Below are 57,671 nucleotides of genomic sequence, written 5' to 3'. Positions count from 1 at the left end.
ATAATTGTCAAACATACTCGCTCAGGTTACTTATCGACTTTTGTACAATTGACAATTGTCGACAACAGAAACAATTTTGATTAATTTTGGGCATTCGCTCGGATTGCGAGCAAAACTACTTGCTACATGGCGATATTCTTTTTTATCGTTTTCTTAATCCTGAAGAACCCTTCCACATGATCAGAGGAGGAGCCGTTTTATGCAACGTGCGCAGGAAAAAGGATTGAGAAAATACAATCAAACGACGTAGGCGGGAATAACTTAGATGCAATCTATTGAAGTTGCGGGCAGTCCACCCGAACTGGGCGTGCCAACATTTAAATCCTCTGGCGTGTCCTCCGCTCATTTTCTAAAGCTGGTCGAGGACCGCAGAACGATCGGCTTCTGGTCATGCGACGTCGCGAGCGGCAAATGCTGGCCGAGTAGCGGGTTCTACAGGGTGCTCGGCTTGCAACCGGGCTCACCCTTCGAGATTGCCCATCTCAGCCAGCACGTTCATCCCGACGATCGTGTGCTCGTCGAGGACATATGGTCGATGATCCGCCTCGGCGTTCCCGTCAACCGGGACTTCCGAGTTATAAGGTCAGATAGAACCGTGCGCTGGATCGAACTGCGGTCCGAAATCATCCTGGATCAGCACGATCAGCCAAGTCGGGCGATCGGAATGATCTTCGATGTCACAGTCATGCATGAATCGCGCCAGGCTTTGGAGGACATGCTGGACCGTCAGAAGGCACTTGGTGCCTTGGTCAGCATGGAATGGCGCATCGGTGCCGATGGCACATCCCTGACGCAGTCGAACTGGCACGGGCTTACCGGTCAGAATGAAATGCAGTCATCGGGTGCTGGTTGGCTTGCCGCCGTTCATCCCGACGACCAGGCACGCGTTGCCGCCGATTGGGCCCGCGCGACTGCCGCAAACTTGCCATACCGAAACAATCTGCGCATTCGCCGCGCCGATGGCATCTATGAATGGTTCCACGCGCGGGCCGTGCCGATCACCAAAAAGAGTGGGCAGGCGCACGAATGGGTCGGCATCCTGATCCGAACGGACGAAGTGCAGGGCCATCACCAGTCTGATGACGCTCTTTGTCCAACGATCATGCCAGCGCAGATTCGCGGTGGGCGCGCCATTCTGGAGTGGACGCTGGAGGATCTCTCGCGCATCTCGGGTGTTTCGGTCTCGTCCATCAGACGCATCGAGGCTGGTGGCGAACGGGTGACACGTCCGGCATCGCTGATCGCCATCCGCGAAGCTTTCGAAAACGAGGGGCTTCACTTTCCCGACGACACCTCGGTTTCCTTTAGTCGCGTCAGGACGCAGGCACAGGACTGAAACACCTTGTGTCAGGGCAGGGGCTACAGGCAACGCTAACGATGCACCGATCCGCTTCTGGCCGCGCGACCTGCAACGTTGCGGAAACCGGACCTTCCTTTCTCCCACGGAAGGCATCACGGTTTCCGCACTCGACGTTTGCTTGAAGGATCGATGGCTGTCATCCCGCGGCCGTGACAGCTTGCCCGCTGCACCAGCATACGCATGCCAAGCCCCAATCCCGACATGCTCTTGTGGACAAGTCGTGTCTCGTGAACGCCCGACTTCATTCCTGAAAGGAATAGACATGGCAGGTCCAATTCTCGTCAGCGGCGCCAGCGGGCAACTTGGCCAAAGAGTTTTGCACCATCTCTTGCACACCTATTCCGTTCCCGGCGGCGATATCATCGCGGCAACGCGGACCCCGGATGCTCTGCGGGCGCTTGTGGATCTGGGCGTTACCGTTCGCCGGGCCGACTTTGACGATGTGGCCTCGCTGGATACCGCTTTCGCTGGGGCCGAACGGCTGCTTTTGATTAGCACCGACAGGATCGACCGTCCCGGCGACCGGCTACTGCAGCATCAGACGGCTGTCGCAATCGCCGAACAATGTAGCGTCCGTTATCTCGTTTACACGTCCATGCCGGACCCGACCAATTCGCCGCTTTTGTTCGCGCCGGATCACGAAGGGACCGAAGCTGCAATAGCCGCGAGCGCAGTGCCAACCTGGACCATTCTGCGCAACAATCCGTTTTTTGAAACCGTGTATTGCTCTGGACAATCTGCCATCTCGACTGGCCGCTGGCCATCTGCAGCCGGAAATGGTCGCATTGCCTATATTGCCAGAGACGACGTCGCCCGGGCCGCCGCCCACGCACTCGTCAACCCCTCAAAGGCTAAGGTCACGCTGACGCTGACTGGGTCAGAGAGCTATTCCTATCGCGAGGTTGCCGACATTCTGTCTCGCACGATCGGCACCCCGATCTCTGTCCAGGACGTGTCAATCGAAGGCCTGATCAACGGCCTGGTCGCTTCGGGACAGTCTGCGACGCTCGCGCATATTCGAGCGTCGATCGAGACAGCCGTCGGTGTCGGAGGATTGTCGCGGATCACCGACGACTTTCGCAGGCTCACGGGATCAGACCCTCAACGCCTTGAAAGCTGGGTTCGCCAGTCGATCGACCATCTGGCTCTGCGTGCCGCATAGGCAAAATGCGCAAAAAGTTCCATAAGCTATCTTACGCCACATAGTGATGTAGCCGGGGTGGGTTCAAGGATGAAGTGCGACTTGCCCTGATCTATTCGCTTCCGTTAGCGCCTGTGCTCAGCCGAATGGAAGCACGATATCTTCGCGGTTTACCTTTGCTCCATCGAGCAACTGGATCTTCAACCGCTCTGCATCGACTTCCGGCAGCATTGCCGCCCCGATACGGATTTCTTCCTGCCAGGAAGGTCCTCGCTCCCAGGCTTCGTTGTAGACCAGCGCGAGATCAGCGGAACGCCGTGTCTGCTGCAGGGCTTGGAAAAGCAAAGCGGCCTGGCGAATGTCCTTCTCGCGCTTTGCTGGGCCCTGTCCGTCAACGTGCCGGCGACTGGCGACGATCAACTTGTGAACAGCGTAGCGGGACGGATCCGGAACGACCACCGGGACGCCGCTTCGGTGGAGCAGCATCGTCCTCACGGGGTCCCGGATCAGGAAGTCAAGAAAGCGGAGTGGATCTGCGCTGGCACCGCCCAGAGCCGGCATCTTGGCCGGTTGCTCGACATAGTCGTCGGAGCCACGGTTCGACGTCAGGAACTCGACCCGATACCCTTCAGCATTCTGGAACGCGGATGATGCTGCGACGCCTGAGCGATGCGGAACTGGCCGAAAGCTGGCGTCAACACCCTGCAGCAAATCGACGATGGGCGGTAGGCTGTCTTCCACCTCCCGGCTAATCGCATAATCCTGGGCAATGTCCGCATCGCCGGTCAGGATCGATGCCATGGGAAGGCGTACGCCGAGCAGCCCCGAATAGCACTGAAAGGCCACAGTGCCGATCAGCACAGCCCGGAGCCGGAAAAGCCCGCCGTCGGCCAGCGCGGCAACGATATCGCCGGACATCGCGTCAGGCGCAATCATCCCACCTTCGCGGGTGAGCGTATTGACCATGCGTCGTCGCGCGCGCAAATCGTCTTTGTCTCGTTTATGATCGGCAACGCGCGCGGCGATATCGGGATCTTCCGCGGGGCCAACATAACGGCGTTTTGTGCCACCTTGCCCGTCAGGCGTGTCGAAGTACCAGTACTTGCGCCCTTTCACAGTCGCGGGAGTGAACCGGCCGGCCGGAGGAAAGTCAGCCGTCCATGCCGCATCCAGCGAACGCTGCCCGAGTTCGGCAAGCATTGTCTGGTACATGAGGTCAATGGATTTCATCGGCACGCCTCCGGCGTTATACTGTTTTTCAAAAACAGTATAACTGGCAAGGATACGGCGAGCAAGTCAAAGCCAATGCAGATGGCTGGATCTGCGCCCCGAGAAGTCGACACCGTCGTGTCGCCCTCAAAATTGAGCTGCCTGCCACAATTTTGAGCAGGAAACTTTTTTGCATAAAAAGCAGGTTGACGAACGGTTGGATTCGGCATTCACTGAACCAATCGCCAATTGGTTCGAACCAATGATGTCAGAGAACCTGCCCACTGAAAACTCGAACTACGCTCTGCACAAGCTGCGAGAGCTTCTGCGGCACGGCGACATTGGCTTGAATGGAAAGCTGCCGACCGAACGGACGCTCAGCGACAAACTCGGGCTGAGCCGCCGGGCGATCCGTCGGGCGCTTGAAGTTCTGGAGGCCGAAGGTGCGATCTGGCGAAAGCAAGGGTCGGGCACCTATGCAGGCAAGAAGCCTGACGACTGGGGCGAGCAGCTTGAGACCATCGTCGCCGGAACCAATTTCATGGAGATCATGGAGGTTCGCCTGCGCATCGAACCACAGCTGGCGCAGCTTGCAGCCCTTCGCGCCAAGGGCAGCGACATCGACCGCATGCGCGAACTGGCTCAGAAGATCGCCGCCAGTGAAGACGCCGACGCAAAGGAACTCTGGGACGGCGCCTTGCACAGACTGATTGCGCAGGCGGCAGGCAACCAGCTGTTTCTCTCCATCTTCGACGTGATCAACCGGGTGCGCCAGGACGACGCCTGGCAGTCCATCCGAGAGCGCGCCCGAAGCCGGACAGACACCATGAGCATGTCCAACGCCCAGCATGCCGCAATCATCGATGCGATTGCCTCGCATGATCCAGCCAAGGCGGGCGAAGCCATGCGGCAGCATCTCCTGATGCTGCAGGAGCGGCTGATCCGCCAGACATCCATGGATCACCTAGGAGGCGACATACCGGGCGAGGTCTCCTGACCGACAGAATTCCGGCCAAGGCCGGCAAAACCTGAACGCCGGAGCCATAACCGGCGACACGCATGAGAACAGAAAACCAGACCAGAGGATTTTTCGACCATGACGATACTGTCCCGTTTATCGACCCTATTTCTGGCGAGCGCCATGTTCGTTGGGCCCGCTCTCTCTGCCGAATTGCGCATCGGCCTCCAGGATGACGCCGACGTGCTGGATCCTGCCCAGTCCCGCACCTTTGTCGGCCGCATCGTCTATACAGCAATGTGTGACAAGCTCGTTGACGTTTCGCCGGAGCTGAAGATCGTGCCGCAACTGGCCACCGAATGGGCCTGGTCTGCCGATGGCACGCAACTGACCATGAAACTGCGCGAAGGCGTCAAGTTTCACGACGGTACGCCCTTCAATGCAGCGGCCGTTGTTGCCACCATCGAGCGCAACAAGAGCTTGCCGGAATCCCGCCGCAAAAGCGAATTGAGCTCGGTGGAAAAGGTGGAAGCGACGGGGGACTACGAGGTCACCTTCACGCTCAAGGCGCCAGACGTGACCCTTCTGGCCCAGTTGTCCGACCGCGCCGGGATGATCGTTTCGCCAAAGGCGGCCGCCGAACTTGGCGCCAATTTCGGCTCCGCACCAGTCTGCGCCGGCCCATTCAAATTCGTCGAGCGTGTCCAGCAGGACCGGATCGTCCTCGAAAAATTCGCCGACTACTGGGACAAGGACAAGGTCTTTATCGACAAGGTCACCTACCTGCCGATCCCTGACACCACTGTGCGGCTTGCCAACCTGCGCTCCGGCGAGCTTGACATGATCGAGCGACTTGCCGCCACAGATGCGGCTTCGGTCAAGGCCGATGAGAGCCTCAACTATGCCGATGTCGTCAACATTGGCTACATGGCGCTCTATGTGAACATTGCAAATGGCGCACGGGCCGAAAATCCGCTCGGCATAGACAAGCGTCTGCGTCAGGCGTTCTCGCTTGCAATCGATCGGGAAGCATTGACCCAGGTCGTCTATGAAGGCACCGCCGTGGGCGGCAACCAGCCCTTCCCGCCGAACAGCCCGTGGTTCAACAAGGATCTGCCGGTCCCTGCCCGCGATCTCGAAAAGGCCAAAGCGCTGATCAAGGAGGCTGGTTTCGAACGCGTGCCGATCGAAATGCAGATCCCAAACAACCCGGTTGCCGCCCAGATGATGCAGATCGTCCAGGCAATGGTGGCCGAGGCCGGCTTCGATGTCAGCCTGAAGACCACCGAGTTCGCCACGCTGCTCAGCGAACAAACTGCGGGCAATTATCAGCTCAGCCGGTCGGATTGGTCCGGACGCGTCGATCCTGACGGTAACCTGCATCAGTTCGTCACCTGCGAGGGCGGTATCAATGACACCAAATACTGCAACCCTGAAGTCGACACGCTACTGAACGAAGCGCGTGCTTCGACCGATGATGCCGTGCGCAAACAGAAATACGATGCCGCCGGCAAGATCCTCAACGAAGACCTTCCGGTGATCTATCTCGGCCACCAGTCCTGGATCTGGGCAACCAAGAAAGAGGTTACAGGCTTCGTGCCCTCACCAGACGGCATGATCCGCCTGATCGGCGTCAAGAAAGGCTGATCCGTCTCGATCTCTCCTGCGGAGCATTGGTCGCTCCGCAGGAACCTCCCGAAATCAGGACCGGATGTTCATGCATATCTACATCGGAAAACGGCTGCTGGTCGCCATCCCGACGCTGTTGATCATATCGATCTTCGTCTTCTCGCTGCAAAAGCTCTTGCCTGGCGATCCCATCCTCGCGATGGCGGGCGAGGAGCGCGACCCTGAGGTCTTGGCGTTCCTGCGAGACAAATATCGCTTGAACGACCCTGTGATCTATCAATACGGCTATTGGATCGCCAATGTGCTGCAGGGTGATTTCGGCATATCGCTGCGCACCAACCAGCCCGTTCTGGAACTGATCGGCGAAAAGCTGCCAGTCACAATCCAGCTGGCAATCATGTCTATGATCTTCGCCTTCGTCATCGGCGTCCCCATGGGGATCCTGGCCGCCGTCAAGAAGAACACAGTCATAGACTATGTCGCCAATATCGTCGCTCTGTCGGGTCTCTCCATTCCGAACTTCTGGCTCGGGATCATGTTGATCCTGCTGGTCTCGGTCAAACTCGGCTGGCTACCCGCCTCAGGCTATGAATCGATCTTTGTCGATCCGGTTCGCTCCATCGAAACAATGATCATGCCGGCCTTCGTGCTGGGGACTGCCCTTGCCGCCACTCTGATGCGCCACACCCGGTCGGCCATGTTGAGCGTGATGAAGTCCGACTACATCCGCACCGCCCGCGCCAAGGGCTTGTCGGAACGGGTCGTCATTCTCAGCCACACCTTCCGCAATGCGTTGCTGCCTATCGTCACTCTCAGTGCGCTTCTCTTTGGCGAACTCCTGGCAGGCGCCGTGCTGACTGAGCAGATCTTTACCATTCCGGGCTTCGGCAAGTTGATCGTCGATGCCGTATTCAACCGCGATTATGCCGTGGTCCAGGGCGTTGTGCTGTGCACCGCCGTCGGTTTCATCCTGATGAACCTGGTTGCCGACGTGCTTTACGTCATCCTGAATCCACGCATGAGGGCCAGCCTATGACAACACTTGATGTTACGGTGACAGGTGGCGTCCCTGCGAAAAGCGGCAATCGGGCCTGGCGCAAGCTCAGGGCTAATCGCAGCGCCCTTGCCGGTCTGGCCGTCATCCTGTTTTTCGCCATGCTGGCGCTCATCGCCCCCCTCCTCCCGATCGCTGATCCGTTGGCCACCAGTTGGACCGCGATCAGGAAAGCGCCATCGGCGGCGCACTGGATGGGTACCGACGAAATTGGTCGCGATATCCTGTCCCGGATGATCTGGGGGGCGCAGGCGTCGCTGATGGCCGGCATATTCTCTGTCGGCATCGCCATCGCTATCGGCGTGCCCTTCGGTCTGATCGCCGGTTATTTCGGTGGCTGGATCGATCAGATCATCTCGCGGATCACCGAGGCATTTCTCGCCCTGCCCTTCCTGATCATGGCGATTGCGCTCGCAGCCTTTCTGGGACCGAGCCTCAGCAATGCCATGATTGCCATCGGCCTCTCGGCGATGCCGGTTTTCGTGCGCCTGACGCGCGGCCAGGTGCTGGCCGTGAAGACAGAAGACTATGTCGAAGGCGCCCGCTCAATCGGTCTTGGCCATCTCGACATCATGCTCCGTTACATCCTGCCGAACATCACCGCCCCAATCATCGTCCAGGGAACCCTGACCGTTGCAACCGCCATCATCGCGGAGGCAAGCCTCTCATTCCTCGGGCTTGGCCAGCAGCCACCCGCACCAAGCTGGGGCTCGATGCTCAATGTCGCAAAGAACTTTCTCGATCAGGCGCCCTGGATGGCCATGTGGCCGGGAGCAGCGATCTTCCTGGTCGTGATCGGTTTCAATCTGCTCGGCGATGGTCTGCGCGATGCGCTCGACCCCCGAGAATCCTGAGGACTACCTGCAAAGGAACATTGCATGACTGAGTTTACCACCCGCCCGGAGATCCTCGGAACATTTGGTGTCGTCACCTCCACCCACTGGATCGCCTCTGCCGTCGGCATGAGCATCCTGGAAAACGGCGGCAATGCTTTTGATGCAGCGGTTGCAACCGGCTTTGTGCTGCAGATTCTGGAGCCGCATCTTGTGGGCCCGGGCGGTGATATGCCGGCGCTGATCTATTCGGCGAAGACCGGTAAGGTCGAGGTAATCTGCGCGCAGGGGCCTTCCCCGGCTGGCGCGACCATCGAGCATTATACGTGCGAGGGGCTGTCGATCATCCCCGGCGATGGCCTGCTCGCCACCGTCATTCCCGGCGCCTTTGACGGCTGGATGCTGATGCTGCGGAACTACGGCACGATGACCGTACGCGACGTGCTCGAACCTGCCATCCACTATGCGCAGCACGGCCACCCAATGCTGTCGCGCGTCTCGGCCACGATCAAGGGGCTAGCGGAGTTCTTCGAGAAGGAGTGGCCGACGTCCTATGAGACCTGGCTTCCCGGCGGCGTGGCGCCTGAGCCGCATGCACTGTTTTGCAATCCGGTTCTTGCCGCCACCTACACCCGCATCATCAATGAGGCAGAATGCGCGACCGGTCGCGAGAACCAGATCGATGCTGCCCGCGACGCCTTCTACCGGGGCTTCGTCGCCGAAGCGATCGAGGACTATCTGAAGACCGCCGACGTGATGGATGCCAGCGGCAGCCGGCACAAGGGTGTCTTGACCGCTGACGATATGGCCGGCTGGTCCGCAACCGTGGAAGCACCACAGACCTTCGACTATCACGGCTGGACGGTTGCCAAGACAGGGCCGTGGGGCCAGGGCCCGGTGCTGCTACAATCTCTGGCGCTGCTCAAGGAATTTGATATCGCGGCGATGGACCCGCTGGGTGCGGATTTCGTGCACACGGTCGTCGAGACAATGAAACTCTCCTATGCCGACCGTGAAGTCTACTACGGTGACCCAGACTTTGCCACCGTACCGATGGAACAGCTTCTTGCGGATGCCTACAATGCTGAACGCCGAAAGCTGATCAGCAATGTCGCATCCATGGAGCTGCGCCCAGGCAGATTGCCGGGTTTTGAAAGCCAGCACGACCAGACCATGACGATGCTTGCGTCCATGTCCGGAACGGGCGCCGTCTACGAGCCGACCATGGCCCACCTCACTGAAAAGCGCGGCGATACCGTCCATGTGGACGTCATCGACCGTGAGGGCAACATGGTCTCGGTGACGCCATCGGGCGGCTGGCTGCAATCCTCGCCGATCATTCCCGGCCTCGGCTTTTGCCTGAATTCACGTGCCCAGATGTTCTGGCTGAAGCCCGGTCTGCCGACCTCGCTCGCCCCTGGAAAGCGGCCGCGCACTACGCTCACACCATCGATTGCGCTCCACGAAGGCCGACCGACCCTGGCCTTTGGAACGCCGGGCGGTGATCAGCAGGACCAGTGGCAGCTGTCCTTCTTCCTGCGGTATGTGCACCACAGGCAGAACCTACAGGCAGCCATCGACATGCCGCTGTTCCACACCGCCCACTTCCCCGGCTCCTTCTATCCGCGCACCAGCCAGCCGGGCAATGTGATGATCGAAAGCTCAATTGGTGCTGAGACCATCAAGCAACTGAGATCCATGGGCCACGACATCACCGAGGCCGATCCCTGGACTGTCGGACGGCTTACCGCTGCTCGTCGCGACGGGAACGGATTGCTTCGGGCAGCCGCCACGCCGCGGCTCATGCAAGCCTATGCGATCGGCAGGTGATCCATGACCTGGTCTATCGTCGCACGCGATCCTGACACCGGCCATCTCGGCATTGCAGTCGCCAGCCGCTTCTTCGCGGTCGGCGCCGTCGTACCCTTCATCCGCGGCGGGATCGGCGCCATCGCGACCCAGGCCTTTGTCAGCCCGCTCTACGGATCGGATGGCCTTGCACTCCTGGCCGATGGCCATGCGCCGGATGCGGTCGTGGAGTTCCTGACCGCCCGAGACAATGGATCCCAGCAACGGCAATTGCATCTGATCGATGCGACAGGACGCAATGCTGCCTTCACAGGTGAAAAATGCATCGAGTGGGCCGGGCACTTGATCGACGAGAATGTTTCCGTCGCCGGCAACATGCTGGCCGGCCCGGCCGTCATTGCCGAAACCCTGCGTGTGTACAAGGCGAATTCCGGCACGCCGCTTGCCGAACGGCTTCTGGCGGCGATGGATGCCGGAGAAGCCGCCGGTGGCGACAAGCGGGGACGGCAGTCAGCAACGCTCAAAGTCTTCCGAGACCAGGACTATCCCTGGCTCGACATTCGCGCCGACGATCATCCCAATCCGCTGAGCGAGTTGAGGAGACTTTACGCGGTGGCGCAGGAACGCTTTCTGCATGTGGCCGAGACTATGCCGACCCGCGCCAATCCTCACGGTCTGACCGACCGGCGACTGATCGACGAAAAGATCGCCGCCCTTGAAGCGGCCCGCATTGCAGAGGGACGTCCCTCGCCTTCCTTCGCCACGCCGCTCAAGCCTGCCTGACACAGACCGCATCAGAAGCGCACGTCAAGTACCCGACCCGGAAAGCAATGAACGCCATGAAAACAGCTGCCGCAAAGATCGAGACATCAGCCGTTCTCTCCGTCGAGGACCTGACCACGTCTTTCCTCGTCGATGGCCAGTGGCGGACGGTGGTGCGCAACATTTCCTTCGACGTGAAGCCTGGAGAAACCGTCGCCATTGTCGGCGAATCCGGCTCGGGCAAGAGTGTCACTTCGCTCTCGATCATGCGACTGCTGGCCCGCGAACAAAGTCGTGTCGAGGGGCGCATCTGGCTGAACGGACGGGACATTCTGGCATTGCCGGAAAAGGACATGCAGACCGTGCGCGGCAATGAAGCTGCGATGATCTTCCAGGAGCCGATGACGAGCCTCAATCCGATTTTCACGATTGGGCGACAGATCTCAGAAGTGCTGACGCGGCACAAGGGCATGACAAAGGCCGAAGCCCGTGCCGAGACGATCCGCATGCTGGAGAAGGTACGCATTCCCAATGCGACGAACCGTTTCGACGACTATCCGCACCAGTTCTCCGGCGGCATGCGCCAGCGCGTGATGATCGCCATGGCACTCGCCTCGCGCCCGAACCTGTTGATTGCCGACGAACCGACAACGGCACTCGACGTGACCATCCAGGGCCAGATCCTCGATCTGATCAAGGAGCTGCAGGAGGAGGACGGCATGTCCGTTCTCTTCATCACCCACGACATGGGCGTGGTGGCCGAGATCGCCGACCGGACCATCGTCATGCTGCGCGGAGACGTGGTCGAGCAGGGAGGTACAGCCAACGTCTTTCATCGCGGCCAGCACCCCTACACACGGGCGCTCCTCGCCGCCGTACCAAAACTCGGCTCGATGCACGGCCATGCCTGGCCACTGCGTTTTCCGATCGTCGACATCGGGTCGGGCGAGGCGAGCAAACCAACGGAAGTCGCAGATACCGTCGATACGCGACAGACGCCGGTGCTCTCGGTCAAGAACCTGGTGACGCGGTTTGCCATCCGCAGCGGCCTCTTCGGTCGGCAGACGGGTGCTGTCCATGCCGTGGAAAACGTCTCGTTCGACCTCTTCCAGGGCGAGACCCTGTCGATCGTCGGAGAGAGCGGCTGCGGCAAATCGACAACGGGGCGATCGATCACCCGTTTGGTCGAGCCGTATAGCGGCGAAGTCCAGCTCGACGGTTACAACGTTCTTCGGCTCGATCAGCCAAGTCTGCGCGCGATGCGCCGCAGCGTCCAGATGATTTTCCAGGACCCGTTTTCAAGCCTCAACCCGCGCATGACGGTTGGCGCCGCCATCGCCGAGCCATTCCTCAAACATCGCCTCGGAACGCGCCAGCAAGCCCAGGACAAAGTCGCAGATCTCCTGCGCAAAGTCGGGCTCGATCCGGAAATGATGGATCGCTATCCGCACGAATTCTCCGGCGGCCAGCGCCAGCGCATCGCGATTGCCCGGGCGCTCGCGCTCAACCCGAAGGTCATCGTGGCGGACGAAAGCGTCTCGGCGCTCGACGTGTCGATCAAGGCGCAGGTCTGCAATCTGCTGATGGATCTGCAGGAAGAGTTCAATATCGCCTTCCTGTTCATCAGTCATGACATGGCTGTGGTTGAACGGATCAGCCACCGGGTGGCTGTGATGTATCTCGGTGAAATCGTCGAGATCGGTCCGCGCGCCGCCATCTTCGACAATCCGCAGCACGCCTACACGAAGAAGCTGATGGCCGCTGTTCCAGTACCCGACCCTGAGCGGCGTGGCCTGAGGCGGAGCGCGGCCATCGACGAACTGAAAAGCCCCGTCCGGCCCGTCGGCTATGTGCCGCCTCAGCGAGAATACCGCGAAGTCACACCGGGGCATTTCGTACAGATGTGATCGGCGTACCATACGTCCGCCAAAGGGCCTTTTCAGGCGCTTTCGCTTTGTCCTAGTCTGCCAAGATGGGCATAAGCGCCCTTCGAGTGCAAGGAAGGCAAAGCATGGACGAGACGAAGCATGACACCAGCCAGCTGGAGATGGTGGTGTTGATGACGCCCGATATGGCGAATTTTTCTGGCAAGGTCCATGGCGGTGCCCTTCTCAACATTCTCGACCGCGTGGCCTATTCCTGCGCCTCGCGCTATTCCCAGCACTATGCGGTAACACTTTCCGTAGACCAGGTGGTTTTCCGTCAGCCGATCCATGTTGGCGAGCTCGTCACGTTTCGCTCTTCGATCAATCAGGCCGGGCGAACCTCGATGGAGGTCGGCATCCGGGTCGAAGCCGAAAACATCAGAACCGGCGAGCGCCGGCACACCAATTCCTGTTATTTCACCATGGTCGCAGTCGATGCCGAGGGTCGGCCGATTGCGGTTCCGCCCTATGTGGCAAAGACAGAGGCCCGCAAGCGGCGCCAACGGGCGGCAGATATTCGCCGCGCTCTCCGGCTTGAATTTGAAGCGCGCTTCAAGGAAGCAAGCCTGAAGGCTGAGGAACAAGTCTGAGCCTGGACGTTTGCCATAGGGCAGAGATCCTTAAGAAGAACGGGAAAACCCAAAAAGGGAGACGCGCCGATGAGCCGCACTCTATTTGACCTCACCGGGCGCCGGGCGCTCGTTACCGGATCCTCGCAAGGCATTGGTCTTGCCCTTGCCCGCGGGCTTCAGGACGCCGGCGCCGAGGTGGTACTTAATGGGCGAGATCTCTCCAAGCTGGAACAGGCCGGTGAAACTCTAGGCAGCGACGTCAGGCTTCTTCCATTCGACGTGACCGATCACGCCGCGGTGCGGCAGGCGATCGATGGATTTGAAGAGGCGACCGGCCCGATCGACATTCTCGTCAACAATGCTGGCATGCAGCACCGCGCCCCGCTTGAGGATTTTCCCGCGGAAGCCTTTGAGCGACTTCTTGGCACCAATGTGTCCAGCGTTTTCAATACCGGCCAGGCCGTTGCGCGCCACATGATCAGCCGCGGCCGCGGCAAGATCATCAACATTGCCAGTGTCCAGACGGCGCTCGCCCGACCGTCGATTGCCCCCTACACCGCAACCAAGGGTGCCGTTGGCAACCTGACCAAAGGCATGGCAACCGATTGGGCGAAATATGGCCTCAATTGCAATGCCATTGCGCCGGGCTATTTCGAAACGCCGCTCAATGCCGCACTGGTCGCCGATCCTGAATTCAGCGGCTGGCTTGCCAAGCGCACGCCCGCAGGGCGTTGGGGCAAGGTGGAAGAGCTGGTCGGAGCCTGCATTTTCCTTGCGTCAGACGCTGCCTCCTTCGTCAACGGGCACGTGCTCTATGTCGACGGCGGGATCACGGCATCGCTCTGATCAGAGCGAGATCAAGACTTCGTGTCGATCCGCGAAAAGGCGGCGAGGACCGTCCTTTCAGATTGCTGCAAATAGGCCTCGAGCGCGCTTGCAGCACCTCCCGGATCGCCTGCCGAGAGACGCTCCAGAATACCCGCGTTCAGCGCGACATAGGGTGCATGCAAAAGTTCCGGATCATGCAGGAGCCCGAAGCTCAGGCGAAGCTCGGCTGCGATCTGGGCGTAGAAAGTACTGAGCCGCTGGCTGTCTGCCAGATCAACAATGGCGGCATGGAAGGCCATATTGGCGTTACCGACCACGGCCCAGTCCTTAAGCTCGCGAGCCGCCTCCGCCGTCTTCACGGCCTCGCGCATGCGCGACACAGCCGGGTGGTTCGGATAGGCATTGGCGAGCGCCTGGCACTCGACCAGGCGCCGGACGCGGTAGATATCGATGATCGACGCCATGCTTGGGCTCGCAACAAAAACGCCGCGGTTCGGCTCATGACGCAGCAGTCCTTCTTTTGTCAGCAGGCGAAATGCCTCACGCAGCGAGTTGCGTGACACATCGAGGTCCACACTTAGTGCAGCCTCGGAGACCCGCTGCCCCGGTTTCAGCTCCCCACCGATCAGCTTGTCGCGGATCGCCTGTGCCAGACGTGCGGCAAGTGTTGTCGTTTCAAGTTCCGTCATTCTCTCATGGCCACCATGTCGCGGCCCCTCCATCGGCGCTGTTGAATGCCGATCTGATTTGTCAGCTGGTTATCCCGCAGCCGGCAGAGTGGAACAAGGCCCAGCCGGGTTCGTCCAAAGATTGTTCTTGTCGAGGCAACGCGCCCTTTTCAACGTCATCAAGCCTATAGTTTAAGCAGAATAGTCGAACGATCAAAATAAAATCGTTGAACGATCTTGACAGAATTGTGAAACGCAAGGAACCTGGACTTGCTGATTAACAAATCCTGCCGGGCTTACCGGCGCATGATCGGTCAACCAAAGAGGGAACCATGGAACAGACTTCGACGGACACGGCACCCGCCGGCATGTCCACCCGCACGCGCCGCGCCGCGCTGATCGCTGCCATCTTCCTGATGGCCACCTCGGCCATCGGCCCCGGCTTCATCACCCAGACCGCGACCTTCACCACCAAGCTTGGTGCGGCCTTCGCCTTCGCCATCCTGGCATCGATCCTGATCGACTTCGTCGTTCAGCTGAACATCTGGCGGATCGTCACGCTCACCAAGATGCGCGCTTCCGACATCGCCAATGCGGCAATCCCAGGGACCGGTTACGTGCTTGCCGTTCTGGTCATCATTGGGGGCCTGTTCTTCAACATCGGCAATATCGGCGGCGCCGGCCTCGGCCTCAATGCATTGCTTGGAGTTGACCCGAAAATCGGTGGCGCGATCAGCGCACTGATCGCCATCGGCATCTTCACGTCGCATCGTGCCGGCGTTGCAATCGACCGCCTGATCGTCGTGGCCGGCATCGCCATGATCCTGCTGACGCTCTACGTGGCCATCGTCTCGCAGCCCCCGGTCGGCGATGCCATCTTCCAGACCTTCCTGCCATCCACGATCGACTTTGCCACCATCACCACCATCGTCGGCGGCACGGTTGGCGGCTACATCACTTATTCCGGTGCGCATCGCCTGCTCGACAAGGGCACGGTCGGGATCGAAAATCTCGGCGCCGTCAACCGCGCAGCCCTGACCGGCATCGCCGTCACCGGCCTGATGCGCTACGTTCTGTTCCTCGCCATTCTCGGCGTGGTTGCCAGCGGCGTCGTCATCGACGTCTCCGGCAAGGGCGCAAACCCGGCGGCCCAGGCCTTTCAGGCCGCGGCTGGCGATGTCGGATATCGCATCTTCGGTGCCGTGCTCTGGTTCGCCGCCATCACCTCGGTCATTGGTGCCGCCTATACCTCGGTTTCTTTCATCACCGTGTTCAAGCAGGACATCAACGAGCGCGCCCGCAACATCGCGACCGTCATCTTCATCGCCGTCTCGCTGTTCTTCTACGTGATCATCACGACGCCTCCGGCACAGATGCTGGTCTTCGTCGGTGGTCTGAACGGCTTGATCCTGCCGATCGGCCTGTCCATCTTCATCTATGCAGCATGGGCCCGCGCAGACCTGATGGGCGGATATCGCTATCCGCGCTGGCTGCTGGTGCTGGGCGCCCTCACCTGCGCGCTCACCTGGTACATGGGCTACAAGTCCATTGGCCCGATCTTCGCGCTGCTGACGGCAACAGCCTGATTTCGACAAGGGAGGACGACATGACCGCCATCGACCTGAACAGCGACCTCGGTGAAAGCTACGGCGCATGGACCATGGGGGACGACGAAACCATGCTTTCGATCGTTTCCAGCGCCAACGTCGCCTGCGGATTTCACGCCGGCGATCCCGTCGGCATCCTGAAGACGGTCAGGGACGCAGCCGCCAAGGGTGTGTCGATCGGTGCGCATGTCTCCTATCCCGACCGCGTCGGCTTTGGCCGGCGCGACATGGACGTGACCTCGGCGGAACTGACCGCCGACGTCATCTACCAGATCGGCGCCCTCAAGGGCGTCGCTCAGGCGGCCGGCGTTTCGGTCGGCTACGTCAAGCCGCATGGCGCCCTGTACAACCGCATCGCCAATGATGCGAAACAGGGCCAGGCGGTGATCGACGGCATCAAGGCTGTCGATCCCTCGCTGGTGCTGATGGGACTTGCCGGCGCGCCGATCCTCGATCTGGCGCGCAAGTCAGGCCTCAAGGTTGTCGCCGAAGCATTTGCGGACCGGGCCTATACGTCGGACGGCCAACTGGTTTCCCGCCGCGAAGCGGGTGCCGTGCTGCATGACACGGACCTCATCGCCCGCCGGATGCTGCAGCTTGCCAAGCACGGCACTCTGGAGGCCATTGACGGTTCGACGATCAAGGTCGATGCGCAATCGATCTGCGTGCATGGCGACAGCCCCGGCGCCGTTGCCATTGCACGGGAGATCCGCAAGGCCTTCGAAGCCGATGGCATCACCATCCGCTCGTTCCTTACCCGCTGAGCCGACAGGGAGGACCAGACATGATCTCCATCGACAATCTCCGCCACGTCAATGCGGAACCAGCGCGCATCGCCCGCGATCGCTATCGCCAGGGTGCCATCGAACCCACGGCCGGCATTGCGCCCGGCTTTACCCAGGCCAACATGATCGTGCTGCCGCGCGACTGGGCCTTCGACTTCCTGCTCTATGCACAGCGCAATCCCAAGGCATGCCCGGTGCTCGACGTCTCCGATCCCGGTTCACACGCCACCCTGCTTGCGCCCGGCGCGGACCTGCGCAAGGACCTGCCCCTTTACCGGATCTGGCGCGACGGCAAGCTGGCCGAAGAGACGGCGGATGCAACGGCCGCATGGGCCGAGCATCCGGATCTCGTCAGCTTCCTGATCGGCTGCTCGTTCACCTTTGAGACCCCGATGGTCGAAGCCGGTATCGAGATCCGCCACATCACTGACAAGACCAATGTGCCGATGTATCTGACCAGCACGCCCTGCCGGCCCGCAGGTCGCCTGCATGGCAACATGGTCGTGTCGATGCGCCCGATCCCCGCCTCCCGCGTCGCCGATGCGGCCACCATTTCCGGCCGGTTCCCGGCCGTGCATGGATCGCCCGTGCATGTCGGCGCGCCCTCGGAGATCGGCATCAAGGATCTGGCAAAGCCGGAATTCGGCGATCCCGTCCGCATCGAGCCCGGCGAAGTGCCCGTGTTCTGGGCTTGTGGCGTGACACCCCAGGCCGCTGTTATGGCTTCAGGTGTTCCCTTTGCCATTACCCATGCGCCGGGACACATGTTCATCACCGATATCCCCGATTCCGCTTACCACGCCTGAGGTTCCGATGCGTTTCCTGCCCGTCAGCCTGAGCGTGCTGCTTGTCGAACTGAAGGATCTCGACGAGACACTGGCGCTCTTTGCCTCGCTCGAAGCCGATCCTGTCGACGGCATCGAGGACATGGTGCCGGCCGCCCGTACACTGATGATCCGCTTCCGGCCGGAAAAGCTGACGCCCGAGCGTCTCGCCGGCGCCATTGCCGGCCGCGATCTCTCGGCAAAGATCGCTCCATCCGACAAGCTGGTGGAGATCCCCGTTCACTATGACGGCGAGGATCTGGCGGATGTTGCCGGCCTGACAGGCCTCTCAGTCGAGGAGGTCATCCGTCGTCATACGGAAAGTGTCTTCACCGTCGCCTTCTGCGGATTTGCGCCCGGTTTCGGTTATCTCGTCGGCGGCGATCCGGCCCTTCAGGTGCCGCGCCGCCAGAGCCCACGCACCAAGATCCCGGCAGGCTCCGTGGCGCTTGCCGGTGCCTTTTCAGGCGTCTATCCACAAAACAGCCCCGGCGGCTGGCAGATCATCGGTACGACACCGCTGAAAATGTGGGATCTTACCCGTGACCCACCGGCCCTGTTCCAGCCTGGCTACCGCGTGCGCTTCACCGATATGGCTCGGCAAACCCATGCGGTTGCGGCACCAGCCGGCCTCGCGACCTCGCAAGGCAAGACACCGGCGAAGAAGAGCGATGAAGTCACGCTCAAGGTGCTTGCATCGCCCATGCCCGCCCTGTTCCAGGATCTCGGCCGCTTTGGCCAGACCGGCCAGGGTGTGTCGGCCTCCGGCGCGCTCGACCAGGGAGCCATCAAGGCTGCCAACCGCACTGTCGGCAATCCGGTGGAGACACCCGCACTGGAAATCACACTTGGCGGATTTTCCTTTGAAGTCACGGGCCGTACCGTCATGGCCCTGACCGGTGCACCCTGCCCGATCACCATTCGCAATGCGGCTGGCTCCCTGTGGTCTGCGGAAACCTATCGCCCGATCTCGCTCGAAGCGGGCGATGTGGTCACCTTCGGCTTTGCGCCGCACGGTGCCCGCAGCTATCTCGCGATCCGTGGCGGGCTTGAGGTTTCCCCCGTGCTGGGAAGTGCCTCAACCGACACACTCGCCGTCGTCGGGCCGGACCCTGTGATGGCCGGAGCCGAACTGACTGTGAAGGCGGACCGCACCGGTCTCATGCCGGTTTCGCTCGACGAGGCACCAGCCTTCGACCATCCTGCCCCCGGTGACATCGTGACCCTCGACGTCGTCATGGGACCGCGTAGCGACTGGTTCACCGATCGAGGCATCGAAACGCTGAGCGCGCAGGTCTACACCGTCACGCCGCAATCCAACCGTGTCGGTATCCGGATCGAAGGCGCTGCGGCGCTGGAACGCAGGGATGCCGCGGAATTGCCAAGCGAAGGCACGGCCACGGGCGCCATCCAGGTGCCCCATAGCGGCCAGCCGGTGCTGTTCCTCGCCGATCATCCGTTGACCGGCGGCTATCCGGTCATCGGAACCGTCGCCGACTACCATCTCGATCTCGCCGGGCAGATCCCGGTCAATGCCCGGATCCAATTCCGGCCGATCACGCGCTTTGCCGAGATCGAGCCCGTCAGGGGCTGATCCGCAACACGCCATGACAGGCCGCAACACGACTGTGAGGAAACATTCGATGAAGAAAGTGCTGATTGCCAATCGCGGCGAGATTGCCGTGCGCATCATCCGCGCCTGCCATGACCATGGCCTGCAATCGGTCGCCGTCTATGCCGATCCCGACGTAGACGCCGTCTACGTCTCGCTTGCCGACGAAGCCTACGGCCTCGATGGAAGCCGACCGACTGAGACCTATCTCGACATGGACAAGCTGATCGCGATTGCCAAGAAATCCGGCGCCGATGCGGTTCATCCCGGCTATGGTTTCCTCTCCGAGCGAGCCGAATTCGCCCGCGCTGTGCAGGAAGCGGGCCTCACCTGGATCGGTCCCGACCCGCATGTCATCGATGCGCTCGGCGACAAGGTCGAGGCGCGCCGCATCGCCCTTTCGGTCGGCGCTCCCCTGGTTGCCGGCAGCGACGGCCCGGTCGAGACCGCAGCGGAAGTGGTTGCCTTTGCCGAAAAGCACGGCCTGCCGGTGGCGATCAAGGCGGCCTTTGGCGGTGGCGGTCGCGGCCTGAAGGTCGCGTGGAAGATGGAAGAAGTGGTGGAGCTTTACGAATCTGCCGTGCGCGAGGCCAAGGCCGCCTTTGGTCGCGGCGAATGTTTCCTGGAGCGCTTTCTCGATCGCCCGCGCCATATCGAGGCGCAGGTTCTCGCCGACAAGCATGGCAATGTGCTCGTTCTCGGCACGCGCGACTGCTCGCTTCAGCGCCGCAATCAGAAGCTCGTCGAAGAGGCCCCGGCGCCCTTCCTGTCCGACAGCCAGCGACAGTCGATCCATGATGCGGCCAAGCGCATCTGTGCGGCCGCCGGTTACTCCGGCGCGGGCACGGTGGAGTTCCTGCTCGGCGCAGACGGCACGATTTCCTTCCTCGAGGTCAATACCCGCCTGCAGGTCGAGCATCCCGTCACTGAGGAGACGACGGGCATCGATCTCGTGATCGAGCAGTTCCGTATCGCGGCCGGCGAAAAGCTTGGCGTCACCGAGACACCCGCACCACGCGGCCACTCGATCGAGTTCCGCATCAATGCCGAGGATCCCGGTCGCGGCTTCCTGCCGACGCCTGGCAAAATCACCGCATTCGACGCACCCTCCGGCCCCGGCATCCGGCTCGACAGCGGCGTGCAGACCGGCTCGACGGTTCCCGGCACCTTCGACAGCCTGATGGCCAAGCTGATCGTCACGGGCGCCACACGCGAACAGGCGATCGCCCGCGCCCGCCGCGCATTGAAGGAGTTCAACATCGAAGGACTGGCAACCGTGCTGCCCTTCGACCGCGCTATCCTGGAAGAAAGAGACTTCACCGGCGAGAACGGCTTCAAGGTCCACACCCGCTGGATCGAAACCGATTTCGCCGACAAGCTCGATGCGATGGCGCGCCCGGAACCGCTGGGCGATGCTTCGATGATCCGTACCCATGTCGAGATCGACGGCAAGCGCCATGCGCTGGGCATTCCGGCATCCTTGCTTGCAGGCCTCGGCGGCCTCTCCGCTCCGGGCACTCAGACCGAAGGCACGGCGCAGGCGGTGGATGCGTCCGCCATTGCCGCTCCGATTGCCGGCACATTGCAGGCCTTCAAGGTCGAAGATGGCGCCAGCGTCGAAGCCGGAGACCTGATCGCTGTGATGGAAGCGATGAAGATGGAAACGCAGGTGACGGCAAGCCGCGCCGGCATCATCCGCCTCGAAGCCGCCGCCGGCGCCTATCTGCAGGCCGGAGCAGTGATTGCGCGTTTTGAGGGGTAGGGTCTAGCGCGCTCTGGCTTCATGCATTCGGCATCGAAATCCTGTCAGCGAAGCGCTTCTTCCAGATCGCGCAGACTGATCATGAGCGTCATCGGATCGAGCGGGGACGGGATAAACCCGACCCGCTCGTAAAATGCGCGGGCATTCTCAGAGAGCGCGTGAACCAATATGCCGCGAATACCCAGGATTTCCGCGGCATTCAGCAGACGAAGGCACGCATCCCGGACCAGGGCCCTTCCTATGAACCGCCCTTGATAGGCCTTGTCGACGGCAAGCCGCCCGAGAACCGCGACAGGGATGGGATCCGGCATGTTGCGCTTGAGCCGTCCCGGCGCTTCTGCCACGCTCACGGAGCCGGAAGCCAGCGCGTAATAGGCAACCACCTTGCCCTCATCGCAGACGACGAAGGTGCGGGAAGCCCCATTCACCTGGTTGGTCCACGCCCGCCGTCGCAACCAGTTATCCAGTTCGGGCACACCCGAAGAAAAATCAGCCAATTGGTGATGATCTGCCAGCGGAACCGGCTTGCTCAGTCTCACTCTGCATCCCACGACGCTTTGGCGGCCATAGTGTGCCGCAGCTTTTCATTGGGGCGGACAGGCTCGTCCAGCCGAGCGAGATATTCGGCATAGACCTCCGGGCTCACCCTGAAGACTGTCCGGTCCAGCAAGACTTCTTCCGCCCGGCGCTCGGATGCCTCCAGCATGAAGTCCGTTCGCGTCTTGCCAAGCAATTCTGCCGCCCGATCAATCAGATTGCGAGTCTGAGGTTTGATCCGCATGTTCAGCGGAATGCTTGCTGTGGACCTGTTCTCAGTTTGCGTCATGAGGCTGCTCCGTTGTTCCTCGGCATCATAACGCAAAGACATAATCATTACAATCCATGCAATGACGATGTCATTACAAGCGCGGTGATTGCGACCCTCAGCGCTTATAGGCCCCAAGCCCCGGCCTGTAGGTCTTGTCATCGAGAAACTGCTTGAGGCCCTCGGCGCGACCGTTGCTCTTGTCGAGCAGCAGCATCTGTTCGAGCTTGGCATAGATGTAGTCATCCGCCTGCTCCCAAGGCATGTGGCGCACCCGTTTGAAGGTATCCTTGGCGGCCTTGAGGACTGTCGGATTCTTCTCCAGAAGCGTGGCACAAAGCGACCGAACACGAGTCTCGAGATCGGCAAGCGGCACGGATTCATTGACGAGGCCCATCTCGCGCGCCTTCTGGCCGCCAAAGGTCTCGCCGGTCATGATGTAGTAGAGCGCATCGCGGTGGCCCATGACTTCGGCAACCGCGCGGGTCACATTGCCGCCCGGCAGGATGCCCCAGTTGATCTCCGAAAGCCCGAAGGTCGCCTCATCGGCGGCAATCGCAAGATCGCAGGCGACAAGCGGAGTGAAGGCACCACCGAAGCACCAGCCATTGACCATGGCGATGGTCGGCTTTTCGAAATACATCAGCCGGTTCCACCAGCCGCCGGATTGACGGCGACTTTTCAGTACCGCAGCGCGGCCCTTGCCGTCGTTCTCTCGGAAATATTCCTTGAGATCCATTCCGGCTGACCAGGACTGGCCCGCACCGCGTATGACCAAAACGCCGCAGCGCTCGTCTGCCTCCAGTTCATCGAGCACATCCATCATACGGATATTCAAGGCCGGGTTCATCGCATTGCGCTTTTCCGGACGATTAAGCGTGACAAAGGCAATTCCATTGTCGAATTCAACGAGAACGGGCTCTGCAGAGACGGTTTTAGGATCGGTCATAGATTTGCTCCTGGGACAAGTCTGTTTGCCCTCAACCGGGACGAAGTGCTTTCAACGCACCGCATGGTTGGCGCGCAGAACATGTTTCTGCGCCTTTCCGGATGCGGTACGCGGGATGGATTCGACAAAAAGAAACTGACTGGGGCGCTTGTAGTGCGCGAGCCGTTCGCCGCACAGCATGACAATTTCGTCCAAGTTCGGCGGCTCTTTGCCCGCGACAATGAAGGCAAGCCCCGTTTCGCCCCATTTCGGATCTGGCACGCCAATCACGGCAACATCCACCACACGCGGATGGGCGCCGATCACCGCTTCGACTTCCGCTGGAAACACATTCTCGCCGCCCGTGATGTACATGTCTTTGAGACGATCCGGCACGAAATAGACTCCAGACGCATCCTTGCGACCCAGATCGCCGGTGCGGTACCAGCCGTCGACAAATGCGCGGGTTGTCTCTTCCGGCTTGTTCCAATAGCCCGGCGTTACGGACGGCCCCCGCAGCCAGATCTCGCCCACCGCACCGTCGTCAACATCCTCACCATTGTCATCGACCAGACGCATGTCGAGCAAGGGAGCCGGATAGCCTACGCTGCCCGGATGAGCGCGGACAGCGTCCCGATCAAGCGGCATGTGCAGGGCGGTTCCGGCTTCGCTCATGCCGTAGCCGTTGACCAGCGGGATGCCGTCGGCAAGGAATGACTCAATCAGGCTGGGCGAGAGCGGCGCGCCGCCGATGAAAATTGCCTGGAGCGCGGTCAAAGCCTTTGGGTTCCAATGAGCTGAGGACTTCAGCGCCGCGGCCATCTGTGGGACAGCAAAGTAATGGGTGACGCCAAGCTTCGGATCGCCCAGCGTTGCGAGGCTTCTCTCGGGCAGGAACCTGTCCGAGATCACCAGACGCCCACCCATTGTCAGCGTTGTTCTGCCAATCGCCACCAGGCCGATTGTGTGAAAAAATGGCAGGTCGCACAGGGTGACAGACTGCGCGGTCAAATTGCCGACCATCGCGAAATTGAGGGCTGAGGCATAGGCGTTTCCACGCGTGATCACCACGCCCTTCGGCTTGCCTGTCGTGCCGGACGTGTAAAGCATTATGCAGGGATGATCGCAGGGAAAGCGCACTTCGGCGGGATCACTGCACTGCGCAGCTTGTGCAAGCAGTCCTTGTTCGCCCTCGATTGCGACGATTTCGCGGGCATCGACACCTGACAAAACAGGCAAAAATTCCGCGTCAGACAGGATAAGATCCGGTGCGCAATCCTCGATGATTGCCGCAAGCTCGCGCGCGCCCAACCGCCAATTCAGTGGGACGAATACAAAGCCAATCCGCTGGCAGGCGAGGCATGTCGCAATCTGGGCAATGGAATTGCGCCCGAGATAGGCGATCCGCGACGGCTTCTGCGCAGACCCGAAGGCTTGCAACCAACCACCGATCCTGCCTGTGAGTTCGTTCAACTCGCGATAGCTCAATGCCAGGCCGGTGGCGATTTCCACCACCGCACTGCGACCAGGTCCGGTTCTTGCCTGATAGGCCAAGGGATCGTCCGTCTCAAGCCCGACGCCCTCCGACGTCGTCGCCCGTTTCTGCATAGCGCTCCTCCTCGCGTCTGCAACCCACCCATGGAATTTAGTATGCTACACAAACTATACTATTGTCTACCGCAGACAAGCGCTTATTTCTTTGATAGAACAGAATATGCCGATACAAGACTTTTGATCTTTTTTTGACCAGAAAAGGCGCGCGATGGCCCAACCTGTAGACCTGAAACCGGCGAATGATGACGAAACCTTCGAGCTTGGCGGTCGCCTTCGGACGGGCCGTCTCGACGATATTCTCGGGTTTCACATGCGAATGGCCAATGTCGCCATCTACCAGGACTACTCTGCGACGATGGGAGAGCTCGGGTTGACGCAGAAGCAGTTTGCGGTGCTCGAACTGATCGCCGCAAATCCCGGCGTCGGGCAAATCGACATTGCCCATCAGCTCAGCATGGATCGCGCGACGATGATGGCCCTGGTCAACCGCCTCGAAGCCCGGAACCTGATCGTGCGGCAGCCCTCGTCAATCGATCGTCGCCGTCAGGAGTTGCGCATGACGGGAGACGGTGCAAGCCTGCTTACCCATGCACGCCGCCTGCAGCGAGAACACGAAGAACGCTTTACCAGCCGCTTCACACCGCAAGAGCTACAAGTCTTCATCGGCGCCCTCAAGCGGATCTACGAAGACATCATCCCTGGCGACGACGATATCGACTGACCGGCTGAAAGGCTACGCGATTTAGTAGGGCAGGCCGATATAGTTCTCGGCCATTGCCGTCGAGGCGGACCGCGACTGTGTCAGGTAATCCAGCTCCGCCTCCTGAATTTTTTGGCCGAAATCTCCCGTGTCTGGAAATCGATGCAGCAGCGTCGTCATGGACCAGGAGAAGCGAACGGCCTTCCAAACGCGCCGCAGTGCCGTATCCGAATAGTGATCGATGCCGGCATTCGAGCGCTCCTGATAGTGCTGCAGCAGACCCTCGAACAGGTAGTGCACATCGGAAGCGGCAAGGTTCAGCCCTTTGGCGCCTGTCGGCGGTACGATATGAGCCGCATCCCCTACGAGGAAAAGCCGACCAAAACGCATGGGTTCAGCGACAAAGGAACGGAGCGGCGCAATCGATTTTTCAAAGCTTGGCCCTGTCGTCAGCGCCTCGGCATGATGCGCGGGAAGTCTTCGGCGCAACTCGTCCCAGAAGCGATCGTCAGACCACATATCGACGGTGTCATCGAGCGAGCACTGTACATAATAGCGGCTGCGGGTCGGCGATCGCATGGAGCAGAGAGCGAAGCCGCGGGGATGGTTGGCATAGATCAGCTCGTGATTGACCGGGGGCACCTCGGCCAGAATGCCAAGCCAGCCGAAGGGATAGACGCGTTCAAAAGTCTTGATGGCACCCTCAGGCACCGCTTTGCGACTGGCTCCGTGAAAGCCATCGCAGCCCGCGATGAAATCGCAATCGATACGATACGTCACCCCGTCCTTCTCGTAGGTAACATAGGGATTGGGGCCATCGAAACCGGCGAGCGCAACGTTTCCGGCGTCATATATTGTCACTCTGCCGTCGCGCTCGCGCTGCTCGATCAGGTCGAGGGTCAATTCCGTCTGCCCGTAGACCATGACCCGCTTGCCCCCGGTCAAATCGAACAAGTCGATGCGGTGGTCCCGTCCGTCAAAGGCCAGCGAAAAACCTTCGTGCAGCAGCCCCTCTCGGTGCATGCGAGCACCCACGCCGGCCTTATCCAAAAGGCCTACGGTGCCCTCCTCCAGGACACCTGCCCGGACGCGCGACAGAATATGCGCGTTGCTCACCCGGTCGAGGATCACAGTGTCAATTCCCGCCTTGCCGAGCAACTGGCCTAGCAAGAGGCCTGATGGTCCAGAGCCGATGATAACAACTTGCGTGCGCATGCGTTCTCCCGCGGATCAGTGCGTTCTGCAAAACTGGCTTTTCACAATTTGTCGGCTGAAAGGGGCTTCCATACAATGGACGCATGAGACACAGTCTTGCACAAATCGAACATCGTCGTGGTATTCATGGCAGCAACTCAACCCGTACCAACTTATGAGCTCTACGGAGAGGACGAGGGCCATGCTGGTCCATTCTGGGTGCATTGCGAGACGATTCCCGCGAGAAGCAGTCTGCATCACTGGGAAATCGGGATGCATCGGCATTCGCATTTCTTCCAGATCCTGTCCGTCACCGAGGGATCTGGCGATGCCGTCTTCAGCGACGAGATTGTGCGATTCGAACCAGTCTCATTGATCACCATCCCGCCGGGTCTCATCCACGGGTTCCGATTTTCTCCTGATGTCGACGGCCATGTCATCACCGTTTCACATGACAGGGTGCAGGCACGGGTAGGAGAACAAGGCTGGATGCGTGAGTTCCTCTCTGAACCGCGAGTGACGCGGATTTCCGAGGCAGACCATAGGTCCTGCCTGCCGATCGCAATCAGCCAGATCGCGGATGAATGCCAGAAGAGGCAGGCGGGTTGGCCTGTATTCGTCGAGAGCGCGATTTCCCAGGTTCTGGTTATGTTGGCGCGCGCAGCAAACATGGAACGCCGCCGGCATTTGGCTGTCGATACGGACGACATCAGGCTCGAACTCTTGCTGTCACTCGTCCATCGACATGTTCGTGAGCATCGACCGGTCACCTTTTTTGCCGAGGCCGTTGGCATTTCGCCGACGCATCTCAACAGGATCGTGAAAGCCAAGACGGGGTTGAGCACCCAGTCTCTGATTTCCGCCCGCTTGCTGGACGAGGCACAGCGAGAACTGTTGTTTACCGCCGGAACCGTGCAGGAAATTGCCTTTAGACTCGGTTTTGGCGACCCGGCCTATTTTTCGCGCTTCTTCCTGAAGCAGGTCGGCATGACCCCGCGACACTGGAAAGCGCAGCACCAGCAGCGGCTCGGCACACGTGACGAAAGTGATCCCTAGCGACCGGAAAATGTATCGATCAGGATCTGACGGACAGTGTTCATCGGCATTTCGACCGCATCGAGGGATGGCTTCATGCCGGGGGATAAGCCCTTTTCTTTAAAGGAGCCGATAAGGTCTGCATCCGCACTGACGATATGAACCGGGACAGCGCGCGAGGCATTGGGACCGGTAATGATGCGCGCCGGCTGATGGTCGCCCAGGATCACGAAGACCGCATCCGATCCATAGTTTGCGATGTAGCTGGAGACAGCCTGCAGTGCGTAGTCAATCGTTCCGATATACTGTCGCCGCACCCTCTCCGGATCAGCCCAGACCACGGATGGCGGATCGCCGCTTGTCGCCTGTTCGTCGAAGATGGAGCCATCGCCAACCGCGCTCCAGTCAAGCATCGTAGCCACGGGCGTCCAGGGGGCGTGGCTCGAAATGAGGGCAATTTCCGCCATCACCTTTTCCCCTTTGGCGCGCGCAGGCACCCGCGCCAGTCGCTCGAAGGCGGAAAGCGTGTATTGGTCCGGCATAGTCACCCAGTTGAAGGGTTTTCCTTTATATCCTAGGTCCTTGGCGGCGAGGATCTGGCGATAGCCGTAGTAGCCGGCTTCTGGCCAATCCATCGTGATCGCCGGCATGACGGCAACCGTCTGCCACCCTGCCTCCGAAAACAGCCTGTTCAGGCTCGGCTGGGCACTGATCATCAAACGATCATAACGTGCCTGGTTATCCACCCAAAGGCCCGACATCAGAGTGCCATGCGCCAGCCAGCTCAAGCCGCCCACTGTTGGCGATGTAACCCATGTGCTGGATGACTGCAGACCCGCTGTGGCAATCTCTTGTTCCATTGCAGCCAATCGCGGACCAGTCACGTTAGCATATTGCGGATCCTCAATCGCGCTTCGACCATAGGACTCGATGAAGATGACGATCACATCGCGGCCTTGCAGACGGCCGAAGAGTCCAGCTCCCTGCCTCGGGCCTTCGCCCCGCGCGACCACGGCTTCAAAAGCCCGCATGTCCTCGACCGACCGGGCCACGTGATGTATCCGATTGGTCAGATCTGCAGCGACCCGCAGATCAGCATAGGAACTTCCCATCTGGAGCAGACCGGCACCAAACGCTGCGAGCAGACCGAAACCGACCAAGAGACCGGTGCGCAGCATCCCGCTGGCGCTGACCATCAGGCGCCAGGACCGGGCCAGAAGCACGACAAGCACTGCGAGCAGCAGCAGCACCACAACGACCGCAATCAAGGCGACACCCTGCCCGACTGAACCGGAGACGATGTTCCAGCCATCCATCACCATCTTGATATCGAGATAGGGGTTGAACGAGCGCTCGAGTGCGATCTGCGCTCCTGTATCGGCAAGCTTAAGCATCAGGATGAGCACGACAAAGAGCGCAAGCAGATAGCCCAGCAGACGCGCCAGCAGAAAGGGCAAGAGTAGACCGAGCAGGCAGATGAGCGGCCATTCGACCGGTATCCGCAAGAATGCAGGCCATGCGAAGCCATCCGGGTGATCCGGGAGACGCGTGGCTGCGAATAAGATTATGGAAACGATCAAGGTTCCGAAGAGGACGCGTGCCGGACGCGGGCTGCCGCCTTTAAACGATGTCATTGGCAGGTCGTCCTTTTCTCGCCGTATATCCGCCTGGAAAGCCGTCGCGAATCTCCAACTCCGAAAGTCCCGCCTGTTGCGCACAAACAGACCCCTGATTGCCGCCTTTGTAGTGATTCTCGCCGGTATCCTTGCTTTCCAGCTGGACTGGAGGGATTTGGTGCAAACGCTGAACAATGTCAGCCTCGCGCATCTCGCAATAGGCTTGATACTCGTTCAAACGCAAATCGTGCTGTCTGCCGTGCGGTGGCAGTTCACAGCTGGCCGTCTTGGCCAGGAGATCGGTTACGGCAAAGCAATCCGCGAATATTATGTCGCCAGTTTTCTCAATCAAACGCTGCCCGGAGGAATGGCCGGCGACGCCGCGCGTGCCTACCGCATGCGCGATGAGGGACCGGGTGGATGGAAGATACCCGCGAAGGCGGTTCTGTTCGAACGTATCTCCGGCCAGATTGGCTTCTTCCTGTTTGCGGCCCTCGGCCTGCCAGCCTGGCAAGGGATAGCGGCCTCTCAACGCCCCACTTATGATATGGTGGCACTGACCATGACAGCAGTCGCGGTCCTTGCTGTCATATTCGTCGGTTTCCAATTGGCGAAGCGAAACCGAATTCTCGCGGGCAGCCTGCCCACGGGTGACCTTTACGCCGTTTTCATCAGGGACAGGGCCTGGATCGTTCAACTGGGTCTCAGCCTTACGGTGGTGCTCTCCTACATCGTGACCTTCATGGTGGCCGCGGATGCCGTTGGCGCGGATCTCCCATGGTTTGCCGGATTGACCATCATCCCGCTTTGCTTGCTCGCAATGTTGATCCCAACAGGTTTTGGCGGATGGGGCACGAGAGAGGCCGCTGCAATGGCGCTCTTCCCCCTGCTCGGGGGCATGGCAGCGCACGGGTTGGCGGCAAGCCTGCTTTACGGCGGACTGTCCCTGGCTGGCGCCTTGCCCGGCCTTGTTCTTCTGGTCTTGAGCCGCTCGCGCCATAGATCTGCCGCCTGAGATCGCGCGAACCCACCGAAGACTTGGCGTGCCGCGCGACATCGGGAGTGTATCCAAGCGGAGCATTGTCATCAGACGCCGCCATCGGCAGCAAAGCGGCTGCCATTCAATGGCGATGACAGCTTACCGAGATCCATCAACCTGCTTCGCATGGTACTGGAGGTAAAGACTGTCTACGGCGAAGGAATAGATAAGCGCCGCAAGAGCTGGCACTGCCATCACGACTGCGATCGCGGGCGATACGATCGGAAGGAGGATCGCGCAAAGCACGGCAATCTGTACAACGCAGACCAGCTTTCTGCGAAACGATGGCGGCAGTTCACCTTTCAAGGCAGGCAGGACTTCGGCTGCAGCGATGAAGACATAACGCATCAGCCCCATCAAAAGAACCCAGTAGCCCAGCTTGCCCATCAGAACAGCCGCGAGCGACAGGACCAGAATGAGAAACGCGTCTACTTCCATGTCATAGCGCGCACCGAAATCGGACTGCAGACCTTGTCGTCTTGCGAGGTAACCGTCGACACCATCCAGCGCAAAGGCGAGGACCACAAGGCAGAACAGAGCCCACCCGCTTACGGGATCGGATGCGATCGCCTCTGTCGACACGACCGCACCGGCAATGACGCTAACCATGCCCGCCCTTGCCGAAGTCACGATATTTGCGCCGCCAAAACGCGCATGGCCGTGATGCCGCAAAGTCCTCCAGACAAGCGTGAAGATGACGGCAAAAACACCCAATGCCACGCAGACGAAGAGAGCACCCAACGGCAGGAACAGGACACCCGCGATCAGCAGACTCAGCACCATCACGGCGATGGCGGATATGGTCGTCAATGCGCCCAGCTGCAATGTATCCAGCTCGCTGTAGCCCACGGAGGCGCGTGCGATCATCCCCTCATGGCTCTGTTCAGGCGAACGCGGCACTTCCATCGGCTTTTCCATAGGGACTATTCCGCAGCCACCAACGTGTCCAGATCCATGATATGGCCACCACGGATGGTCTTGGTGCGAAGGTAATTCTGATTTTCCGGTGTAACACGTCCCGTGACAGGAGAGCGCCCTTCAACCACGATACCACCCAGTCGCAAGCCTGCAATTTTTGTCGGGTTGTTCGTGTGCAGTTCCACCCGAGCAATTCCGAGATCCCGCAGCATTGCGACAGCAGCTTCGTAGCGTCGATGATCCTCGCTCAGGCCCAGTTCCGCATCCGCATCAATCGTATCCAGGCCGAGATGCTGATAGCCATAAGCTCTCATTTTAGCGCCGATACCCGTGCCGCGTCCTTCCTGGTCAAGATAAAGGAGAACGCCACCGCCTGCGGCATCCAGCGCCTTCAAGCCGTTGCGAAGCTGGTCGCCGCAGTCGCATTTCAGCGAGCCGCACAGATCGCCCGTCAGGCACGACGAATGGATGCGAACAGGGACAGGACCGGAAACGTCAGGCGAGCCGACGACAATCGCGACCTGATCCTTCTGCGCCAAGCCACCGCGGAAGACGACGAATTCGGCCCGAGAAATGTCTTCCAGTGGAACGCGGGTGCGGACAACCTGCTCGAAGCGCTGGCGTGCTTCGTCTGCACCTTTCAGTGCAGCATGCGCAATACACGTACAGGCCGAGAACCGCTCTGCGCGATCAGTGACATCGGCGATGACCATCGCAGGTAGCAGCAAGGCGAGACGCGCGAGTTCCTGGCTGTTCGCCGCCATCGGATCCGCGGGCTGCCAGGACCTGGGCGCCTCAACGCCCAGCGAATAGGAAAGGCGCGACGCCTGTTCAAAACTCGTGCCAGCGAGCGGGACAAGCACATCGCCGTGATGCGGCACACCAAGACGGGAAGCCCGCGGAGCCGTCAAAAGTAGTGCATGCGTGTCAGAGGTTGCCTGAGCAAACTGCTCGTAGACGGATGGCGATACGCAATCCAGAGCCAGAACCGCAAGCCGCCGTGCACCGTCCGACATCAGGACCGGGCGACCATAGCGCAGCTCGGACACGGCACGCTCGATCTCGATGGCAGAGGAGGCTTTTGCGAATACTGACTGGCTCGTTTCTGTCATAATGTTGCTCCCTGGGGTCATGCTAGTTGCTACTACGCGTGAAAATTCAGGCTGGATTACGGAGTGGGCCAGAATAAAAATCTAAGTTTTGTGTGGGAACAAAGGGCGCAGTGGATCATCTGTTCCATCAAAGGCAATTTCATCGAAAAGATATATGGGGAAGCGGTGACCGAATTCGAAGAGAAACACCTCAATGACCGCAATGCGCGCGCCCTCTGGCAGGTCGCACCCGGTGCTGTTGCGTTGCGCGAGGAAACGCTATCCCTCGACCAGGACACCGTGCTTTTGCTCACGAAGTTCAGCGGTATCAGCCGCGGAACAGAGGGCTTGGTTCTGCAGGGCAAAGTGCCACCGAGCGAATACGAGCGGATGCGCGGACCCAATATGGAGGGACAATTCCCCTTCCCCGTGAAGTATGGCTATTCGAATGTGGGGCGCGTGGAATGGGGACCGAGCGAGCTTGTCGGGCGTCATGTCTTCGTGCTCTACCCACATCAAGATATCGTGAAGACAAGGTTGGAGGACATCAACCTTATTCCCGAAAGCGTCCCACCGTCACGTGCGGTACTCGCAGCCAATATGGAAACCGCATTGAACATTGTTTGGGACGCACAGATCCAACCCGGCGATCGCGTTGCAGTTTTTGGTGCCGGTGTCGTCGGCTGCCTCACGGCCTATCTTGCCGGACGGATAGCGGGAACAGAAACGATCCTCATCGATACAAATGGGCAGCGCCAGCCGATCGCGGACGCCCTTGGCGTGACCTTTAGCTCGCCTCATCATCTTTCCGGCTCGTTTGACGTGCTGATCAATGCCACAGCATCCGATGAGGCGCTCAATCTCGCTATCGCCCATGCGGGAAAGGAAGCGCGTATCGTAGAGGCAAGCTGGTATGGCGATCGCAGAGCCTCCATCACACTCGGCGGCGCTTTTCATGCGAACCGCCTGCAGCTTGTCAGTTCTCAGGTCGGCACCATCCCCGCCCATAAGACTGCCCGCTGGACTTACAAACGCCGCATGACGAAAGCACTCGAACTGCTGTCCGATGCCCGCCTGGATATTCTGATCTCAGGAGAAACCGCATTCGAAGATCTGGAAGCCGCCTATCCACGTATCGTCAATGCACCAGACACACTTTGCCACCGTATTCGATATTGATGAGAGAGAACCGATGTTTGCAGTAGAAGTCAGAGACCACATCATGATCGCCCACAGCCTGCAGCGCCCTGTCTTTGGGCCTGCGCAGGGGATGCATGGCGCAACCTTCGTGGTCGACGCCGCCTTTTTCACCAAGGATGTCGATGAGGATGGCCTTGCCGTCGATATTGGCGCAGCGACCACCGTACTGGCCGAAGTCTTGAAGCCGCTGAACTATCAGAACCTGGACGAACACGCAGCCTTTGCCGGCAAGATCAGCACGACTGAAGTCATTGCCAAGCACATCTTCGATGAGCTCGCGGCGGCGGTGCGTGAGAAGCGCCTGGGTGCCGGCAGCCACCGCATTTGCCGGCTGCGGGTGTTGCTGCATGAATCCCACGCCGCCCGGGGCTGGTACGAGGCGGATCTTTGAACCGCCGCCTGACATTTGCCTATCCGGGCGATCTCAACCTGAAAACCGGTGGATACGCTTATGATCGCGAGCTCATCGCGGGCCTTCGTGCTCTCGGCTGGGAGATCGACCTCCTCGCGCTGGGTGATGGTTTTCCTTCGCCATCTGGGGAGACCTTGCGCCTGGCAGAAGAAAAACTCTCTTCGGTATCCGACGGAGAGTTGCTCGTCATTGACGGGCTGGCCTTTGGTGTTCTCGACGGTTGGGCCGTTGCCAACCATGACCGGCTCGGGATCATCGCCCTCGTGCATCATCCACTTGCCCTTGAAACAGGCATTGCAGGTGATGCCCGAGATGCTCTTTTGGCAAGCGAGCGAGACGCATTGGCCGTCGCCCGACACGTTGTCGTCACGTCGAACGCGACGGCACGCGAAGTTGCAACGCTCTTCGGTGTCGACCCAACGCGGATCACGACGGCCCTGCCGGGCACCAAAAACGGACGACCATCCACGTCGAATGGCATCGTACCGCATATACTTGCCGTCGGAACACTCATCGAGCGCAAGGGCCACGACATCCTGGTCGACGCCCTGAAATCAATCGAACACCTGGAATGGCGCACCTCGATCGTCGGCAGCCGCACGCTCGACCCTGTCACAAGTCTTTCCCTGGAAAAGCGGATTGCCGAGCATGATCTGCAATCGCGCATCACACTCTGTGGCGAAGTCGAGGACACGAGGAGCCTGATGGCAGATGCCGACATCTTTGCACTGGCCAGCCGCTATGAAGGCTATGGCATGGTGTTTGCCGAGGCGCTTGCACAAGGTCTGCCCATCGTTGCCTGCCGCGCCGGCGCCATTCCCGAAGTGGTTCCGGAAGAGGCAGGGTTTCTGGTTGCTGTCGACGATGTCACGGCATTCGCGCAGGCTCTCGAAACCTTGATCCTGGATCCCAAGATGCGTGCACTCAAGGCTGAAGGGTCTGCACGCGCGGGACAAAAATTGCCCGGCTGGGAAGAGACAGCTCAAGCGGTATCGAAGCTCCTGGAGACCCTGAAATGAGTGGCTTTGACAAGGACTGGCTTGCGCTTCGCGAGCCCGCAGATATGGCCGCGCGTGATCCGGCGCTGGTGGAGCAACTGGCGCGGGCGCTCACAACATCCTCGCCTCAACTGCTCGACATCGGCTGTGGGACGGGTTCGACCTATCGGACACTCCGCCCCAAACTGCCTGAGCCCACGCGCTGGACGTTGCTCGACTATGATCCGACATTGATTGCGGAGGCCCGCAGGCGGATTGGCAGCGAAAACGGCGTCACCTTTTGCCAGCTCGACTTGAACCAACTTGACGATTTGCCGCTTGAGGGCATCGATTGCATCACCGCCTCCGCCTTGTTCGACCTTTGCTCTGCGGCATTCTGCGATCGCTTTACCGCTCGAGTTGCCGGTGAAAACGTCGGGCTTTATGCGGCACTGAATTACGACGGGGTAATGACCTGGACCGTCCCCCATGCCCTCGACGCCGAAGTCGTCAGAGACTTCAACACGCATCAGCAGGGCGACAAGGGGCTGGGTCCAGCCCTCGGCCCGTCTGCCACAAGCTATCTGAAGGACGCGTTGACGAAGGAAGACTATACGGTCCTGGTGGCAGATAGCCCCTGGATTCTGGAGAGCGACGCCGGCGAACTCCAGGCTGAGCTGCTTCGCGGAATAGCGAATGCCGTGCTGGAAGTCGGTAATCTGCCCCCCGAAGCTGTTTCGGTCTGGCTCGCTTTCCGAAGAGATGCAGTCGCTCAGGAAGGCAGCTCATGCAGGATCGGCCATACGGACCTTCTCGCCATGCCGAGCCTCAACGCGCGCTGACCCGGCGCGCAAATGGCAATCAAACAGCACGTCAGAACCGAGGCTGAAGACATCAGCCACGGGCCTGTGTGCCTCGTTGAGAGCCGTGATGGGCGCAAGCGAAATGCCCATCGGGCCAGAGCCGATGATCAGCGGGGCAATGGAGACATGCAGGCGATCAACAAGGTCCGCCTCGATGAAGCGTGCAATGGTTCTCGCACCGCCCTCAACCAGAATGCGGGACAGGCCGCGCGCGGACAAAGCGTCGAGCATAGCCTGCGGCTCCAAACCATTGTCACCGGTTGGCAAGCGAATGATATCGGCATCGTATTGTCGAAGCGGTGCATCGACTGACTGGAACACGATGACGGGCGCTCCGCCGTCGTGAAACAGCCGCTCTTCACCCGTCAATTCGGCCCGGCAGTCCACGATCACCCGCACCGGATTTGGCCCTTTGACAGCACGAACCGACAGCTGCGGGTCGTCGCACTGAACCGTGCCAACCCCCACCATGACGGCCTCCACCAGAGCGCGGCAGCGATGCAGATGGCCAATTCCTTCTGGACCGGAGATGTCGCGCGCGTCCCCGGCAGGCGTTGCAACGCGACCATCCAACGACTGACCAACCTGTGCCAGCACAAAACCACGAGACGCGGATGCGATTGGACCGTAAAGCGACAGACAGGCATCGCTGTCATCGTAAGCTGACGCTGAACTCCCGCTGCCACGCATGGCCAGCAATCGGGTCCAGAGCTGCTCGGTCATTTCGATCTTGCGCATAATGGGTTTTCCAGGCGTCCTCAAAGAATTCGGTAGAGCGTGGCGTCGCGCCGGATGATGTGGTGAAAGAGCGCGGCCGCAATGTGCAACGCGACGAGAGCCAATAAGGTCCATGCACTCCAGAAATGGATCGCGGACAGGATCGGAGCGATCTCAGGGCTTTTGCCAATGGGGCTCCAGATCGGGACAAGCCAGAACCACTGCAAGGGGAAACCGTGGGCATTGGTCGCCAGGAACCCGGAAACCGGCATGATGATCAGGAAGGCGTAGAGGAGGCCATGAACCGTGCTGGCGGCAAGCTTTTCCCCGCGAGGCGCGTCCACCTGAACCGCTCCGCCGCTCATGCGGATACCCAACCGCAGCAACATGAACCACAACACCAGGAAGCCGATGCTCTCGTGGACCACATAAAAATCAAGCTTCACCTGATCTTTGACGAAGCCAATCATCAGACCCAAAGGCCAGGTGACAAACACGAGCGCAACGACAATCCAATGCGCTATGCGCAATGCAGGAGAGTGGCGTTGTTCAACGCCTTTCGGGAGTTCCGATAACAAAGCGCTTGCCAAAACAACGTCCTCCGGCCCATCAGAATTTCCAGCTTGCAATGTAGATCAATTAGAAAATTCGGCAATGGAGACCCGTCACACACCTTCTTGACAAACGTTAAAGTGTTGGTGGCGCCTTCTGAAAGAAGACGTATGATCCTTTGGCAACTTTAAAGACGTCGCAGTTGCGCCGAACATCTCCATTCTCCTCAAAGCGGAAAATCCCGAGAGACCCCGAGAAACCGGAGGGGCTACGCAGGCGCTCCGCGGCAAATGCCCCGTCTCCGAAGGCATTGACGAGCCCAATGGCCATCGCCATGGCATCAAATCCGTAAGCTGCCGAGGTCGACGCCGGCAGGCCATACGTTGCCATGTAACGCCGGCCAAGCCGCGCCTCTATGTTCTGGTCGTAGCGGCAGACTATCGTGCCCGTCATTTTGGGGTCCACAAGATCCGACGCAGCAAGCGCTGTGCTTGCAACCTGACGGCGGCCAGGGCGCGGCGGCTTTGCACTGTCGGCCTTCTTCAAGACCACGCCTGGCGACTTCACCCCCGACATGAAAATCAGCAGATCCACCTTATTCCAGGATGCAAGGGAGCGTGCCGGTACATCGCCGCCAGACAGTAGCGCCACAGGTTCAACCTTCGCTCCGAACGCCTTGATCTGCTGCGCAAGCCGCTCGGCTGCGGGCACCTCGGTTTGCGACCCTGCAATCACCATGGCATGCGTTGCGCCTTCCGCCAGCGCAAAGGTCGATCCTTCCAGCAGGCTGTCGGTCGGGCTTGATCGGAACGGGTAGACATTCTCCGGCAAGGAGACATCATTGGTTTCGAAACTGATGACGGGAACATCGCGCCCGACCATGGCGGCCTGCACGGCGCTCAGTTCTGCGCCGCGCGCCGTCGTCATCAGAAGTCCGATACCCTGGGACGCCAGTGATCGTGCCGCAGTTTCAATGGCCGGGAGACTTTCCGCACTCTCCAGCATGGTCAATTTGACGATGTCAGAACCGAGGCTGCTGACAGCCAGTGCAGCGCCATCCCGAGCTTCACTGTCAGCCTGCCGCGCCGCATGATCGCTTCGACGGACGCCAAGATACCCGACGCGGACACGCCCTGCCCCCAGTGTCTGGTTGTAAAAACCGCCATTTCCGGGTGTCTTGGCTGCGGCTGCGGCACCTTCACTCTTCCCGCCCTCGGTGGGCTTCAGATCATCCGTCTGGCACCCCGCGATCAGCAGCATCCCCGTGATCGCGAGGAAGTGCCACGCCTTGCAAATCACACCTGATTTCCCAAAAGAATACATTGTCTGCAGCACCCTACCCGCTCCACCTTGGTTCGACCGTAAGCACTGCAGAACGTCCAAGCAAGGGAAGCAATGCACCATCTTCGGGGTAAACGTGCTCATCCAATGCGATCGCGACGGAAAAGCTCGGCTCCCCCACCCAAGGAAAACAGCACTGCATCAGGGAGACCTTGCCTAATGCTTGGTAAACGGAATACGCAGCATTTTTCTAAAGTATATCTCATTGATTTTCAATACTATACACCAGAAATACGAACCGTTATTTCATATGGATCGTGCATTCTTCGACCAACATCGGAGAAACCGCGATGCTCAAGAAAAAGAACAATATCGTCGCAGCCTCAGCTCTCGCCTTTGCCAGTATTCTGGCATCCGCTCCTTCGGCCCAAGCGACATCCACCGCAGTCTTGCTTCAGCACTCTTCCGCTGCGCAGATCCTGGCAATCGGGGTGACACCGCTTCGTTTTACGGGCCTGATTTCTGCGGCATCCGCACGGGTCGATGAGGGTCGCAAATTTGCTCTCGGCGCGCTGAGGTCCATGGGTACCGAGGTTAGCATTGCGGCACACTCTCCGGTTCCACCTGCCAATGACGACATCCTGACCGGTGCCATCTCCGGCAAGAAAGCCGCATCCGCACAGGCCCGCCGCCAAACCGGCGGCGATGTGTTCAATTCGGTTGCCATACCCTTCAGAAAGCTGGGCGCACTGAAGAAATCGGCTGAGACATTCCGCGAAATCAAAAATGGAAGCGCACTGGAATGCCAGGCTGCGCACTGTCGGGCGTTTGCCAAGGTATCGCTGATCAAGGCAGAAGCTGGCTCAATCCGGGCAAAACTGGATAGCGTCAACGCCGAGATCAACAACCGCATCCAGTATCGTCGCGACATCGACACCCATGGGCGCATGGATCAGTGGTCTTCCCCGTCGCAGACACTCGCCCGCGGAACAGGCGACTGTGAGGATTATGCCCTGTTGAAGATGGCCGTCCTTGCTGCCCGCGGCATTCCGCTTGACGATATGACCGTCGTCATCCTCTTCGACACAAAGCGCAAGTTCTACCATGCCGTCCTGTCGGTAGAGGTCAACGGCAACCACTATATCCTGGACAACATGCGCAATCAGGTACTGGCCGACAGCCAGCTTCCCAATTACCAGCCACTGTTCTCGATCTCGAACGGTCGCGGCTTCCTGCATGGAACCAAAACCAAGGGCAAGGCACTCGCCATGACGAGCCTCGACAACGTGGCTCCTGGAGAAGGCGGCGCGCTTTGACAGCATTGCCGTCGTCGACCTCTGGTACACAGATCTCACGCTCGGAAGCGGGATGGAACCAGGCTTAACTAGCGGAGAACCGCAGCCCTAGTGGCGAACGATGTAGCCGATGACCATGGGCTTGCGATGTGTGGGGACCATGGCGAGGTTAATCTGGCCGGAGAGCTGGCGCCCGCCGCAGCTGGCGGTAAAGCCTGTGGTGATCATCTTGCCCTTGCTCGCCAAAATCTCCAGGGCCTCTTCCACCTGCGTTTCCAAAACGAAGCGGAAGCCCGTCGATAGCTGAAGAACATTGCCGAGAGCAAGCCGTTGTTTCAGCAGTGTCACAAACGCCTCATTGAACAGCTGGATCTTCTTGTCCCGGGTCAGCACGATGACTGGGCTGGGGCAGGCATGCACCAGCGTGTTCAGCGTATCGGCCGAATATGCCGCCTGAAGATCGGAATAGCGGCGCCACATCCAGCGAAATGCCAGCACCCGCAACATGGACGCGAGATTGCTTCCCTCGCCAACCTGTACCGATGCCCGTTCCACGATATCCGACAAAGAGTGGCGCGAGCCGGCGACCAGAGACGCCAGACCATCCCAATAGATGGTTTCCAGCCTGATCCCCCGCCGCACGCCATCGGCGCAGGCGATCGCGCGGAATTTCGGTTCCGCATCGCCTTCTTCAAGCTCCGGCACGATCTGAGCCGCCAGATCACTGGCTTCAGATTTAGATGAATGGGGATCAGCGACGGTCATGGCCTCACCGCTCCGTCAGGGCCACGGACTGGGCCTTGTTGATCGGCTTCATCAGATAGCTCAGGATCGTCTTGCGCCCGGTCATGATCTCGGCCGAGGCCACCATGCCTGGAATGATCGGATAGCTGACGCCATTGCGCACCAGTTGCGACTCCTGCGTCTTCACCTGAACCAGATAGAAGGTTTCGCCCTTTTCCTTGTCGACGATACTGTCAGCAGAGACATTCGTGACTTCGCCTTCCAGCCCACCAAAGATCGAGAAGTCGTAGGCCGTGACCTTGACGATTGCCTTCTGACCGCGGCGGATAAAGGCCACATCGCGCGGCGAAATCTTCGCCTCGATCAGCAGCGTGTCTGCGGTGGGCACGATACCCGCAACCACCGTTCCAGGATCGACATAGGCGCCGATCGTATTGACCTCGAGTGTGTTGACGATGCCGTCCACCGGCGAGCGGATGTCGGTGCGGCTGACGCGATCAGACGCACCACGGATCGTTTCATCAATGACCGATAGCTCTGAAAGCGTCTGCGCCTTCTCGGTCAGAGCCTGCTGCCGAAGTTGCAACGACAACTCATCGACCTGAAGGCGGGCCTCTTCGACGGCACCCCGCAAGCGCTCGAGGCTCTCCTGGTACACCGTGATCTGGCCGCGTTGATCGGTCAGTTCCCGCTCCAGCGAAATGACCTCCGTCTGCGCCACCAGGCCCTTCTTGGCGAGTGGACTCATCAGATCGTACTGGCGCGTTGCCTGTGTGATGTTCTGCTCAAGGCGGGCGATATTGGCATGCGCTTCGCTCAGCTCGTTTTCCCGCTGGCGGACCCGCTCACGCAAAACTCCGGCCTTGTTCTCATAGGCTGCCTTGTTGGCCGCAAACAGCCGCTCCTCGTTTTCGCAGACACTGCTTGCAACTTCGAGTACTCTTGGCGGGCAGACGAACTGTTCGTCATAGGCGCCGGCCTCTTCCAGCGCCAACCGCGCAACCTTGGCACCGAGCGCGCGCGCCTTGGCCTCAGCCTCACCGAGCGAGGATTCCGTCGTCGTGTTGTTGATCTGCACGAGCAACTCGCCCTTGCGAACCACTTGGCCGAGCTGCACGGCGATCGTCTGAACAATACCCGCCTCGGACGACTGGATGATTTGCGTCTTGGAGAGTGGAATGACCTTGCCTTCCCCACGCGCGATCTCATCGATCTCGGCAATGGCCGCCCAAGCGACGAAAATCACGATCATGGCGCCGATCAGGCCAACGATCATACGCGCCATGAAAGGAGGAGCATCAACGATGGCACGACTCATGGCTTCATCCCCCTCGCCTGCATCGCCTCAATGACGGATTTCTTAGGCCCATCAGCCACGATCTTGCCCTTGTCGAGCACGATGAGGCGATCAACGAGATCGAGCATCGAAAAACGGTGCGTTGCCACCAGCAGCGTCGTATTCCGGTCGAAGGCCGTCGACAGACGGTTGAGCAGATGCCGCTCGCTTGCAAGATCCATGGCGCCGGACGGCTCATCCAGGAAGACAATCTTGGGCTTGGTCAAAAGAAGCCGGGCGATGGTCATCGCCTGCTTCTGACCATTGGACAGATTGTTGCCGCGCTCGCCAACCGGCATGTCGAAGCCACGGGGGTGACGAGCGACAAACTCCTCGACGCCAGTCATCCGGGCCACTTCGAGAAGTTCTTCATCGGTCGCATCGGCCCGACCAATCAACAGGTTCTCCTTGACCGTTCCGGAAAAGAGATCGGAGGACTGGCCCGCGACCGCAACGGAAGCACGCACCTCTGACATGTGATACTGACGAATATCCACGCCATCGATCAGTATCCGACCTTCGGACGGAACGAAGAGACCATCGAGCAGGCGACCGAGCGTGGTCTTGCCCGAGCCGATGCGACCGATAATGCCGATGCGCTCTCCGGGCGCGACGGTCAGCGAAAGTTTGCTGATAACAGGCTGGTCCGATCCCGGATACTGGAAGGACACATCCTGAAACGCAAAGCCGCCTTGCCTGATTTCGCGATTGACGAAGCCGACGGTGGCAGGCCGGTCTTCCGGCTGCTCCATGACCTGATCGAGAATGCGTAGCGATAGCGATGCCTGGCGAAACCGCGCCAGAGTCATGGCAATCTGCCCCAATGGAGCGCCGGCCCGGCTGGCCAGCATCACGGTCGCGATGATCGCGCCCATGGCAAGTCGCCCCTCGCTGAATTCATAGGTACCGGCGATGACGATGAGCACACCAACCAACTGCTGTATCAGGGCAGTCAGATTGATGGCATTTGTCGAGATATGCTTGATCTCTTCGCTGGTCCGGCTCGAATGCTTCATCAGCTCCTGCCAGCGGCGCAACATGGTTGCTTCGGCGCGCAAACTTTTCAGCGTTTCGATCGTCGAGATCGTCTCAACGAGCAGAGACTGGCGCTTGGAGGCCTCGTTCGCGGAGGCTGCCATCCGGTGACCGATCTTTGCCTGGGCGTAAAAGCCGATCGCGACGGACAGGATGAGCGCGACGGCCGGAATGACGGCCAGCCATCCGGAAATCAGGTAGATGACGATCAGGAACACGACGACGAAAGCGGTATCGATGACCAGACCGATCGTGTTCGACGTGAAGAATTCCCGCACGAACTCATATTGCATGACGCGGTTCGCATACTCGCCCGTGGACAGCGGCCGCGAGGCAAGCGTCGTGTTCAAGACCTTGTCGAAGATCATCTGGGACAGCCGTAAATCAGCGCTTCGCCCGGCGTGGTCGATCAGCGACGCGCGCGCTGTTTTCAGCAGAAAGTCGAAGAGATAGGCGACCATGATGCCGATCGCGAGCACCCAGAGCGTGGGGATCGCCTTGTTTGGCAAAACCCGGTCATAGACGTTCATGGTGAAAAGCGGCGAGGCCAGCGCAATCAGGTTGATAAACAAGGCCGCAACCACAACACGCAGATAGGTGCGCCAATAGGGCGCCAGTGCGCGCACCAACCAATGGCGAGATTCGATCTTCTCCGCCTCGCCAAGGACTGCCTCTTCGGCATCATTGCGATAAAACAGGGTAAAGGCAAAGGCGAATTGCGGGCCCATGGCCGCAAGCTCCTCGCGCCCAATTCGGGCAGCACCCGAGCCGTCTCGCAGATCGAGGGTGAAAACGCCATCCTCGCTGACATCGAGCAAGGGCAGCGTGCCGCCATCCTCAAGAACGACGATTGCCGGACAGTCGAAGTCCCCCGTTTTCAGTGCCCGCTGGCCAACCCGCGTGACCTGCAGGCCAATGCGCTCAGCCATATGTTCGACATCATCAGGTTCCAGCGACTCGACGATTTCGTCCGGCAGTCCGGAGAACAAGACAGTATCTGAGCTGGGCCGTCCATAGTAGGCAGCCACAGCTTTGAAGGACGCACGAAAACTTGCGCGGGCACGAGTGCCCGTCGCTTCTACCATGACATTCAACATTTCATCCTATTGGATGGGCGGTTACTGAAGCGGCGCCAGGAGGTCCATCGGAACACCCGCCTGTTGCCGCGGATCCCGCTTGGCATACCCCCCAGTCTGGTTTGCCTTCACGGAAAACTCGTTGCGCGCGTAAGCTTCTGACTGGCCGACGGGCTTGACACTCATCGACTTCAACAATGAACCCGAAGCGGCCAGGATTTTGTATTCGGCAAACAGCGCGGCAAAACGTGCCGTTTCGGCGACAATGCTCGTATTGAAGCGCGTGTTCTGCGCATCGAGCACGTCGAGCAGCGAACGCTGGCCGATCTTGAACTGCTCGCCGTAAGACGAGACGAGCTTCGCATTCTGCGACGACTGCGAACCGAGGATCTGCGAGAGTTCGCCACGGCTGCTGCGCTCGTTCCAGGCCGAGCGGACAGACTCTTCGATCTCCCGGTGAACCTGGTCAGACGCGAAACGCTGTTCGCTCGCACGGCGGATCTGCTCCTGCTCGCGAGCCTGATCGATACCGCCACGATAGAGGTTCCAACGCGCCACAAGACGAACCTGCACATCGTTGGTATTGCCCTGGCTCGTGCCAACATCGTTGCCGACGCTTGCCCGACCTTCAAGGTCGACGGTCGGTGCATAGTTGGAGCGCGAATTGCGCACCGCCGCATCAGCGGCATCGATATCGGCGCGGGCCGCATAAATCCGCGGATTGCTGGTTTTTGCAGCAGCAATGGCATCCTGTAGAGAACGCGGCAGGAACTTGCCCATCGACGGCGGCATCTTGGCATTGGTGATCGGCTCGCCCACCGTTTTCAGGAAACGGATCTTGGTCAGCTCCAGCTCTTCCTGGGCTTCGCGCAGACGGGCGCGCGCCGCATCCAGACGTTCACGCCCCTGCAGGGCGTCGACATCGGTCAGAGCGCCGCCGGAGATGCCCTGGCGGATGTCGCCGAGAATGCCACCGTGGAAATCGACATTCTGCTTGGCAATGCCGACGATCTTGGCCTGCAGGATATATTCAAGATAGTCCTGCACGACCTGAAGCGCGACGGTTTCCGAGCGATCCAGAACGCGGAACGACGCGCTGTCCACGCGAGAGGCCTGCTGATCGACCTGTGCACGACGACCGCCACCATCCAGCAGACGTTGGGTAACAGTCAGGCCGACTTCGGCATTCGAGAAGTTCTCATAATCCTGCGTGAGAGTGCCGGTGCTGTCATTCGACAGGCGACGTCGGCCAACGCTTGCCTCCAGATCGACAGACGGCAGATAAAGCCCGCGCGCCTGACGGAGTTCAAATTCCACCGCTTCCCGGTTTTCGACTGCCTGCGAAATCTGCGGATTGGTGGTCATCGCCTTCTGAATGGCTTCCTGCAACGACATTGCGCTCGCTGGAGACCAGGATGTAACTGCGATGGCGGCCGAGGTATACAAGGCTGCAAACAATGTCTTCTTGATAATCAATTTAGTGCCCCTACCCAATTCTTAGGTGAGGCTCGTTATATACCGGCACACTGGAGCCTGGGAAGTCTATTCGACCAGTCCAAAATATACACCCAATTTTGATCGGTTAGAAATACCAAGTGGATTAAGGGATGAGGGAAGGAATATTTTTGTGCCTTTCAGACAGCGTCTGCGGGATCCACTCGTTCAGAGTGCCTGCAAAGCGATTCGTTTTCCTCTTAACTAGGAATTTTAACCCCTGCTTTTCTGGTGTTTTTTAGTTAACAGCCGCCGGTTTCGAAAGAACCTGTCGCCGTTTCGCAACAGACGAAATCGACCTGATCGGGCTCGCGCTCCCAGCCTGGTCGACGATCGAGACCATCGAGAGACCATGCCGCTCGAATCGTGAACGAAAAAAGGGGCCCTTGCGGACCCCTTCTCCATCTTTGATCACGGATCAGCCATGCAGGTCCGGATTGATCGTGGTCGAATGATTGTCGTCGAACAGGATCTTCACCGCTTCGGTGTGGTTCTGCAGGACCGCGACATCCTTCCATCCGCTTTCGCCCATATCGACACTCAGCGTCGTATCCGTGCCATCGGTCGCGACCTTCACATGCTCAGCCATCTGGCTTGCATCCGCTTCGGCACCAAGCAAGGTGTCGAGGAGGGCTGATACATCGAGCGCATCGCCTTCAGACAGACTGTAGTCGGTGATGACATCGGCGACATCGAATTCGCTGAGCGCCGTCGCATCGAAGACGAAGGTGTCAGCGCCGGCACCGCCGGTCATCACCACCTGGCCCATGCCGCCATGCAGGATGTCGTTGCCATCCGTTCCCATGACGGTCAGCGGATCCGCATCCGATCCGAAGATCGCGTCGAAGCCGACTTCCATGAAGTCACCCGTCGAGCCATCCGCGAAGGTGAAGGTGCCCTTCGAGAAGACCGTCTGACCGTCTTCCTCACCGCCGGTGTTATCGGTGGTCAGCGATATGCTGGTGACACCGTTGTCGATGAGGCTCGACAGCTCACCTTCGTCGCTGATGCCGTTATTGTCAGCATCAACCCAAATCGAAAGCTTGGAGAAGGCATCGTCGCTTGCATCGATCTTGCCATCGCCATTCGTATCGAGCGAAGCCAGAGCCGCCACACCGCTCGCATATTTCCCGCCGTTGAAGTCCGGCGTGAAGATTTCCGAGCCGTTGTAGATCAGACCGTTGCCATCGACGTCATAGGCGAGGATGCCGTCGTCGCTCGTCCAGGCGATCTGATCCTTGTGGCCGTCGGCATCGATGTCGAACGTGACACCGTTGTCGATCGACGAGAGGGCGAAGCCGTTCTTGTCGAGGTCGAGGACGACGGGGTCGGTGACGTTGCTGTAAGCGTAAAAGCTATTTTCGGCTAAGTTCTTCACCTGGTCAGCCGTTACACCTTCCAGAATAGCAACCAGCTTACGATCCTCCTTAGTGTACCAGTTGTCATCGAACCAGACCTCAGCGCGCCCCTTGTCCGAGTTGTAAACCACGACGTAGGTATTGTCGGCGTGGTTGCTACCATTCTGGCCGCCAATCGCCGCTTTAATATGGGCCTCTGCCTGCTGTGCAGTTATCACCACGACCCTGTTGTCGAAGCCATTGCTGTTACCCCAAGCCATATCTGAAGACGTCTTGACGTCACCGCTATGCAACGTTGAGCCAGCACTGGTACTGCCGAAATTGACACTCCCATTACTAGAGTTGCTGGCGGTCCCGTTATCCAGAAGCCCAATCTGATCAGTTCCGATCTTGAAATCCTTGATCGTGTCGGTACCCGAAGTCGTGCTCAGCTTAAACAGATCGGCTCCGCCGCCGCCGAACAAGATATCATTTCCGGCTCCACCACTGAGTTTATCGTTGCCAGAACTGCCGACCAGCACGTCGTTTCCATCATTGCCGTTCAGGTTACCTGAGCCAATCAGAATATCGGCACCAGATGTTCCGTTCAGACTGCTTTTGTATTCGACGTTCGCTGTCACAGATGACGACATGCCGCCATGATTATCGGCAACGGTGTACCTGAAGGAGCCACCTTCGGGGTTCGATATACCCCAGATCGACGGTTTGTCGGAGTATGTGGTCGTCGAGCCTGTGTCGGACACAACGTCATCATCGGACCAGACACCGGACTGCGCCGAACTCGGATCCGCAGTCACCGAAAGCACGTCCCCCACGTTTGCGTCACTATCATTCAGCAGCAGAACCCAATCCGGGATGACCGTGGTGTATGAGTTCGTGATGATCGTCTCACCGACAGCCGTCGGTGCGGCGTTGTTGGCAATCCCCGTGACCGTCCACGACACCTGAGCAGAGGTCGCTGCCAATCCATCAGACACCTGATAAGAAACGGTGACAGTTGTCGTCGCACCAGCAGCAAGCGAAGTATAGGCGCTGTTCGTTGGATCGAGCGTGAAGGTCTTGTTCGTCTGATTGTATGTGACACCAGCTGGCAATGCACCAATGTTGACAACCGAAAGTGTCGAGCCTTCGGGGTCTGTGGCGTTTGCAAGGGCGTTCAGTGTGGAGGTCACTCCACCTTCAGTCGCAACGCCGGTGACGGGAGCAGTGACAACTGGCGCGTCGTTGGTACCCAGGATGTGGATCGACACCGTCTGCTTCGTGCCATCGATCGTCTCGACCACAAAGGAGTCGTCGAGCTTCATGCCCGGCTTCAAGGCATCGACCGTCGGATTGGCATTGTTGATGACATAGCTCCAGGTGCCTGCGGCATCGATCGAGAAGGTGCCGTAGGTCGAGGTGCCGGAGGTCACGACCTTCCAGGTGTCCGGCGTGTTGTCGACATCGCCGGCGTAGAGGTCACCCGTATAGGCGGTCGTGGTGTTTTCCGCGACATCGCGGCCAACAATCCCGGTAATTACCGCAGGGTCGTTCACCGGCGCCACGTCGATGGTCACCACAGCCGTTTGGGCCGGAGAAACATCCTCGTTGCCATCCTCAAGCAGGACCTTGAAGGAGGCCGTGTTCTGTTCCGCGCCGTTATGCACGAAGGTCACCTGGCCCGACTGGAGCTGCTCGCCGGTAAACTGCCAGGCGGGAGCCCCGTTCACATGGATGCCTCCATGCAAACTTTCGGTCACCGCGAACGTGACACCGGACGGCAGATCGTCGACATCGGTGAAGCCAAGATCGGCGATGGTGACGGGCACGCTTTGGCCTTCAACAACATTCAGAGCCAAATCACCGGTGATCACCGGAGCGTCGTTTGTACCCTGGATGTAAATCGAAATCGTCTGCGGCGTGCCGTCGATCGTCTCTACCTTGAAGTAGTCGGTAATTTTATCACCAGGCTTCAATGCATCGACGGTCGGATTGGCGTTGTCGATGACATAGCTCCACGTGCCGTGCACATCGATGGAGAAGGTGCCGTAGGTCGACGTGCCGGAGGTCACGACCTTCCAGGTGTCTGGCGGGTTATCCACATCGCCGGCATAGAGTTCACCGGAGTAAGCGAGGCTGATGTTTTCCTGGACCTCGCGACCGACAATACCAGAGATGCTTGCGGGATCGTTGACCGGGGTGACTTCAAAGGAGACTGTGCCGACACTCGCCTGGAAGTCGTTCACGCCATTGCTCTGGCCGTTGTCCGACACCGTGTAGTCGAACGAGGCCGTGCCAAAGAAATTCGGCGTCGGATAGAACAGGATGTCGTTACCAGCGATGATCGCGGTCCCGCCGACGACGTTCGACAGAGCCGTGATCGTCAGCGTCTGACCGTTTTCATTGGCCGGACCCGCGCTGTCGTTGCCAAGCAGCGAGGCGATGCTGATGACGCGAACGCCGCTGTCTTCCGCAACAGACGAAAGGCTGTCATCTGCCGCAGTCGGATTATCATTCACTGCCGCAACATTAACAGTCACGACGATGTTCGAGCTATCGCCATCGTCATCCACCACTGCCACGGTGAAGGTTTCAGTACCATGCCAGTCCTTGGCTGGCTGATAGGTGAAATTGCCATCCGCCTGCAGCGTGAGTGTCCCGTTTTCCGGCCCCGTCACGAGCTCGAACTGACCGCCCTCTTCGCCGGCCGTTGCGATAATCTTATCGCTCACGCTGTTATCTTCCAATGTCTGGAAGGTCTGAGCCTCGCCGGCGGGAACACCATCGAGCGTCACAGTGAACTTGCCCGGGGCGAGCGAAACGGCGTCGCCGTCGCGGTCTTCAGCCTGGATAAGCGTCGAGAAGTCGATGACCTTGTCACCAGGGCCGTCAACCGGCTTGTTCAGCGTGAAGGTACCCTGGCCATTGGCCTGGAGCACCAACGTGAAGACCACAGTCGAGCCGACCTTGGCCGTGACGGTGTTCCCTTCAATTTCGTAATCCAGATCATTGCCGCCGTATTTCAGGCCCTCTGCTCTGAGGGCCTCCACTGATGCAGAGGTGTCCTTCAGGGTGAAGGCGATAGGCTGGTCAGCACCAACAGTAACGAGGCTGCCGATATTGAACGCAACTGGCGCTGTGCCCGTCTGAGAGCCTTCGACGCCCCCCAGACTATCAATCAAGTCAGCGAATTCTTTGACCAGAGTGGTGTCTTTCAGGTCCTGGGCGGTGCCATTTTCGACCTGACCGAGAACAGTCAGGTTCGGAGCGGAACCGACCGCAAAAGCTTCGATTTCGAAGGCCTGGTCACCCGGGCGATTGCCCTGCTGGACGATAGCTTCAAGCTCTTCCTTGATAGCATCCATCGCCTCAATGGGCGTGGCATTGTTATCGCCGACGGCCCTGTTTGGCAGGCCATCCGAGATGAAGATCAGCTGGTTGACATCGGCATCCGGGATCGTGCCCGGGGGAACTGGAGCCGTTTGGACAGTGTCGAGATCAACGTCCCCGCGACCGGAAGTCACACGGAATTCGATGTAGGCGATCTGCTTTCCAGCATTTCCATCCAGTCCCACAATCGTCAGCGGGGCGTCATGACCCGAGACCGGCAAAGAACCTGTTTGTGCCAGAGAACCATCGACGAAGTATGCGGTATACTCGAAGTTGGTGACCCCAGAACTCGCCTGACGGTCAAGATTGAATGTCGCGCTCGTCACCGGAACGCCATTGAAGCTTTCCCTGTTATGGTAAGCGCCGTCGTTGTCGAAGTCGTTGAACGTTCCAAAGTCAAAACGCAGCACCTCCGTCGATGGAGCAGGCTCAAGGTCATGCGGCTCGGAATTGTTGCCGTTATTGCCGTCCACACCCCAGCCATTGGTGATATCACCGTCGGCGCTGCGCAGATGACCAACCTGGTTAGCAGGCGCAACCCAGCCTGAGACCAGCGCAAACTGCGTAGAACCATTGCCGATAATGAAAGCCTTATCGGTATTGCCTTGGCCCTGGCCCTGGCCGTTCGCATTTGCGTCGAACTCCTTGAGTTCGCTAGTCACATTGATGGTCTTGGACGGAATGCCTTCAATCCACTGCAAGGCCTGCTGCAGACCGGCCTCATAATTGGTTTCACCACCAAAGTTGAGGTCTTCGATATCGTCAAACGCGCGCTGAAGCTCATTATCGTCGGGGCCATCAGCCTTGATAAGGTCATAGGTACCGATCGGCGCCGCATTGTCCCCAAACTCCACGAGGTGAACACGGACCAAATCGGCTCCAGACCCCTCAAGGCTCTCAAGAAAATCCTTTACCTGTGTTTCGATCTGCTCGGCGGTCACGCTGCCCGACGTATCAATGACGAGGACGAAGTTTGCGACCTTGCCTGGTACCGGCTCAACAACGACAGGCGCATCAACCTTGACGTTGACAGATTCGCCAGCCTTAACGGCCGGAATATCGTCCTGCACGTTGATCACGAACTTGCCGGGGGTGAGCGACACCGTATCGCCATCGCCGTCCTTGCCGACGATGTAGGCTGAAAGATCGAGCGGGAGGGAGTTTTCGGTGTTATCGTCCGTTGTACCATACAGCGACGGATGATCGATCTGGCCATTGAGTTCGAAGCCATAGGTCTTGCCATCATCGCTCAACTTGAGCGTGAAGACTGGGCTGTTATCAGCGGTACCCGTCAGCGTTTTGCCATCACTGCTCACCGTAATCTGGATCGGCTTGCCCTGCGAGGTCAGCTCCGGCGCGCCACTGGCAGGTGCCTTCAGCGAAATCGCCTCGCTTGCATGCGCACCGTCAGCACCAAAATTGAACAGCGCCTTGAGGTCGGCAACCGTCACGGAGGTGGTGGCACTGTTGGTGCCCTGGACTTCGCCCGCCAAGGCGGTCGGCTGCGCGTCCTTGGCAGCACCCGGCAAACCGTCTTCATCGACGGAAAGCGAGATCGAGCCGGACTTCACGCTCGGACCGTCATCACGGAACTTGATGACCGAACCGAGATCAGCACTCTGGCTATGTATATCGCCATCGCCGTCCTTGATCGTCACCGAAAGCCTCAAAACACCCGCGGTGATCTGGGACGACAATTCGTCATGGCTGGTCGTATCGGTGTGCTTAATCCCACTTAGCTGTGTCACTGTCACTTCGCCGGTGGCGGCATTGACGGACACGGTGAAGATTACGGGCGAAGTCGCGCCGACACGGCCTTCGATCACGCCGTTGTTGTTGTACAGACGGATGGCCATGTTCGATGCCGGATCGACAAGTCCGGTGTCAACACCACCCGTAGACACTGAAAGACCATAGACCTTGGCGCCCTGCGCTGCCGCGCCATCAGCCCCGTAGTTAAAGACCTGGTCAAACACTGCCGACGCCGCGACAGTGGCCGTGCCGAGGTTTCCGCCGAGCTCGTCAACCTCGTCAGTGGCCGGAACGCCATCGGTTTCGTCGATGACGATCTCAGCACCCTGCCTGCTCGTCAGCGTGACCTTGGGGCCATCGTCCTTGAAGCCGATCTTGTCGCCGATTTCGACGCGCTGTTCGACCTTGTCGCCATCGGCATCCTCGACCGACACAGTAACGCGCAGCGTATTCTTGCCAAGGGCCAGAAGTTCGTTGTGGCTGTCACCGCCATTTGGATGCTGAAGCGCCACATATTGCGCAATGGTGACGACGCCTGTGGTCGGGTCAATGTGAATGGCGAATGCCGCAGGATCCTTGTCGCCGACCGACAGGTCTCCATCTGCGCCATCGTAGCGGCCAACCACGAGTGTCGGGCTCACTTCGAAAAGGGTGATCGGCTTGCCGCTTGTGGTGAAGAGCCCAGACGAAATCTTGTCGCCGCCTGGTACATCAATTGCGTAACGAACAGATCCCTGACCATCCGCACCGTAACGCGGATCGACGGTGACGATCGCAGTTGCGGACTGGGCAACGCCGATCGGCGATCCGCCGGCGTGCGGTACACTCGGGAAGCTGCTGTTCACGTCATTTTCCTGCAGGCCTGCAGTCTCGTCATGCACAACCACAGTGCCAGTCGGGACCGTCACCTTCGGATCCGGCATGTCGTCGTCGATGGTGACTTTCAGCGTACCGTTGGCCGTGTCGTTGTCACCATCTGTGACACGATACTTGATGGTGAAATCGACGTTGTTTTCCTTATTGTCTCCGTCATCACCGTTCAACGACGGGTGACGGATTGGGGCCAGTTGCGTGACAGCGTAGACTCCGGTTTGAGGATCAATGACAACCTTCAAAACAGGAACGTCCTTGTCGCCCTGCGCCTGCATCACCACCAGTTCCGAAGCAGTGTGTGGCGACACCTTGAACCCGAGGTCTTTCGGAAGATCCACGCCGGTCAGCGCAATCGACCCACCGTCTGTGCCGAAATGATGCGACAAGGTGCCGGTCGAGTTATTCGGCGCTTCATTGTCCCAGTCACCGCCGTCGATGCCGTTCGGTAGATCGTCGTCTTCAAGAACGACAGTCTCGTTGGCTCCGACTTTCGGGCCATCGTCACGGAACTGGATGATCGAACCGAGATCGATGCTGTCGTGATCGGTGTCGTTATCACCATCCTTGACGGTGACCGTCAGCTCGAGCTTGGCGCTCGTGATCGCCCTAGATAGTTCGTCATGTGAGTTCTTGTCCGAGTGCTCGACGGCGCGCCACTGCGTCACCGTGACTTCGCCGCTCTCAGCGTTGACTGCGATCGTAAACACGACGCGACCACCGGAGATCTGGCCCTCGATCACGCCGTTTTTGTCAACGAGCATTACTTTCTCGTTGGTTACCGCATCAAGCAGACCCGATTCCCTGTTCGCACCCTTGATCGCCAGAGAATAGACTTTCGACGCCTGGCTGGCAGCACCGTCGGCGCCGTAGGAGACAGACTCAGTGAACAGCGACTTGGCAGAGATCTTGACTGAGCCCAGATCGTGACCGACACGGTCGGTTTCCAGGTTGCTTTCCCGAACTCCATCCGTCTCGTCTATGATGATCGAGGCCTTCTTGTTTAGGGTCAGCTTGACGCTCGGACCATCGTCCTCAAACTGGATACGATCACCGACGGCGACCTTGCTGACGGCCTTGTCGCCGTCGAAGTCGGTGACGGTCAGAATGGCATTGATCTTACCGGCAAGCGTCTGCAGATCCGTCGCGGAAATACCATCATTCGCATCGTTGGACTCGTCGTGATCGTACGCGTCATCGTGTTTGATCGAAACATACTGGACCATCGACAAAGTGCCGTCATCGGCAATGTGGATCGCGAAGGCCGCGTCACCCTTGTTGCTACCCCCGGCATGGCCGTGTCCGTGACCATGTGTCTGGCTATTGCTACGACCGTCTTCGTAGCGGCCGACGATCAAATCACCCTCAACATAGAGCTTGATGGTCTTGCCATCGGTGGTCTTCAGGCCGGAGTCGAGCCCGTCGCGACCGGTCAGCTCGAGCGACCAATCGACGTCGACATCGTCGTCTGCACCGCCGTTGATTATCGCCTTCACGAAATTCTCTTGCCGGGCGAATTGCGGATCCATGTCACGGTCGGAACCGACGTCGCGAAGGCCTCTAAAGATTGCAATAGCATCCCTGACATCGTCATTCTGGCGATCGTCGGTCTCGTCGACGATCAACGTTTCACAGGTGTTTTCCGCTTTTGCCGTAGGGATATCATCCCGGATTTCGATATTGAAGGCACCATCAAGCGTAATGGAGTCGCCGTCGTAGTCGGTGACCTTGATGATCTTGCCGAAGTCGAGGTCGGTGACATCGAAGCGCGACGACCCGTCCTGGAGGTCAAAGTTCTCACCCTTCGCCCAGTCGTGATCCAGCTGATCGTGCAGTTCGAACTCGTAGGAGCCGTCCTGGTTCAGCGTCAGCTTGAACACCAGGCGATCGCCGTCACCAAAACCTGGGCCGCCACGGTCGTTGTCATAGGCGTAGAGAACACCATTCTTCACTTCATAGCTGAGTTCTTCGCCCTTTGACGACAAGCCGAGGCGATCCATGACCTGCGCGGCATCACGACCATCGATGAAGGAGAAGCGGACCGTGTCGTCCGCACCGCCATTGACGAGGCGCGTCAGCGAGCCAGAGATGAAGGCTGGCCCCCTATCTGCGCTCGGCGGATTGCCTGTCAGCGAGTCATCATTCTGATCGCCGTCGTTCGGGCTCGTACCCCTCGAATCCCGCGTCGCGATGTCGTCTTCGTCAACGGTGCGGGTTTCCTTCTTGCCGCTCAGCTCCGGAACATCGTCGCGGATCTTGATAGAGAAGGCATCATTCAGAGTAACGCTATCGCCATCGTTATCGGTTGCCTTGATCAGCGAGCCGAAATCGATTGCCGTAACATCACCCTCAATTTTATCCTGAAGGTCTTCATTTTGATCTGCATCGGTCTCACGATCCCACCGGTCATCGCGGGGGGCATCATGATCCAGCTGGTCATAAAGGCTGAATGCGTAGGAGCCGTCCGCCTTGAGTTCCAACGTAAAGACCAGACGATCGGCGGCCGACTGGTAGGCGCCGTCGCTATTTTCGTTGTCGAAAGCATAGAGAACACCATCCTTCAGCTCGTAGCTAAGGGGCTGGCCCTTCGAGGACAGACCAAGGGTCGTCAGCGTGCTGACAACTGTCGCGCTCTCGATGAAGGAGAAAGTCACCTTGTTATCGGCACCAACCTTAACCAGGCCGGTGAGCGAACCGGAGAGGAAGGCCGGGCCTGTGCTCGCACTCGGCGGATTGCCGGTATAGGTTCCGTCACGGTTGCCGTCATTGGGACTCGTGCCAAGCGATGCACCCGGGTGAGCCGAACCGATTGTGCTGATGTCGTCTTCGTTGGCCGTTTCCTCGATCGGGCAGACCTTGGCCAGCTCAGGTTTGTCGTCAACGACGGTGACCTTGAAGCTGCTGGTTACCGTATCCCCGTCGCTGTCGGTGGCGTTGAAATTGAAGGTTAGGTCCAGGCTGTTTTCAGAGTTTGTGCCGTCATTGGCATGATCAAGCGGCTTGACCAGGGTAAAGGTGTAGGCACCCTTGTTATCGACCCCCGTATCCGAAAGCTCGACATAGAATACGACGTTTTCCGCGCCGTCACCCGTGGCAGCGGTCGGCGCATTGTTGCCAGTGTAAGCAATAAGCGTACCGTCCTTGAGAACCACAGTGTTCACTGGCATGCCGAGCGAAGTGAACTTGCCGTCCAGGCCGCCGCTGATGGTCACGTCTTTGCTGACAAAGCTGACGGAGCGATCGCCAAGGCCGCCCGAGCCATTGTTGCCGTTGTCGGAACCCCAGTTGATCGAGAGGCTGCCGGTGGCCTGGCCGGCCAGATTGTTTGGAGACTCAGTCTCGTCATTGCCGTTGGCTGCTTTTTCATCTTCGACTGTCGTGGCAACGGGGGCAACGATGACCGGAGCGTCATCGTCGATCGTTATGGAGAAACCGGACGTCGCCTTGTCGCCGTCGCTGTCAGTTGCAACAACCTTGAAATCTATGCGCAGATCATCCTCGGTCCCGGCTACCGCGTGGTCGAGGTTTTTATAAAGAGTGAAGGAATAGGATCCGCTTCCGCCATCACCCAGGCCGATCGTAAAAACAACCTGTGACTGCTGTGGCGGAAAGTCCCCCACCACTTCGCCGGTGTAGCCCCACACATAGTCGCCATCTGAAGACACCCACATCTTTACGGTTTCACCGTTGTGTGTCAGCGGCGAAGGTGTCGAGGCCCCGTCCTGAACAACCTGAACGACCGCACCGGTCTGGAAGACTGTACCGGCACCAACAGCCGTAAGACTAACAGATCGATCCGCAGAACCGTCGAGGAAGCCCTGGTTATCATCCGCACCCCAGTCTATGTTGAGGTTGCCGTACACCACACGGCCTCCATCCCAGTTGTTGTAGAAGCCGGAACCAGTCCCAGGCCACGGCAGATCATCTGCAGCAGGCGTGTCCGCATAGCTGTCGCCGGAGTTCCCGATCCCGGGGCTCTGCTCCTTGCCCGGAATATCCTCTTCGTCAATCGATGCGTTGGTCGGCGCGGATTCAAATACCGGGCTGTCGTCATTCACGTTGACGGTAAATTTGGAGCCGGCCGTATCGCCATCACTATCCTTGGCCGTGAACTTGAAGCTAATGGAAAGATCTTCCTCTGCCTCTGGGCTCGTTCCGGAAACCTGGTGGTCCAGGTTGCCGTATAGGGTGAAATCATAAGTGCCGTTAAGAACATCGGACAATGTCACGGTAAATACGACATGCCCCTGAACGTTCTCAAAATACGGAGAACTGATACCGCCTTCGAAGAACTTGGCGCTTACAAGGCCGCCCTTGTCGCCGCCATCGTAATACGGCTTGTAGGCATAAACGGTGATGCCATCATCAGATAGCTTGTATTCAAGGTCCACACCATCTGACGAGAGCCCCTGCTCTACCAAATCGTCCAAGGTGCCTTGCGTGAAGGCAACGCCGCGATCGTTAACCGCATCGGTAAGCCCACCATCGACAACCGCATTGCCGTTGTCAGCGCCCCAGTTGATACCAAGCGAGCCCTGCACGGACGGGAACGGCGATGACGGCTCATCGGACGGCGAAGGCGAAATCTCGGAAGAAGGCTCACCATCAAAAACGGCTCGGTCTCCTTCGGGAACTTCGTCAAAACCTTCAGGCAGCTTATCCTCATCGACAAATCCAGGCGTCGGCGCGCCAAAAGACGGCGCATCGTCGAGAATGTCGACCTCGAAATCGCCAGTGACGCTGTCGCCGTCATTGTCGGTCACTGTATAGTTGAAGCCAAGACGGATGATGTCGGAGGCGTCAGCCTGGCTGTCATCGGCGCCAGCATCCGGGTGGTCGAGCTTGCCGATCAGCTTGAACGTGAAGTCGCCGCTCGTGCGATCGTCGACGGTGATCTCAAAAATCGGTGTCTTGACGCCATCAACGACAATAAAGCCGCGCAGGGCGAGAAAATTGAGGGCGGTGCCAGTGGGTGCCGGGAAAGTCTCGAACTGGACCGGCAAGCCACCGGATGTCAGAGATAGCGTGGTGCTGCTACCGTCACCTTCTTCATCGACATTTCCTGCCCCGGCAAAACCGATCGCGGAAATCGTGCCATCATCCGGACCCGGATTAAACGGCA

The 57,671-nt window shown here is 59.3% G+C and carries 42 protein-coding genes (1 of these 42 cut by a window edge); 24 read left to right on the top strand and 18 right to left on the bottom strand.

Features of this window, described 5'->3' with window-relative positions; translation table 11 throughout:
* The first annotated feature begins 265 nt into the window (after positions 1-265).
* Both FAA97_RS17940 and FAA97_RS17935 read left to right on the top strand, forming a co-directional pair.
* Positions 266-1,336, top strand: coding sequence for a PAS domain-containing protein (locus FAA97_RS17940; protein WP_136599924.1), 1,071 nt, complete (start codon positions 266-268; stop codon positions 1,334-1,336).
* 286 nt (positions 1,337-1,622) lie between these two features.
* Positions 1,623-2,522 (top strand): NmrA family NAD(P)-binding protein, encoded by a 900-nt coding sequence (locus FAA97_RS17935; RefSeq protein ID WP_136599923.1) that lies wholly within the window; start codon positions 1,623-1,625, stop codon positions 2,520-2,522.
* Between the two features lie 117 nt (positions 2,523-2,639).
* Here the strand turns inward: FAA97_RS17935 and FAA97_RS17930 are convergent, their stop codons facing one another.
* The gene (locus FAA97_RS17930; protein ID WP_136599922.1) at positions 2,640-3,731 is read right to left on the bottom strand and encodes a nucleotidyltransferase family protein; all 1,092 of its coding nucleotides are present in this window, start codon (positions 3,729-3,731) and stop codon (positions 2,640-2,642) included.
* 241 nt (positions 3,732-3,972) lie between these two features.
* On the opposite strand from FAA97_RS17930, the gene FAA97_RS17925 reads away from it, so the two are divergent.
* The 9 genes from FAA97_RS17925 to FAA97_RS17885 all read left to right on the top strand — a co-directional run bounded on the left by FAA97_RS17925 (position 3,973) and on the right by FAA97_RS17885 (position 14,098).
* Positions 3,973-4,707 (top strand): FadR/GntR family transcriptional regulator, encoded by a 735-nt coding sequence (locus tag FAA97_RS17925; protein WP_206110055.1) that lies wholly within the window; start codon positions 3,973-3,975, stop codon positions 4,705-4,707.
* 99 nt (positions 4,708-4,806) lie between these two features.
* On the top strand, positions 4,807-6,315 hold the full coding sequence (locus FAA97_RS17920) for an ABC transporter substrate-binding protein (protein WP_136599921.1): 1,509 nt from the start codon (positions 4,807-4,809) through the stop codon (positions 6,313-6,315).
* 70 nt (positions 6,316-6,385) lie between these two features.
* Positions 6,386-7,333 carry an ABC transporter permease gene (locus tag FAA97_RS17915; protein ID WP_136599920.1) on the top strand — a complete coding sequence of 316 codons (948 nt, stop codon included), beginning with the start codon at positions 6,386-6,388 and terminating at the stop codon, positions 7,331-7,333.
* Complete coding sequence (locus tag FAA97_RS17910; protein ID WP_136599919.1) at positions 7,330-8,205, top strand: ABC transporter permease; 876 nt, start codon at positions 7,330-7,332, stop codon at positions 8,203-8,205. Before FAA97_RS17915 ends, FAA97_RS17910 begins: the two co-directional genes overlap by 4 nt.
* A 24-nt stretch (positions 8,206-8,229) precedes the next feature.
* Positions 8,230-10,014 carry a gamma-glutamyltransferase family protein gene (locus tag FAA97_RS17905; protein WP_136599918.1) on the top strand — a complete coding sequence of 595 codons (1,785 nt, stop codon included), beginning with the start codon at positions 8,230-8,232 and terminating at the stop codon, positions 10,012-10,014.
* Positions 10,015-10,017: 3 nt separating this feature from the next.
* Positions 10,018-10,776: a DUF1028 domain-containing protein gene (locus FAA97_RS17900; protein ID WP_136599917.1), complete on the top strand. Its 759-nt coding sequence runs from the start codon at positions 10,018-10,020 to the stop codon at positions 10,774-10,776.
* A 56-nt stretch (positions 10,777-10,832) separates the two neighbouring features.
* On the top strand, positions 10,833-12,662 hold the full coding sequence (locus FAA97_RS17895; RefSeq protein WP_206110053.1) for an ABC transporter ATP-binding protein: 1,830 nt from the start codon (positions 10,833-10,835) through the stop codon (positions 12,660-12,662).
* Between the two features lie 104 nt (positions 12,663-12,766).
* Positions 12,767-13,270, top strand: a complete 504-nt coding sequence (locus tag FAA97_RS17890; RefSeq protein WP_136599916.1) for an acyl-CoA thioesterase — start codon at positions 12,767-12,769, stop codon at positions 13,268-13,270.
* Between the two features lie 69 nt (positions 13,271-13,339).
* On the top strand, positions 13,340-14,098 hold the full coding sequence (locus FAA97_RS17885) for an SDR family oxidoreductase (RefSeq protein WP_136599915.1): 759 nt from the start codon (positions 13,340-13,342) through the stop codon (positions 14,096-14,098).
* An 11-nt stretch (positions 14,099-14,109) separates the two neighbouring features.
* On the opposite strand, the gene FAA97_RS17880 is transcribed toward FAA97_RS17885, so the two are convergent.
* On the bottom strand, positions 14,110-14,769 hold the full coding sequence (locus FAA97_RS17880; RefSeq protein WP_136599914.1) for a GntR family transcriptional regulator: 660 nt from the start codon (positions 14,767-14,769) through the stop codon (positions 14,110-14,112).
* 311 nt (positions 14,770-15,080) lie between these two features.
* Here FAA97_RS17880 and FAA97_RS17875 point away from each other — a divergent pair, with 311 nt between their 5' ends.
* The 5 genes from FAA97_RS17875 to FAA97_RS17855 are packed head-to-tail and all read left to right on the top strand — an operon-like array spanning position 15,081 to position 21,338.
* Positions 15,081-16,334 (top strand): NRAMP family divalent metal transporter, encoded by a 1,254-nt coding sequence (locus tag FAA97_RS17875; protein ID WP_136599913.1) that lies wholly within the window; start codon positions 15,081-15,083, stop codon positions 16,332-16,334.
* Positions 16,335-16,354: 20 nt separating this feature from the next.
* Positions 16,355-17,119, top strand: coding sequence for a LamB/YcsF family protein (locus tag FAA97_RS17870; RefSeq protein ID WP_136599912.1), 765 nt, complete (start codon positions 16,355-16,357; stop codon positions 17,117-17,119).
* Between the two features lie 20 nt (positions 17,120-17,139).
* The gene (locus tag FAA97_RS17865; protein WP_136599911.1) at positions 17,140-17,946 is read left to right on the top strand and encodes a putative hydro-lyase; all 807 of its coding nucleotides are present in this window, start codon (positions 17,140-17,142) and stop codon (positions 17,944-17,946) included.
* A gap of 7 nt (positions 17,947-17,953) precedes the next feature.
* Positions 17,954-19,558, top strand: coding sequence for a 5-oxoprolinase subunit B/C family protein (locus tag FAA97_RS17860; protein WP_136599910.1), 1,605 nt, complete (start codon positions 17,954-17,956; stop codon positions 19,556-19,558).
* A gap of 49 nt (positions 19,559-19,607) precedes the next feature.
* On the top strand, positions 19,608-21,338 hold the full coding sequence (locus FAA97_RS17855) for an acetyl/propionyl/methylcrotonyl-CoA carboxylase subunit alpha (RefSeq protein ID WP_136599909.1): 1,731 nt from the start codon (positions 19,608-19,610) through the stop codon (positions 21,336-21,338).
* Between the two features lie 44 nt (positions 21,339-21,382).
* Here FAA97_RS17855 and FAA97_RS17850 read toward each other — a convergent pair whose 3' ends face one another.
* The 4 genes from FAA97_RS17850 to FAA97_RS17835 form a co-directional block, all read right to left on the bottom strand.
* Complete coding sequence (locus FAA97_RS17850) at positions 21,383-21,877, bottom strand: GNAT family N-acetyltransferase (RefSeq protein ID WP_136599908.1); 495 nt, start codon at positions 21,875-21,877, stop codon at positions 21,383-21,385.
* Positions 21,874-22,164, bottom strand: a complete 291-nt coding sequence (locus FAA97_RS17845) for a type II toxin-antitoxin system TacA family antitoxin (RefSeq protein WP_136599907.1) — start codon at positions 22,162-22,164, stop codon at positions 21,874-21,876. Before FAA97_RS17845 ends, FAA97_RS17850 begins: the two co-directional genes overlap by 4 nt.
* Before the next feature lie 97 nt (positions 22,165-22,261).
* Entirely contained in the window at positions 22,262-23,092 is an 831-nt protein-coding gene (locus FAA97_RS17840) for a p-hydroxycinnamoyl CoA hydratase/lyase (protein ID WP_136599906.1), read from the bottom strand.
* Positions 23,093-23,143: 51 nt separating this feature from the next.
* A complete protein-coding gene (locus tag FAA97_RS17835) occupies positions 23,144-24,679 on the bottom strand; it encodes an AMP-binding protein (protein WP_136599905.1) in 1,536 nt (511 codons plus the stop codon).
* Positions 24,680-24,833: 154 nt separating this feature from the next.
* Here FAA97_RS17835 and FAA97_RS17830 point away from each other — a divergent pair, with 154 nt between their 5' ends.
* Positions 24,834-25,346: a MarR family winged helix-turn-helix transcriptional regulator gene (locus FAA97_RS17830; protein ID WP_136599904.1), complete on the top strand. Its 513-nt coding sequence runs from the start codon at positions 24,834-24,836 to the stop codon at positions 25,344-25,346.
* 21 nt (positions 25,347-25,367) lie between these two features.
* Here FAA97_RS17830 and pobA read toward each other — a convergent pair whose 3' ends face one another.
* Positions 25,368-26,540 (bottom strand): 4-hydroxybenzoate 3-monooxygenase, encoded by a 1,173-nt coding sequence (gene pobA, locus FAA97_RS17825; protein ID WP_136599903.1) that lies wholly within the window; start codon positions 26,538-26,540, stop codon positions 25,368-25,370.
* Positions 26,541-26,666: 126 nt separating this feature from the next.
* On the opposite strand from pobA, the gene FAA97_RS17820 reads away from it, so the two are divergent.
* Positions 26,667-27,575, top strand: coding sequence for a helix-turn-helix domain-containing protein (locus tag FAA97_RS17820; RefSeq protein ID WP_136599957.1), 909 nt, complete (start codon positions 26,667-26,669; stop codon positions 27,573-27,575).
* Here the strand turns inward: FAA97_RS17820 and FAA97_RS17815 are convergent.
* A complete protein-coding gene (locus FAA97_RS17815) occupies positions 27,572-29,188 on the bottom strand; it encodes a sulfatase-like hydrolase/transferase (RefSeq protein ID WP_136599902.1) in 1,617 nt (538 codons plus the stop codon). The genes FAA97_RS17820 and FAA97_RS17815 overlap by 4 nt on opposite strands.
* Before the next feature lie 112 nt (positions 29,189-29,300).
* Here FAA97_RS17815 and FAA97_RS17810 point away from each other — a divergent pair, with 112 nt between their 5' ends.
* Positions 29,301-30,185, top strand: a complete 885-nt coding sequence (locus tag FAA97_RS17810; protein WP_281281355.1) for a lysylphosphatidylglycerol synthase transmembrane domain-containing protein — start codon at positions 29,301-29,303, stop codon at positions 30,183-30,185.
* Between the two features lie 123 nt (positions 30,186-30,308).
* Here the strand turns inward: FAA97_RS17810 and FAA97_RS17805 are convergent, their stop codons facing one another.
* Positions 30,309-31,127: a CDP-alcohol phosphatidyltransferase family protein gene (locus FAA97_RS17805; RefSeq protein WP_246041551.1), complete on the bottom strand. Its 819-nt coding sequence runs from the start codon at positions 31,125-31,127 to the stop codon at positions 30,309-30,311.
* A gap of 5 nt (positions 31,128-31,132) precedes the next feature.
* Complete coding sequence (gene ribA / locus FAA97_RS17800) at positions 31,133-32,239, bottom strand: GTP cyclohydrolase II RibA (protein ID WP_136599900.1); 1,107 nt, start codon at positions 32,237-32,239, stop codon at positions 31,133-31,135.
* A gap of 63 nt (positions 32,240-32,302) precedes the next feature.
* Here ribA and FAA97_RS17795 point away from each other — a divergent pair, with 63 nt between their 5' ends.
* From FAA97_RS17795 to FAA97_RS17780, 4 genes are read left to right on the top strand one after another with little or no spacing between them, the layout of a single operon-like run.
* Entirely contained in the window at positions 32,303-33,397 is a 1,095-nt protein-coding gene (locus tag FAA97_RS17795) for a zinc-dependent alcohol dehydrogenase (protein ID WP_246041550.1), read from the top strand.
* A gap of 13 nt (positions 33,398-33,410) precedes the next feature.
* Positions 33,411-33,809: a 6-pyruvoyl trahydropterin synthase family protein gene (locus FAA97_RS17790; protein ID WP_136599899.1), complete on the top strand. Its 399-nt coding sequence runs from the start codon at positions 33,411-33,413 to the stop codon at positions 33,807-33,809.
* Entirely contained in the window at positions 33,806-34,849 is a 1,044-nt protein-coding gene (locus FAA97_RS17785) for a glycosyltransferase family 4 protein (RefSeq protein WP_136599898.1), read from the top strand. Before FAA97_RS17790 ends, FAA97_RS17785 begins: the two co-directional genes overlap by 4 nt.
* Positions 34,846-35,649: a class I SAM-dependent methyltransferase gene (locus tag FAA97_RS17780; protein WP_136599897.1), complete on the top strand. Its 804-nt coding sequence runs from the start codon at positions 34,846-34,848 to the stop codon at positions 35,647-35,649. Before FAA97_RS17785 ends, FAA97_RS17780 begins: the two co-directional genes overlap by 4 nt.
* Here FAA97_RS17780 and FAA97_RS17775 read toward each other — a convergent pair.
* The 3 genes from FAA97_RS17775 to FAA97_RS17765 form a co-directional block, all read right to left on the bottom strand.
* Positions 35,593-36,408: a RibD family protein gene (locus FAA97_RS17775; RefSeq protein ID WP_136599896.1), complete on the bottom strand. Its 816-nt coding sequence runs from the start codon at positions 36,406-36,408 to the stop codon at positions 35,593-35,595. The genes FAA97_RS17780 and FAA97_RS17775 overlap by 57 nt on opposite strands.
* A 20-nt stretch (positions 36,409-36,428) precedes the next feature.
* Positions 36,429-36,977 carry a cytochrome b gene (locus tag FAA97_RS17770; RefSeq protein WP_246041547.1) on the bottom strand — a complete coding sequence of 183 codons (549 nt, stop codon included), beginning with the start codon at positions 36,975-36,977 and terminating at the stop codon, positions 36,429-36,431.
* Positions 36,978-37,074: 97 nt separating this feature from the next.
* The gene (locus FAA97_RS17765; RefSeq protein WP_246041546.1) at positions 37,075-38,238 is read right to left on the bottom strand and encodes a type 1 periplasmic-binding domain-containing protein; all 1,164 of its coding nucleotides are present in this window, start codon (positions 38,236-38,238) and stop codon (positions 37,075-37,077) included.
* Positions 38,239-38,570: 332 nt separating this feature from the next.
* On the opposite strand from FAA97_RS17765, the gene FAA97_RS17760 reads away from it, so the two are divergent.
* The gene (locus tag FAA97_RS17760; RefSeq protein ID WP_136599895.1) at positions 38,571-39,536 is read left to right on the top strand and encodes a transglutaminase-like cysteine peptidase; all 966 of its coding nucleotides are present in this window, start codon (positions 38,571-38,573) and stop codon (positions 39,534-39,536) included.
* Positions 39,537-39,623: 87 nt separating this feature from the next.
* Here FAA97_RS17760 and FAA97_RS17755 read toward each other — a convergent pair whose 3' ends face one another.
* From FAA97_RS17755 to FAA97_RS17735, 5 genes are all read right to left on the bottom strand, one after another.
* A complete protein-coding gene (locus FAA97_RS17755; protein WP_246041544.1) occupies positions 39,624-40,280 on the bottom strand; it encodes a ribbon-helix-helix domain-containing protein in 657 nt (218 codons plus the stop codon).
* Between the two features lie 4 nt (positions 40,281-40,284).
* Positions 40,285-41,577: an HlyD family type I secretion periplasmic adaptor subunit gene (locus FAA97_RS17750; RefSeq protein WP_136599894.1), complete on the bottom strand. Its 1,293-nt coding sequence runs from the start codon at positions 41,575-41,577 to the stop codon at positions 40,285-40,287.
* A complete protein-coding gene (locus tag FAA97_RS17745) occupies positions 41,574-43,727 on the bottom strand; it encodes a type I secretion system permease/ATPase (RefSeq protein WP_136599893.1) in 2,154 nt (717 codons plus the stop codon). The genes FAA97_RS17750 and FAA97_RS17745 overlap by 4 nt, the downstream gene beginning before the upstream one ends.
* A 21-nt stretch (positions 43,728-43,748) precedes the next feature.
* Positions 43,749-45,101, bottom strand: a complete 1,353-nt coding sequence (locus tag FAA97_RS17740) for a TolC family outer membrane protein (protein WP_136599951.1) — start codon at positions 45,099-45,101, stop codon at positions 43,749-43,751.
* 517 nt (positions 45,102-45,618) lie between these two features.
* Positions 45,619-57,671, bottom strand: the 3' portion of a protein-coding gene (locus FAA97_RS17735; RefSeq protein ID WP_136599892.1) for a DUF5801 repeats-in-toxin domain-containing protein. Its footprint extends 691 nt past the window's final position; the window shows 12,053 of its 12,744 coding nt (coding positions 692-12,744); its start codon lies beyond the right edge, outside the window; the stop codon is at positions 45,619-45,621.

The organism is Peteryoungia ipomoeae, from assembly GCF_004912165.1.
Lineage (GTDB): Bacteria > Pseudomonadota > Alphaproteobacteria > Rhizobiales > Rhizobiaceae > Allorhizobium > Allorhizobium ipomoeae.
This window is presented reverse-complemented; position numbering and strand designations above follow the sequence as displayed.

Excerpts from the sequence above, each read along its gene's own strand:
- FAA97_RS17775 (WP_136599896.1), bottom strand. The coding sequence starts at position 36,408 with ATGCGCAAGATCGAAATGACCGAGCAGCTCTGGACCCGATTGCTGGCC.
- FAA97_RS17835 (WP_136599905.1), bottom strand. The coding sequence starts at position 24,679 with ATGCAGAAACGGGCGACGACGTCGGAGGGCGTCGGGCTTGAGACGGAC.
- FAA97_RS17900 (WP_136599917.1), top strand. The coding sequence starts at position 10,018 with ATGACCTGGTCTATCGTCGCACGCGATCCTGACACCGGCCATCTCGGC.
- FAA97_RS17920 (WP_136599921.1), top strand. The coding sequence starts at position 4,807 with ATGACGATACTGTCCCGTTTATCGACCCTATTTCTGGCGAGCGCCATG.
- FAA97_RS17820 (WP_136599957.1), top strand. The coding sequence starts at position 26,667 with ATGGCAGCAACTCAACCCGTACCAACTTATGAGCTCTACGGAGAGGAC.
- FAA97_RS17750 (WP_136599894.1), bottom strand. The coding sequence starts at position 41,577 with ATGAGTCGTGCCATCGTTGATGCTCCTCCTTTCATGGCGCGTATGATC.
- FAA97_RS17865 (WP_136599911.1), top strand. The coding sequence starts at position 17,140 with ATGATCTCCATCGACAATCTCCGCCACGTCAATGCGGAACCAGCGCGC.
- FAA97_RS17910 (WP_136599919.1), top strand. The coding sequence starts at position 7,330 with ATGACAACACTTGATGTTACGGTGACAGGTGGCGTCCCTGCGAAAAGC.
- FAA97_RS17780 (WP_136599897.1), top strand. The coding sequence starts at position 34,846 with ATGAGTGGCTTTGACAAGGACTGGCTTGCGCTTCGCGAGCCCGCAGAT.
- pobA (WP_136599903.1), bottom strand. The coding sequence starts at position 26,540 with ATGCGCACGCAAGTTGTTATCATCGGCTCTGGACCATCAGGCCTCTTG.
- FAA97_RS17745 (WP_136599893.1), bottom strand. The coding sequence starts at position 43,727 with ATGTTGAATGTCATGGTAGAAGCGACGGGCACTCGTGCCCGCGCAAGT.
- FAA97_RS17755 (WP_246041544.1), bottom strand. The coding sequence starts at position 40,280 with ATGACCGTCGCTGATCCCCATTCATCTAAATCTGAAGCCAGTGATCTG.
- FAA97_RS17740 (WP_136599951.1), bottom strand. The coding sequence starts at position 45,101 with ATGTCGTTGCAGGAAGCCATTCAGAAGGCGATGACCACCAATCCGCAG.
- FAA97_RS17940 (WP_136599924.1), top strand. The coding sequence starts at position 266 with ATGCAATCTATTGAAGTTGCGGGCAGTCCACCCGAACTGGGCGTGCCA.
- FAA97_RS17845 (WP_136599907.1), bottom strand. The coding sequence starts at position 22,164 with ATGACGCAAACTGAGAACAGGTCCACAGCAAGCATTCCGCTGAACATG.
- FAA97_RS17855 (WP_136599909.1), top strand. The coding sequence starts at position 19,608 with ATGAAGAAAGTGCTGATTGCCAATCGCGGCGAGATTGCCGTGCGCATC.
- FAA97_RS17790 (WP_136599899.1), top strand. The coding sequence starts at position 33,411 with ATGTTTGCAGTAGAAGTCAGAGACCACATCATGATCGCCCACAGCCTG.
- FAA97_RS17895 (WP_206110053.1), top strand. The coding sequence starts at position 10,833 with ATGAAAACAGCTGCCGCAAAGATCGAGACATCAGCCGTTCTCTCCGTC.
- FAA97_RS17840 (WP_136599906.1), bottom strand. The coding sequence starts at position 23,092 with ATGACCGATCCTAAAACCGTCTCTGCAGAGCCCGTTCTCGTTGAATTC.
- FAA97_RS17860 (WP_136599910.1), top strand. The coding sequence starts at position 17,954 with ATGCGTTTCCTGCCCGTCAGCCTGAGCGTGCTGCTTGTCGAACTGAAG.
- FAA97_RS17885 (WP_136599915.1), top strand. The coding sequence starts at position 13,340 with ATGAGCCGCACTCTATTTGACCTCACCGGGCGCCGGGCGCTCGTTACC.
- FAA97_RS17760 (WP_136599895.1), top strand. The coding sequence starts at position 38,571 with ATGCTCAAGAAAAAGAACAATATCGTCGCAGCCTCAGCTCTCGCCTTT.
- FAA97_RS17935 (WP_136599923.1), top strand. The coding sequence starts at position 1,623 with ATGGCAGGTCCAATTCTCGTCAGCGGCGCCAGCGGGCAACTTGGCCAA.
- FAA97_RS17915 (WP_136599920.1), top strand. The coding sequence starts at position 6,386 with ATGCATATCTACATCGGAAAACGGCTGCTGGTCGCCATCCCGACGCTG.
- FAA97_RS17905 (WP_136599918.1), top strand. The coding sequence starts at position 8,230 with ATGACTGAGTTTACCACCCGCCCGGAGATCCTCGGAACATTTGGTGTC.
- FAA97_RS17870 (WP_136599912.1), top strand. The coding sequence starts at position 16,355 with ATGACCGCCATCGACCTGAACAGCGACCTCGGTGAAAGCTACGGCGCA.
- FAA97_RS17815 (WP_136599902.1), bottom strand. The coding sequence starts at position 29,188 with ATGACATCGTTTAAAGGCGGCAGCCCGCGTCCGGCACGCGTCCTCTTC.
- FAA97_RS17890 (WP_136599916.1), top strand. The coding sequence starts at position 12,767 with ATGGACGAGACGAAGCATGACACCAGCCAGCTGGAGATGGTGGTGTTG.
- FAA97_RS17805 (WP_246041551.1), bottom strand. The coding sequence starts at position 31,127 with ATGGAAAAGCCGATGGAAGTGCCGCGTTCGCCTGAACAGAGCCATGAG.
- FAA97_RS17925 (WP_206110055.1), top strand. The coding sequence starts at position 3,973 with ATGATGTCAGAGAACCTGCCCACTGAAAACTCGAACTACGCTCTGCAC.
- FAA97_RS17830 (WP_136599904.1), top strand. The coding sequence starts at position 24,834 with ATGGCCCAACCTGTAGACCTGAAACCGGCGAATGATGACGAAACCTTC.
- FAA97_RS17875 (WP_136599913.1), top strand. The coding sequence starts at position 15,081 with ATGGAACAGACTTCGACGGACACGGCACCCGCCGGCATGTCCACCCGC.
- ribA (WP_136599900.1), bottom strand. The coding sequence starts at position 32,239 with ATGACAGAAACGAGCCAGTCAGTATTCGCAAAAGCCTCCTCTGCCATC.
- FAA97_RS17880 (WP_136599914.1), bottom strand. The coding sequence starts at position 14,769 with ATGACGGAACTTGAAACGACAACACTTGCCGCACGTCTGGCACAGGCG.
- FAA97_RS17930 (WP_136599922.1), bottom strand. The coding sequence starts at position 3,731 with ATGAAATCCATTGACCTCATGTACCAGACAATGCTTGCCGAACTCGGG.